Raw genomic sequence first — 57,671 nt, forward strand, 5'->3', positions numbered from 1 at the left:
GTGGTATACCGAGCTCTGATACAAAAAACTTAATTTTGTAAACTGTCTAACTTTTTGGGGTCACACCAATTTTTGATGAGACAGCCTCTTTTTTATATTAAAAACTCATTTATATTAAGCTATTAACAATTGCTGACAAACTGATTATAAGTCAAACCTATCCAGTTCCATCACTTTGCTCCAGGTAGCTACAAAGTCTTTTACAAATTTGCTTTGTGCATCTGAACTTGCATACACTTCGGCAATGGCCCTCAATTCGGAGTTGGAACCAAAAACCAGGTCGGCACGGGTGGCCGTCCATTTTACCTCACCGGTTGCACGGCTGCTGCCTTCGTAAAGTTCTATATCGCCGTTCACTGCTTTCCACGCGGTGCCCATGTCGAGCAGGTTCACAAAGAAATCGTTGGTAAGCTGACCCGTACGCGAGGTGAACACCCCATGTTTTGAACCATCAAAATTAGTATTCAATGCACGCAGCCCACCTATTAATACGGTTAATTCAGGGGCGGTTAGGGTAAGCAGTTGTGCCCTGTCAATTAACATATCTTCGGTAGATACCGGAGGCTGTGATTTACCGTAATTGCGGAAACCATCGGCAGCAGGTTCCAGGTACCCGAATGATTCTACATCGGTTTGCTCCTGCGAAGCATCCATACGGCCTGCCGTAAACGGAACAGCAATGGTATGGCCTGCATCTGCAGCAGCTTTTTCAACACCGGCAGCACCAGCTAAAACAATCAAATCTGCCAGCGATACCTTTTTACCGGCTAACTGTGTACTATTAAACTCGTGCGTAATACTTTCCAATACACCCAATACCTTTTGTAACTGTGCCGGGTTGTTTACTTGCCAGTCTTTTTGCGGAGCCAGGCGAATACGTGCACCATTAGCACCACCGCGTTTATCAGAACCGCGGAAGGTAGATGCCGAAGCCCATGCAGTAGAAACCAGTTCGGATACAGTTAAACCTGACGCTAATACTTTTTCTTTTAGCACTGCAATGTCGGCATCGTCTATTAATTGATGATTTACTGCTGGGATAGGATCTTGCCAAAGCAATTCTTCGGGTGGAACATCCGGGCCAAGGTAACGTGCTACGGGACCCATATCGCGATGAGTTAACTTATACCAGGCGCGGGCGAAGGCATCTGCAAAAGCATCAAAATCTTCTAAAAAGTGTCTCGATACTTTTTCGTAAGCCGGATCCATCCTCAGCGCAATATCGGTGGTGAGCATGGTTGGCAAATGCATTTTCTCATTATCGTAAGCATCAGGAATAATGGCCTCGGCATTTTTAGCAACCCATTGATGTGCACCTGCGGGGCTCTTAGTCAGCTCCCATTCAAAACCAAAGAGGTTTTCAAAATAATTATTGCTCCATTGCGTAGGAGTTTTGGTCCAGGTTACTTCCAAACCGCTGGTTATAGTATCGGCACCTTTACCCGAGCCGTAGCTATTGCTCCAGCCAAATCCCTGCAGTTCAATTTCGGATGCTTCCGGCTCTTTATCTACATGATCGGATGAGGCGGCACCGTGGGTTTTACCAAAGCTGTGGCCACCGGCTATCAAGGCCACTGTTTCTTCATCGTTCATAGCCATTCTACCAAATGTATCACGAATGTCTTTGGCAGACAATAGCGGATCTGGGTTACCGTCCGGTCCTTCTGGGTTTACGTAAATCAATCCCATTTGTACAGCAGCAAGTGGTTTTTCCAAATTGCGAGAATGGATTTCGCCATCGGCATCATCGTCTGATACTAATACCCCGTGGCCTTCCTGTACACCGGGAGAGCCTTTTGCATATCGAGCATCGCCACCCAGCCAGGTAGTTTCAGATCCCCAGTAAACAGATTCATCGGCTTCCCATACATCCGGGCGCCCACCGGCAAAACCAAATGTTTTAAAGCCCATTGATTCGAGCGCTATATTACCGCTAAGGATCATCAGATCGGCCCAGGAAATTTTGTTGCCGTATTTTTGTTTAATAGGCCAAAGCAGCCTGCGGGCCTTATCAAGGCTTACATTATCGGGCCAGCTGTTTAGTGGTGCAAAACGCTGCAACCCGGCACCTGCCCCTCCGCGTCCGTCGCCTACCCGATAAGTTCCTGCACTATGCCAGGCCAAGCGTATAAATAAGCCGCCGTAATGACCAAAATCTGCCGGCCACCAATCTTGCGAATCGGTCATAAGTGCATGGAGGTCCTGCTTTACTGCTTCCAGGTCAAGGCTTTTAAAAGCTTCGGCATAATTAAAATCTTTATCCATTGGGTTTGATAAAGAAGATTGCTGACGAAGGATATTCAATTTTAATTGGTTGGGCCACCAATCGGTATTACGAGTGCCGCCGCCACCAACATTATGTTTCATGCTGCCGTTAAAAAACGGGCATTGGCTAATATCATTTGATCCATTATCCATAATAAAATTTAATTGGTTAAATGATTGAATTATTTCTGATCATTGTTTAATGGCCTAAAATTATGGTATTAAAAACAACATTCCCAATCGATTAATTCTATATACAATAGCCTGAGTTTATATCCGCAAAATTTCATCATTAATATATTGATTATAATTTTTGCCGCACCATCCTTGTATAATGGCAGCAGCTACAATGCATTAGTTATTTATACGCTCCTTTTATATATAGAATTTGAATTTTTTAGGGCTGTAAAAAGCCGCTAAACTTAAAACCCCGATAAATTGTTAGTGTAATTTTTGAGCCGGAAATATATTTTGAACGATTTAAGACCCTATTTATTTATGATACGCACCCTTGGTTTACAACCTGCTTTCTGACATTTGAACAACCAATTTTTACTGATTACCGCTTGTTTGTTTCAATAAATATAATGCATACATAGCCGTGTGATCTGATGTGATCCTGTATCTAATTCAGCTTGTTTTAAGGTGATTTTTGAAAACAAAATCCATAGAGCTTATTTAATTGTTGCCGGGCTGGATGCAGGTTTTAAACAAAACTTGAAAGTTTATAATACCAAAACAGTAACTCAATATTATTAAACCAACTAACTAAAATATAATATGATAATGAAACTTACACCATGCCCGGCAATAATACAAGTGCGCAGGCTTGTAAAAAAGGTGTTAATAAAAGATATGTGGCCGCACCTTATGGCTATAAAATGCAAATTTATAATGGTATTAGTTTTTATGGCTTGCTCGTTGTATGCTAATAAAACCAACGCCAATACGCTTATAACAAATGCGTCGGTTAGGCTTTATTATCAACAAACAGAAACTATAATTAAAGGTAAAGTAACTGATGCAAAAGGTGAAGTATTACCTGGCGTAACTGTTAAGCTTACGGGGCCAACAACACAAACGCAAATAACCGATGTTAATGGTGCTTACACCTTTACCAAGGTACTTGCAGGTAATTATACATTAACATTTAGTTATATTGGTTTTGCTGCGCTTAGCAAATCCATAAGCGTTAGTAACGGTACCGAAAATTTGCAAAATGTAGTATTAACCGAAGAGAGCAACAAGCTAAACGAGGTGTTGGTAATTGGTTACGGTACGGTGCGTAAAAGCGACCTTACCGGTTCGGTAGCACGCGTATCGGCCGATGATGTGAACGCAACCCCCATAGTAGCGTTGGACAGGGCATTGCAGGGAAGGGTAAGCGGAGTTAACGTAACCACTAATTCGGGCAGGCCGGGTGGTGGTACCACCATACGTATAAGGGGTACCGGTTCGGTAACTTCCAGCAATAACCCCTTGTATGTGGTTGATGGTTTTCCGGTTACCGAAATTAACAGTATCAATCCTTCTGATATAGAAAGCATCGACATTTTGAAAGATGCTTCATCTACCGCTATATATGGCTCGCGTGGCAATAACGGCGTGGTAATAGTAACCACCAAACGTGGTAAAACCGGAAAAGTGCAGCTTGCTTACGATGGATATTACGGTACACAGAAAGCGATCCGTAAAATACCTTTACTAAACGGGCAGCAATTTGCCGAAATGGTGAACGAGGCCCGTGTTAACTCAGGAAGCGCCATATACTTCGACGGTTCTGCACCCGACAGGCCAGTACCTGCCAATGCGGGAGTAGGTACCAACTGGCAAAACGAGGTGTTACAAAATGCCCCGATACAAAATCACCAGTTAACTGCCAGCGGTGGTAGTGAAACTATGCATTATGCCATTTCGGGAGGTTACTATAACCAGGAAGGCATCATCAAAAGATCAGGCTTTAAGCGTTATTCGCTCAGGGCTAATGTGGATGGCACTATCAAACCTTGGTTAAAAACTGGTTTAAACCTGGTTACCTCCTATAGCACAGGTAACAACGCACGCACTGAAGTTGATGGAAACGCCGGTGGTGGTGTTATCAGCTCGGCTTTAAGTTATTCACCAACTTTTCCGGTTTACAATCCATCGGGCACTTACTATGTAAACCTGGGTGTGGTAAACGGTTTGCTGGTTGATAACCCTGTGGCGTTGGTGAACGAGTTGACCGACATTAACAAAAACATACGCATACTGGGTAACGCTTTCCTGGAGTTTAAAATAATGGAAGGACTAACGTTTAAAACTACTTTGGGCGGCGACGTGTCTACCTTGAAATCGAATAATTATGCCACACGCCTGTCGCAGCAGGGCTTATCCAGTAACGGGATAGCAGCGGTATCCAATAACGAGGTATTGAGCTGGTTGAACGAGAATACGCTGAGCTACATCAAAACTTTCAACAAAAAACATGCCTTTAACGCGGTTATAGGTTTTACAAGCCAGGCCTGGGAGCGTGAAAACGTAACAGCCAACGCACGTACCTTTAATACCGACTTTCCGCTTTATAACAATTTAGGCGCAGGGTCTGCTTTGGTAGCGCCCTCATCTGGAGCATCTGAAACCTCATTGCTATCGTACCTGGCAAGGGTAAATTACACATTCGATAACAAATATCTGTTCACGTTTTCGGGCCGGGCCGATGGCTCATCGCGTTTTGCGCCCAATAATAAGTATGGCTATTTCCCATCAGGAGCTTTTGCCTGGCGGGTAAGCGAAGAGACTTTTATGAAGAAGCAAAGCATTGTATCGGATGCTAAATTAAGGGCAAGCTACGGGTTAGGCGGTAACCAGGAAATAGGTGAGTATGTATATATTCCCTCATTAACCAATAACACTTATGTGTTAAATAATACCGTTTATACCGGCACTACCAATGGTTCGCTGCAAAACAACAATTTAAGCTGGGAAGAAAGCAAGCAATTTGATTTGGGTGTTGATGTGGGGTTTTTGAATAACAAACTGCGCTTTACGGTTGATTATTATTACAAAAAAACGTCGGACCTGCTATTTTCTGTTGGATTGCCAGCTATATCAGGCTACACATCGTCTACTCAAAATATTGGCAATATAGAAAACAGGGGTTTGGAGATAGAAGTGGTTGCCAATCTGGGTAATAAAACCTTTGGATGGGAATCGCAGCTTACCTATTCGTTAAACAGGAACAAGGTGCTGAAGCTCAATAACAATAATGAAATTTTTACCGGCTCCGATGTGCGTTTATACGGCTCGGCACTAAACCCTATCTTACTTAGGGTGGGCGATCCGTTAGGGCAGTTTTACGGAAGGGTATTTGATGGTATATTTCAAACCGGCGATAACATAACCGCATCGGCACAGCCAACAGCCAAACCCGGTGATGTACGTTATAAAGATATCAATGGCGATAACCAGATCAACGATGTTGACCGCGCGGTGATCGGCAATTCTAATCCGAAGTTCTTTGGAGGCTTTAACAACACCTTTACTTATAAGAATTTCGATTTGAATGTGTTTGTACAGGGATCTTATGGTAATGATATCTTAAACCTGTCGCGTTTCGATCTGTTTAGCTTAAACGGTGGTAACAACAACAGTGCCGAGGTGCTTAACCGCTGGACACCCACTAACCCCAGCAATACCATACCAAGGGCAAATTTACTTTCCGGTTCTCGCGTATTATCTTCCTTTCAAATTGAAGACGGCAGCTATCTGCGTTTCAAAAACGTGGCGTTGGGATACCGTTTTGGCGCGGATTTACTTAAATCGGCAGGCATAGGTTCGGTGCGGGTATATGTATCGGCACAAAACCTGTTCACTATTACCAACTACACCGGGTTCGATCCAGAGGTTAACCGCTTTGGCAACGGCTCTATCAGTCAGGGTGTAGATTATGGTACTTACCCTTCGGCTAAAACGTTTTTAGCCGGATTAAACTTAACTTTTTAAGCATTAAGCACATGAAAAAATTATTCATAATCATTATAGGTGTTATAGCACTGGGCAGCTGTAAAAAACTGGACCTGGCCCCCGAAAGCAACTTAACGGCAGCTACCTATTACAAAACCCCTGCCGACGCACAGGCTGCCATTGGCGCGTGTTACGGACAGATAACCACAATTTACGGCGCGTCAGACGGGTTTATGTTTATTGATCTGGCTACTACCGATGATGGTGTTCCGTTCCTGTCGGGTGTGGGCGATAGGGTACCGCTTTGGCAGTATAAAATAACGCCGTCTAACACTTTCATTAATATGTTCAGTAATTCGTATGCGGCCATTCAAAAATCCAACATCGTAATTGCACGTGTACCATTAATTGAAATGGATGCCAATTTAAAACAACAATATGTGGCTGAGGCTAAATACCTACGTGCGCTTCACTATTTTAACCTGCTAAGGTTATATGGCGGTGTGCCGGTGGTAACCGACGAATCGCTCAGCCTGGAAGGTTTAGACAAACCTAAAAATACCGTTGATGAAGTATATAATCAAATAGAGCAAGACCTGAAAGATGCCGAGGTATTACCGGTTACCTACGCCGCCGCCGATAAGGGCCGTGCCACAAGGGGTGCCGCTAAAGGGCTGCTGGCTAAGGTTTATTTAACCCGTGCGGGCACTACCGTAGGCTCACCTTATTGGGCATTGGCCGCTGCCAAAGCTAAAGAAGTAATAGATATTGGCACGACCGGTGTGTACGATTTATGGGCTAACTATGCCGATGCGTTTTCGCTGGCAAATAAGGGCGGTAAGGAATACGTTTTTGAGATACAATACAAAACCGATATTTTGGGCAACGGCCTGGGCCGTTTATATGGTGTGCGTTCGGCACCAATTTATATTGGTGGCGGTGCGGGTACCGCACGGGTTTCGGCTACGTTATACAATTCGTTTGTAACCGGCGATAGGCGTAGGGATGTCAATTTTTTAAGCTCGTACACTTTTGGGGGAACGGTTTTCCCGCTTTCGGTTACCGATGCCGACCCTACCAAAGCTGTGGCCTTTAATAAACTTTGGGACCAAACCGCTACCCTGGGTACCGGTAACGGCAAGAGCTTTCCATACATGCGTTACTCCGAAATTTTGCTCATTTACGCCGAAGCGTTGAACGAGGCTGGCAACGGCCCTAATGCCGAAGCTTATAATGCCTTTAAAAGGGTGCATGATAGGGCCGGGCTTACCACACCTGCTTTAGGTGTTTATAATTATCTCTCATTTAAACAGGCCGTTTGGCTCGAAAGAAGGCTGGAGTTCCCGTTTGAAATGCAGCGCAGGTTCGACCTGGTGAGAACAGGCCGATTGATAGACGCAGTAAAATCGGAAGTGGCATTTGGGCGTGCCCCCGAGATACAGCCGTACCATTACTTGTTGCCTATTCCGCAAGGTGTGCTTACAGCAAGCCCGGCATTGGTGCAAAATCCGGGTTATTAATTAACGTATAAACCGGGCATAAAATATCATAAAATTTATTGTCCGGTTTATGCATTTTGTTAGTAACCTTTTATTCAGAAACCTTTTTTATTAACCAATAAAACCAATAGTATGATGAGAAAATTAACAGCAACTGTATTAGTGGCGGCTTTTGCCCTGCTGATATCTTCCTGTAAAAAGAACCCTTTGGCCGAGGATATTAGCGCGGCAGAGGTAAACAACCAAAATTATGGCAAAACAACCATCGACAATGGCGTGCCGCAACACACTTTAGCGCTTCAATCTGCAGCCGATGTGTTGCAGGGGGCACTAAACGGCTCCCCTACTTTTTTCGGCACCCAAGCTATAGGCGTATCTTCCGCTATGGCCACATTGGCAGTAGATGTTGCAAATAATCCAAGTTCGCCATATCGTACATTATTATATGACGCTGTTAAGAAAACGATGAATGATCCTGCCAATCAATTTGTTGTAACAGGTAATGACAATCACCGGGAGGGCTACGGTGCTTATTTCGCTGTAGCATTAGCATGGAAATATGCTAATGCTAATGATTTTTCAGCGGCAGAGGAAGAGAAGATTATGCTTACCATGAAAGCTGCATTGGTAGCCGGTGCTTATGTAATGACCGATTATACATTTGATGGTAACCTCCGTCAAAATGAGCGGCTGGATATGCGGGGCAATGTTCTTTACACATCTCCTAATTATGCCGAAGGTTACGCAGGCAGCTTTTTGGCGGCTATGACAGTTATCGGTAAAAATAATGTTTATACATTTTTAAAAAATTATGACCATAGTGATTTTATAAGCAGCCTCAATACTGCCGGCTTAACCCGGATCGCTGATATTTTTTCTGCTACTTTTAATAAAACAGTAACCAGTGGACAAATAACAACAGTTTATGATGCCAGTACAGATGCTAAAAAAGAAACTTTAATAAAAAACTATGTGCGTTATATAGATGATAACGAAACTGATGGATTGCCTTTTTTTAAGACGGTTACCTTAACCAGTATTGTTACTGATCCTATATATCTTACATCAAAACTTAACACGGAATGCTTTAACAAAATTGCCAGAGAAGGCGACTATATTAATTCTCCAGGTATGGCTACAGAGTTTAATACTGTAGATAATGGCGGCAGCGTACGAGATGCGCTGTATTACTCTGCATCAGGAGTAGTTAATGATCTGTACAGCAGGTTTTTAGTAGAAAAATACGGCTATTGGTTAAGTTCAACTCAAACTATAAAAAAGGACTCTATCGACCAAAACTTGAAAGTGGGCTTTAGCGATATCATCTCAAAAGCATGGAACGGTTATATTACTTATAAAATAGGAAGTTATGAGCCCTACAACTCACTTGTACCCTACACAACAGGTTTAAGCTGGTGGCAGCGTGTTCATGACATAGCACATACGATGGGGGTGGCCAAAGAGTATTATTTAAATGACTCTTTTGAGGATTCAAATTATACTGCATATCCGGTATGGACTGCAAGCGGTACCTGGTCTTTTGCCTCGGTAACCTCTTTTACAGGCTATCAACCGCAAAATACAGCTCCCGAACCCGTTATAAAAACTTCGGCTACGGTTGTAAGTTCGAGGCTTATCAGTGCCTATAGCGGAACAAACTATGATGTAACCGTACAATGTAAGATCAATAGCTATGGAACCGGTAATATTCCACTGATTGGGTTAATAGGCCGATATGTAGATGCCAACAATTACTACTTGCTCCGTTATAACCAGGATAATAAAAGATGTGAGGTCACCAGATTTCAGGCAGGCGCAACAACTGTTTTAGCTTATTTAGAAATCCCTGAACTGACCACGAACACGCTTTATATTTTGAGGGCTTCTTTTAATGGCAACCAAATAAAGTTTTATATCAACGGCAGTCTTAAGGTCCAAGCAACCGATAGCCAATTTACAGCAGGTAAAATAGGTTTATTTGCCCGTTATACCGATGTTAGTTATGATGATGTATTTGTAAATAAGCCAACATTAAATTGATTAAGCTTTATATTTAAACAGATACTTTAGGTATAAGAGCATATAGCCGTTAAATATTTAATTAGCGAATTTGATAGGGCTGTTTGTTTAGATTTGGATACTATATTCGTACTTATCAAAAGGAGAGTAATTATTTGCTCTCCTTTTGATATTAATAATAAAAACAAAATATTAGCCACAATTTAAGGCGAAATAAGATTGATGTGCCTTTTATAAAAATGGAATATGTTTTTGACTAAAAATGCTGCACAAGGCGTTGTTAGTATCTGAATTTAAGAAACCAAAACTTATAGTAATATTTACAATACTACACTAAGTGTAAAACATTTTACTAATTTTAATAATTGAATAAAAGCCTTTTTGTTCAGTTATTATAAACCTGTTGTTAATGTTTAATTCGTGCAAAAAAGTTTTTAGCACTTGTGCCTTACTGTTATGTTTGCTTATTGGGCAGCAGTTGGCTTATTGCAGGGATGTGCCTATGCGCTTCATGCATTTTTCATTAAATGAAGGACTTTCACAAAGCCCTATATTTTCTATAAAACAGGATAAACAAGGTTTTATATGGATTGGTAGCCGAGATGGGCTTACCCGTTTCGACGGCTATGAGTTTAAAATTTATAAAAACTACAGCTTCGATAAAAAATCTACAAACCACCGAGACATTAATGCGATACATGAAGATGCTCATGGCAATATTTGGATAGGGGCTTCAAGCGGCTTGTATGTTTTTAATAAAAACAAGGAGCAATACAACCATATACCAGTTAATGGAGTTGGGTTTATTTCATGCTTTATGGCCTTACCCAATAACCGTTTGCTTATAGGTACCAACAGAGGTATCAAATTGTTAAATTGTGCTACAAGGCAAATAAAAAGTTATTCTTCATTTGTTACCGGTAATGTATATTCTTTGTTTCAGGAAAGATCGGGCAAAGTATGGGTAGGGCTTAATACAGGGGTAATTTGCTTAAATTCATCTTTAAAAAATAAAGAGGTGTTGCCTCCACAAATAAAAAACAATATCGAGCTTTTTAATGCTAAAGTAGTGGCCATTAAGCAAGACCTGGATGGCGATTTATGGTTTGGTACCGAAGATGCCGGATTATTCTGGTACAAGTATGCTACTAAAAACATCATCAATTTCACGCATAAATATCACACTTCAGCATCTTTGGCATCGGATTTTATACGCGATGTATATGTACATAATCAAGGGCAGATTTGGATTGCTACTCGAAACGGTTTGAGCATTTTCAATAAGCAAAGCCAAACTTTCACTAACCATCAGCACCATAGCGATGATCAAAAGAGTTTAAGCAATAATACGATCTGGAATATTATGAAGGATGCAGCAGGAAGCATCTGGCTTACTACTTATGCCGGCGGTTTAAATATATACAACCCCGCCAATGCCAATTTTATTAATATAGGTGAGCGGATAGGGGGGAGCATTGGCTTAAACCAGCCTGTTGTAAACGCCATAGTAAAAGATGAAAATGGAGGTTTGTGGGCAGGCACTGATGGTGGAGGGCTTAATTTTATAGATAATGCGCATCAAATGAGCAGTTATTTTTCTGTACAAGATTTGGCCCAGCGTAAAAACAGTAATATTATTAAAGCCTTGGCACCTAACGGCAAAGATAAGTTATGGGTAGGTACTCTTGATGGTTTAGCCAGTATTAATAAAAGTGGTGGAAAAATATCATATTTAAGTTTTGATGGGTTTAATGTTGGCTTAAAAAATACACGCATAAATGCTTTGCTTACTACACCTCAAGGCATTTGGGTTGCTGCCGATGTTGATGGCTTAAAATGGCTCAGTACCACTGGGCAAAAAAAGGAATTTTATGTTCATCAAAATAAAAATAGCATTAGCAGCAACCATACAAATGCTTTAATGCATGATGCCAACACCGGGATATGGATCGGTACAAATAATGGGCTTAACCATTATGATCTGAAAAAACAAAAATTTGATCATTATTTAAATGACCCTGCCCGTTATGGATATAACAGTAATGTAGTACTTTCCTTGTTTACAGATAGGTATAAACGTGTATGGGTAGGTACACGCGCTGGCCTGCAACTTTTTAATCCCCGAAACAAACAGGTTTATTTTATTACAGAACAGCATGGGCTTACTAATAATGTGATACAGGCTATAGCTGAAGATAAACAGGGTAACCTTTGGGTGAGCACTAATAACGGTCTATCCAAGATCAGTTTCCTACGTTACAACCCTGTGCTGAAACAGGTCGACTATAAAATATTCAATTATACTTCAACAGATGGTTTGGCAAGTAACCAATTTATGCCCAATGCCGTTTGCAGCAACAAAGATGGTGAATTGTTATTTGGTGGCGTTAACGGTATTACGGCATTTTATCCTGAGCATATAATTAAAAATACGCACCAGCCAAATGTTATAATTACCGAATTTATGATTCATAACCAGGTGATAAATATAAGTTCGCCTAAATCGCCTCTTAAACAACCTATCGAAAACACCCGTTCAATTACGCTTAAACATCATCAAAACTTTATATCGTTTAAGTTTTCGGCACTAAACTTTGTTAATACAAACAAAAACGTATATGCCTATAAATTACAGGGATTACGTTACAACAATACCTGGCATTACGTAAACCATCAGCGTTTAGCAAGTTATACAGGCCTGGCGCCCGGTACTTATACGTTTAGTGTAAAAGCTGCTAATAATGATGGGGTTTGGAATAACAATGGCGTAAGTGTAGATATTGAAATTTTACCGCCATTTTGGTTAACCTGGTGGGCGTATGTGTTATATACCTTATTATTTGTTGGTGTACTTTTCGCGGTTATACGTTTTTTCAGACGGCAGGCTCAGTTGGAAAGAGACCTTTATTATGAGCATTTGCAGTACGAGCGTCAGCAGGAACTACACCAGATGAAGCTTGATTTTTTTACAAATATATCACATGAGCTGCGAACACCCCTAACCCTACTATCGGGCCCGGTAGAAAAGCTGATTGCCGAAACCCAAAATAATGAATTGATAAATAAGCAATTATATAGCATTCAAAACAATACAAACCGACTTTTAAGGCTCATTAATGAGTTAATGGATTTTAGAAAGGCCGAATCGGGTAAAATTAAGTTACAAGTTAAAGCCTGGAAAGTTGCCGATTTTACCGAAACTGTTTGTCAAACCTTTAATCAGGTTGCCGATGCTAAGCACATCACTTACTCTTTTAATAACTTTGCTGGAGATACTGCTTTGTATTTTGATAGTTTACAAATGGAAAAAGTGTTTTTCAACCTTTTATCTAACGCGTTTAAATTTACGCATGAGGGTGGAGTGATAAATGTTGAAGTAAAGGATGAGGGTAGGGAAGTGGGCATTTACATAACCGATAATGGTCAGGGTATTCCATTCCATCATCAGGAAAAGCTGTTTACCAATTTTTATCAGGCCGGTGAACATCACCAACAAAATTCAGGATCGGGTGTAGGGCTGGCATTCTCAAAAAGCATTGTTGAGTTGCACCATGGTGCCATATCTTTTGAAAGTCTGCCTGAAGAACACGGTCGTAATGGAAGCACATGTTTTAAGGTTTCATTGTTAAAAGGAAGCAGCCATTTTGAACCAGATGAACTCGTGGTTGATGCCAATGAAATATATGAGCCATTTGAAACCGAAACCCGGTATTTACCTGAAACCGCAAGATTCCCCGATTTGGAAATTATTAATAATTCAGAAAGTAAATACACCGTTCTTATTGTAGAAGATAACAACGAGGTGCGCGAGTTTTTAGTAGAATCATTAAAAGAAACTTATACAGTACAGGGTTGTGAAAACGGGTCAACTGGTTTTATTACGGCCATAAATAGCATACCCGACTTGGTGATAAGCGATGTAATGATGCCCGAAATGGACGGCATGGAGTTATGCGGTAAGCTTAAAGCCGATGAGCGCACCAGCCACATACCAGTTATTTTATTAACTGCTCGTGCAACAACCATACACCAGGTAAGTGGGTTAACAACCGGAGCCGATGCTTACATAACCAAGCCCTTTAGTCTTCAGTTACTGAAATTAAACGTGCACAATTTGTTAGCAGCCCGCAAGGTAATGCAAAATAAATTTAGTCAGCAGGTAACACTACAGCCTAAGGATGTTGTAATTAATAACGTAGATGAAGCCTTTTTGTCTAAATTAATGAAGATTGTGGAAGATAAGATGGAGGATTCGGAATTTGATGTTATGGCCCTATCGGTCGAAATAGGTATGAGCCGCCCGGTTTTGTACCGCAAAATCAAAGGCCTTACCGATCTGTCTGTAGCCGATTTTTTAAAGGTTACCCGTCTTAAAAGAGCCGCAACTCTGCTGGTTCAAAATAAAATGGGTATAGCTGATATTGCTTTTTCGGTAGGTTTTAGTAACCGAAAACATTTTAGCAAAGAGTTTCGCAAACAATTTGGATGCGCGCCAACAGCCTACGCAGCCACTTATGAAAATACAGCTACAGCCTCTATGGTAACCCACATATAAATTAAACTCTCATTTAATGATAGTGGTTAATTAATAAAAATATTTTAATTGAACGTTAAGGGACCCCAAACACTGATTTTTAATGCCCCTGTTGCCTTGGTGGTATAGTTACTTTTGTATCGTAGCATCCGGTAATAAACCAAACCGTTCTCAGTACGGTAAACCAGCGGATGCCAATTCTGGCCTATTATCAGTATTAACCTTCAACATATCAATTATAAATTTTTTAACCAATTATGATGATGATGAATTATTTTAAAAAAAACACATTGCTAATATTATGCTGCGGCTTAATTTTAGCGGCAAGCTGTCAAAAAGGACAGGTTAAACCTCAAGAAGTTATTGATGAAGCCATTGGTAATCAAACATCGAAGGAAACATTGGCAAATGTACCTCAATATGGTACAGGTTGGGTACAAAAAACTTATACCTATGTATTACACAAGCCCTATAACTTAGATACCAATGCCCGCCATAGTTATAACGGCACTTTTGAGGAGCATACCTTTTGGATCTATAATACAGATAGTGCATTCCAGGCAGGCAGTAATACATCTCCACGTAGTGAAATGCGTATGAAGCATAATTCAACTAACCCAGGGTACGATTACTACACAGTTGGCAACCATCAGTTCGAAGCTGATATGAAAGTAGATTCGGGTAGTGCCAATCCTATAATTATGCAGGTATTTGGCACAGCTGTAGCAAACGACAAGCCTGCTTTCAACATAAAGGTATATCCGTATAATGGAGGAGAGCTACGGTTTTTTGACGGTAGGGTGCTTGCTACAAACATATATGGTACATGGGTACATATTAACGTTGTTCATGCTACCGCCGAACGTAAATTTCATGTTTTTATAAATGGTACAGAAGTGACTAATGGAAATGGTAAATATTACTTTGAAGATAAAGGTGCCGGTCAGCACTATTTTAAATGTGGTGTATATACCTCCCAATCTGCTATAAGCAAAGTAAAAATCAAACACATTAGGTACTATTACAAACCTTAATTAATTACGTATCGTGTTAATTTGTTGAAGGTTTAACAGGGGTATGTTTTCGTATCCCTGTTTTTTTGTGTTATACAAAGTTTGAATCATTGAAGCACATTTTATAGGTGATTTTGAACTATTACACACCCCATTTCTTTACTTTTCAACCCCTTGGTTTAATCTCTACTTCACATATTTGCAATAACCAATTATTAATGTCTTAACAAATACCGTTTGTTGACGCGTAAAAAAATTAACTCTAATTAATAACTCAAATTACAGATGAAGAAAATTTTACTTGTAGCTATGTACATGTGCATGGTAATGGGTTTGGGGTACGCCCAAAACCGGCAGGTAGCCGGCACTATTATCGATGCAGGTAATAAAGACCCGTTAGTTGGTGCCAACATTACTGTAAAAGGTACCAAACTGGGTACAACAACCGATGTTAGGGGCAACTTTAAGCTAACGTTAGTGCAAACACAAAAAATTGTGTTGGTAGTTACTTATTTAGGTTACACCACGCAAGAAGTAAGCGTTGAAAACAACCAGCCTCTAAACATAAACCTGCAACCCAATGCCACCGCGCTTGATGAGGTAGTGGCTATAGGTTATGCCAATGTTCAACGACGTGACCTAACCGGCTCAGTATCATCAATTAATGCTAAACAACTTAAAGATATTCCAATAAACTCTGCAGAGCAGGCTTTGGCCGGGCGTTTGGCTGGTGTGCAAATAGTAGCCTCTGAGGGATCGCCCAATGCCGAGGTAAAGATACGTGTGCGTGGAGGCGGCTCTATTACACAAGATAATTCACCGCTTTATATTATTGATGGAATACAGGTAGAAGACGGCCTTCTTTCGCTTTCGCCTCAAGACATTGAATCTATTGATGTTTTAAAGGATGCCTCATCTACATCTATTTACGGTTCGCGCGGTGCCAACGGGGTAATTATTGTTACAACCAAAGGAGGTAAAGAGGGTGCTACTACGGTAAATTACAACAATATATTCGGGATCAATAAGCTGTCTAAAAAACTGAAGGTAATGGATCCTTATAATTTTGTAGAGTATCAATATGAGCGCAGCCGTGGTAACGCAACCGATAGTACCACCTTTGCAACCCGCTATGGTAATGATTTTCCTGCGCTATCACGCTTTAAAAACGAAGAGGGTTTAGATTGGCAGGAGCGTATGCTGGGCCGCAATGCATTTATGCAAACACACAATGTAAGTATATCGGGCGGCACAAAAACCATTAAGTTTAACACCAGTTACTCGTTTAATAAACAGCAGGGTATTTTGGTAAATTCCGATTATCAGCGCCATGTGCTCAATTCCAAATTCGATCATAACGTTAGCAGCAAGTTTCGGGTAGCTGTAAATGTACGTTATACCGATATTACCTCAAACGGATCGGGTACGTCTGACCCAGAGGGTGCTTCTTTAAACACTTTGCGTAATATAGTAAAGTATCGTCCTATTGTGCCCGCTGCCTTATCTCCCGATGAAGAAGACGAAGATTATTTTGAAGAAACCAATGTAGGTAACGGCTTGGGTATTATTAACCCGGTAGTATTGCAAAACGCAAGGTACCGCCAGGGCAAAACTACCATTACCAACTACAATGGCTACGCAAATTATAATTTTACACCCGCTCTATCTTTACGCTCTACGATAGGATTCAACTTTAACAGTGCTGAAACCCGGGGTTTTAACGAGCCGGTTACTTTAGGGGCCGTTTCCAGTGCCAGTATCAGTACCCTTAAAACCAATACGCTAAATCAATCAAATGTTTTAACGTATGATAACAGTAAAGTTAAAACGGCTTTCAATAAAAAAAACAGTATTAATGTTCTTTTAGGACAGGAGATTTTTACATCGAGCAGGGAAGGTCTTCAAAATCAGTTTAGGGAGTTCCCGGCAGGTACCACTTCCGAAATCGCTTTTAATCAATTAAACCTGGGTGTATTGGCTGCCACTTTTCCCCGGGTCACTGTGTTAAGAGAAAAGTTGCTGTCTTTTTTTACAAGGGCCAATTATACTTATGATAACCGTTATTTGGCCACCTTTACCATGCGCGCCGATGCCTCTTCCAAATTTGCCGACGGTTATCGCTGGGGTTATTTTCCTTCCGGGTCTTTAGCCTGGCGGGTAACGGAAGAAAAATTTCTCAAAAATAAATTCGATGCCTTATCTAATTTAAAACTTCGCTTGAGCTATGGTACTTCGGGTAATAATCGTATTGCTCCGTATAGCTACCTAACCGTATTTCAGGCAACCGCTTTGTACCCGCTTAACGAAAACCTCACCAGCATAGGCTACGCGCCCGATAGGTTGGCCAATCCTACATTACAATGGGAAACCACGGTGGCCCGTAATATTGGGTTGGATTTAGGTTTGTTTAATGACCGTATCCAGGTTACTATGGATGCCTATCAAAACACCATAAACGATGCTTTAATTGCAGCGCCGGTGTCTGTTGTATCAGGCTATACCTCACAATTTCAAAATATTGGGGCTACAGAAAATAAAGGTTTAGAATTACAGATCAATGCTTCGATCATACAAAAGAAAAATTTTACCTGGAGCACTAATTTCAATATATCTACCAATAGCAATAAAATAAAAAAATTAGCCAGCGGACAAGAGTCTTATCTTCAAAACTCAGGCTGGGCCATTTCGGGTACCCCGGCAGATTTTATAGTGCAGGTAGGTAAGCCGGTAGGAAGTATATACGGCTATGTAAATGAAGGCTATTATACCCTAAACGACTTTGATTATAATGCCACTAATAACCGTTATACTTTAAAGGAGGGCATTCCAAACCCGGTTGGCCTTAGCGGTTTACCACAGCCGGGCAGCATCAGGTTTGCCGATGTGAACGGCGATGGGGTTTTAACTACTAATGATCGCAGTATAATTGGTAATGCCAATCCAGATTTTTACGGCGGCTTAAACCAGATGTTTACCTACAAAAACTTTGATGCCAGTGTTTTTGTGAATTTTCAGCTGGGTAACGATATTTTAAATGCTAACAAAATAGAATTTACCAACGGTTATGCACCTTCAACAAACATGATTGCCATAATGGAAAACAGGTGGCGTACGGTTGATGCCAATGGTGTTGTGCTGCAAAAGGTAGTTACTTCGGGTGGCACCTCCTATGTAGTTGGTGCGCCTCCTGAGCAAATTGCAGCTGCAAACGCAAATGCTAATATATGGATGCCTTTACGTGGTAGCACAAGTTATTATATCAGTTCATGGGCGGTTGAAAACGGTTCATTTTTGCGCATAAACAATATTACTTTGGGATACACATTTAGTAATACTTTAATTAAAAAGGCTAATATAAAGCGGCTGCGTTTATACGCCACTTTAAACAACTTGGCGGTTATTACTAAATACACCGGCTACGACCCCGAAGTAGATACGCGCCGTACGAGCCCGTTAACGCCAGGCGTTGATTATTCGGCGTATCCGCGCAGCCGCAATTACATATTCGGTTTAAATGTTTCTTTTTAATGTTCACTTGTTAATTCTAAAAGTCATGTTTAACATACAAATTTCAAAACATCATATATCCTTAAAAGTAGCTTTAATAATATGTTCAGGAGTTATACTTTTTTCTTCCTGCAAAAAATTTTTAAATGAAGAACCGGTAACCGGGTTTTCTCCAACGGTGGCCTTTAGCAACTCGGTTCAGGCGCGCAACACGGTATTGGGCGTTTATAACCAACTTGCCGGTGATTTTGGCTTTGGTAACCGGTTAAGTACTATGTATCCGTACGATACGGATGAGATGATAAGCGGTGCCAATATAAACACACCCGATAATGCCAGTCGCGATTTGGCCCGTTATGCAATAACTGCAGATAATTCAGTAATCAACACACCTTTTACTCAATTATATCGCGGTATAGACCGGGCAAACGTTTGTATTAAAAGCATACCGCTTATGGCTCAATACAATGGTGGTGGTGAGCAGGCCGAAGTTAGGCGCCTGCATGGCGAAGCATTAACGTTGAGGGCGATTTTTTTTACAGAACTTATTAAGCATTGGGGCGATGTACCAGCCCCGTTTGAACCATCGACCGATCGGGAAGATCAAAACCTGCCGAAAGTAGATCGCGATACCATTTATGATCGTTTATTAAAAGATTTGGAACTGGCTTCAACCCTGGTGCCATGGCGCGGAGATCCTGGAGTTACAGAGGATGAAAGAATAACCAAAGGGGCGGTGAAAGCCTTGCGCGCACGTATAGCTTTGTTTAGAGGTGGTTACTCGCTACGGCGCTCCAAGCAAATGGAGCGGCCGGCCAACTACAAGGATTTTTATGAAATAGCCCGTAAGGAATGTGCCGAAATTATGATGCGGCCAGATAAGCATACGCTAAACCCAAGCTTTCAGGCGGTATTTAAAGATAATATACTTGCCCATAAAATTGAGCCCAATGGCGAAGTGATGATGGAGGTAGCTATGGCCGGTATAAATGCCGCATCAGATAGCCGCCTGGGTGCCTGGAACGGCCCGCGCATTAATGGTAACGGTAACTTGCGCATATTTTTGTTGCCTACCTATTTTTATGCCTTTAACCAGTTAGATACCCGGCGCGATGTAACCGCCGCCCCATATTCAATAAGTGCTACCGGTTTCCGGGTAGGTGCTACCCTGGCTGCCATGCCCGATGGCAAGTTTAGAAGGGATTGGATCACACCGGCCATACCTATAAACGAGGGTGGTTCTTACTTTGGAGTTAACTGGCCTATCATTCGTTTTTCAGATGTATTGCTCATGTTTGCCGAAGCCCAGAACGAAATTGGCGGGCCTACTGCCGAAGCCATAAACGCTGTAAACACGGTTAGGCGCCGAAGTTGGGCACGAGGGGTTAAAACTATTACAATTACCAATGGCGGCGCGGGTTATACATCGGCACCAACCTTAACATTTACCGGTGGCGGCGGCAGCGGTGCCACAGCTGTAGCCACGGTAACAAGCGGCGTGGTAACGGCCATTAACATTATCGAAACCGGGAATAATTATACTGGCAACCCTACGGTTGTGTTTACCGGTGGAGGTGCCACGGCGGCGGCAACAGCCACAACAACCGTTTCTTCAGTTGCCGAAGCTGATTTAACCCCTGCACAAGTAGCTTCACCAGTAGCGTTTTTACAAGCCATACAAAATGAAAGGCTGCTGGAGTTTGGCAGCGAGGGCATACGTAAATACGATCTGATACGCTGGAACTTATTATATACAAAGATATTGGAAGCCCGCCAAAATCTTACCTTATTGGGGGCCAGGCTGGCACCTTACACTTATGTACCTCAATATGTATTTTTCAGAACCAACGCTATCGATCTGGTTGCGGCCAACAGTTATTATGCCCCATCACCGGCGGCTACAACCATAACAGGTTTTACCAGGCTTAATTGGGCGGTATCCATAGGCGCAACTTTAATTAATAAAGTAGCAGGCGATTTTGTACCCAATAAAAGTGAACTGTATCCCATACCGCAAACATCTTTAGAAAGTAACCGCAATTTAAAACAGGATTATGGGTATTAAAAAATCCTCACTAAATACATACAATTTCAGCATAGTTGCTTTTGCACTACTACTGATGTTGGCAATAGGTATGCCGGTGGCTTATGGTCAAACTACTCAGCGTAATGTATTACGATCATTAACCGAGGCTAAAATCCTTGCTACTTTACCGGCACCCGGTAAGTGGCACCCTTTTCCGCAAAAGCCGGAAGAATGGAAGCAGCAATACCCTGCTAATTTATTGCAACGGATGGTAAAAGACGGAGAAGCAGCCCTTAAAGAAGACTACCCGGTAGTTACTGCCACTATGAGCCTTGACTATGTACGTACGGGAGACAGTAAAGCCAGGTACGAAAAATTGTTTTTTAGAAAAAGGGAAATATTATGGACGCTTGCTTTAGCCGAATCCGTTGAAGGCAAGGGCCGTTTTACGGATAAGGTTATGGATGGTATATGGTCGGTTTGTGAGGAAACCTTTTGGGGCAGTACTTCTATTTTGCATATGCAAAAAGCTGGGACCGGTTTGCCCGATGCTGAAGAGCCGGTGGTTGACCTATACGCCGCTGAAACTGCTGCACAATTAGCCTGGATTGACTACTTTAACGGGGATGCCTTGGATAAAAACTCTAAAATGGTACGTAAACGGCTCAGGTACGAGGTAAACCGCAGGGTATTTACCCCCTTGCTTACGGCCCAGTATTTTTACATGACCAGTGCCAAGCCTAACAACTGGGCTCCCTGGATCATGTCTAACTATATAAATGCCCAGCTACTGCTCGAAACCGACGTTACCAAAAGGTCGAAAGCTATTAACTATGGCTTACGCCTAACCGATAAGTACATTAACGGCCTGGGTGCCGATGGTAGTGTGGATGAAGGCCCTGGTTACTGGTCGCAAGCGGTAGGTTGTGTTTATGATGAATTAAATTTGCTGTATGAGGCATCAAACGGAAAGCTGAATGTATTTAATGATCCTTACGTCCAAAAAATGGGTGTTTATATATACCGGATGCATATTGGTGGTCAAAATTATATCAACGTTGGCGATGCCGTACCACACAGCACGCCAAGCGCCCTGTTGCTATTTCGTTACGGCCAGTCTACGGGTGATAAAACTATGATGAATTTTGCAAGCTGGCTATATCATAAATATAATGATGCGCAAAAAGCACCATATATTAACAATTCGCGTAATTCACGTTCACGTAGCCTTTATAATATGGCTGCCATTAAAGCTTGCGAGGCATATCCGTTTAAAGAACCCCATATTGAGGATGCATGGGCATCCGACATTGAGATCATGTCGTCGCGGTCGGCAAATAATATGTTTGTAGCGGCATACGGCGGGCACAATGGCAAGAGCCATAACCACAATGATGTGGGCAATGTACTGGTTTATGCAGATGATGAACCGGTAATAATTGATCTGGGTCCGGGTGCTTATACGTCTAATACGTTTTCCGACAAAAGATATACACTGTGGTTCAATACATCTCCTTACCATAATATTCCTACTGTTAACGGCTTAGGTGAAGCAGCCGGGGCCAATTATGGGGCAACCAATGTAAAGTATGTAAAGGGCGATACCCAAAGTTCCATAACCATGAACCTTGCTAAAGCCTATCCTGTGGAAGCGGGTGTAAAAAGGTGGGACCGCACGGTCAGCATGGATAAAGTAAATGGGATAGCATCTGTAATTGACAATTACGAAGTTACTGCCCCGGTAAAAAGCATTACCCAAACTTTTATGACGGTTTGCACTACCGAAACCGGTACACCCGGCAAGGTTGTATTTAATATGCCGGGTAACAAAAAAGTAGTGATGGATTATGATGCGGCAATAAGTGAAGTTGTAAAAGAAAAAATGAACCTGGAATCCCCCGAAGCCAAAAAATTTAAGGAAACCTGGAAAGGTATGGATATATGGCGCATACTGCTGGTAAACAAAGCTAAGCTCCCCGCAGCCACAGTTGCCTATTCATTTCACAAGTAATATTTAGTTGTAACCAGGATAAAGATGTTTAAAAAGAGTAGCATATTAAGAGTGAAGATAATAGGTATAACGCTGTTTGTAGGGGTACGCATAGCTGCTGCCCAGGGTAATGCCGGTCAAATAGCTGTTAGTTATACTAAAATGCCGGGTGCATTTCCGTTATCATCGCCAGGAATAGGTGTAAAATTAATTACCGATAAGGCAGATGCCGAAGTGTTGCATATAGCTGCCAAATGCTTCAGCGAAGATTTACAACGGGTAACTGGTAAACCTGTTGATGCTTCAGCTGAAACTATAGGTGCAAGCCAATATGTGATTATTGCCGGAACTTTAGGTAAAAGTAAACTGACTGATGAATTGGCTGAAAAAAACCCAACAATAAAGGCGATAAGCGGAAAATGGGAAACCTTTCATATTGCTATCATCAATAATCCTTATAAAGGGGTAAAGCAGGCATTGGTAGTTGCCGGCAGCGACAGGCGCGGAACAGCATTCGGACTTTTTGAATTATCGCGCATGATTGGGGTACAGCCGTTTTATTGGTGGGCCGATATTAAGCCTGCACATCATGGCAGCTTATACCTTACTGCGGGCAAGCCTATACAACAAAGTCCCTCTGTACAATATCGCGGCATATTTTTGAATGATGAAGATTTTGGGCTGCAACCCTGGGCCGCAAATAATATGGATAAAGATGTAAAAGATATAGGGCCTAAAACCTACGCCCGTATTTTTGAACTGCTGCTCCGTTTAAAGGCTAATTATATATGGCCGGCCATGCATTCTTGTACAAAGGCCTTTTGGTATTACAAACAAAACCCCATAGTAGCCGAAAAGTACGCCATTGTTTTAGGTGCCAGCCATTGCGAGCCTATGCTCAGGAACAATGTATTTGAGTGGACCGAAAATTACGAGAACGAATATAAGACCGGGCCCGGGCACTGGCGCTACGACGAAAACAAAAACCAGATATTTACTTATTGGAACGACCGTGTAAAGGAATCAAAGGGCAATGATGCGGTTTACACCGTAGGTATGCGTGGTATTCATGATGGTAGTATGCCGGGGCCTCCCTCTATTGAGGCTAAAACAAAGCTGCTTGAAGAAGTGATCGCCGACCAACGCTCGATGTTAAAAAACGTGTTACCCACCACAGATCATACCGCCCCGCAAATTTTTTGCCCTTATAAAGAAGTGCTTGATATATATCAGGCAGGGTTAAACCTACCCGATGACATTACCATTGCCTGGGCTGATGACAATCATGGCTACATCCGTCAGTTATCCAGCCCCGATGAGCAAAAGCGCAGTGGCAAGAGCGGTATTTATTACCATCTGTCGTACTGGGGCAGTCCTGAAGATTACCTATGGTTATCATCTGTATCACCAGCTTTAATATCCCATGAAATGAGTAAAGCTTACCAATTTGGGGCTAATAAATTATGGGTGTTTAACGTAGGCGATATTAAACCGGCCGAGCTGGAAACACAATTTGCTATGGATTTGGCCTGGAATGTGAACCAATGGCCGCCGCAAAAAGCACAGCAATATTTAAAAAAATGGGCTTCCGAAACTTTCGGTCAGCAATTTGCAGGTGCAATAAGCCGCATCAAAGCAGAATACTACAGGCTGGCCGCATCGGCAAAGCCCGAACATTTGCATAAAATAAAATTTACTACAACAGAGGCTGATCAACGGCTTAAAGATTACGAGGCCATTGCCCTGCAGGCGGCTGCTATAAAAAAACGGATACCTGCAAATCTGCAAAACGCATACTTTGAACTGATCTATTATCCTGTTACAGGTGCTTACCTCATGAACAAAAAGTTTTTGTGCGCACGTAAAAGTATAGCACTGGCCAATACGGGGAATACGCAAGCACTATATTATGGCCAAATTGCAAAAGATGCCTATAAGCAGATACAAAATATTACAGTTACTTATAATAAAATGATTGCCGGCGGCAAGTGGAATGGAATGATGGATTGGCAACCCCGTAAGCAAGACGCGTTTATAATGCCTGAGGTAGCTACTAAGGCTATGTTAAAAACAGCAGTTGCTAAACCTGCCGCCAGCACAATGCCCAAAGCTAATGTACAACTTGATATAACTAAAAGTTATATAATTAAAAATACCGACAGTACAAAAATTACAATTGTACCTGGGTTGGGCATCAATGGAAATGGGTTAACGGTTTTGCCGTATGCCATAAAACAATACGCCGTAAGTGATATACAACAGGCCCCGTATGTAGAATATAAAATAAAGTTAGATGCGGGTAAGCATAATATATGGATAAAATGCCTGCCTACATTTCGTATATACAAAGGCCTAAATCTCCGTTACGCCATCTCGGTAAATAACAGTGATCCGCAAATTATCAATATTGGTACTGATGCAGATACACCTGTTTGGGCCGAAAATGTATTGCGGGGTTATGCTCAGGGCATGTCAACACACCAGATAATTAAAGATACCGAAAGTACTATCCGCATATATATGCCAGATGCAGGCTTGGTCATTAATCAAATCGAAGTTAATTAAAGCAATATCTCATGGCAAAAAATCACCAGCCTGGTAAATATATAAAACATTTAAAGCGGCAACTGATCAATTTCGTAAACCCTAATACTACTTTTATATGCAAATTGTTGTGCCTGTAAACCTATCGTCGGCTTTAAAAGTAACAATTGTGGTATTGCTATTTATGTTATGCGATCCGCTATTGGCTAACGATAATGTTCCTGTTTATTTAAATAAGAATAAGCCTGTAAAAGACCGCGTAACAGACTTGCTTAAACGGATGACATTGGCCGAAAAAGTTGCCCAGATGTGCCAGTATGTAGGCCTGGAGCACATTAAAGCTGCTGAAAAGAACATCAGTTTAAAGCAGCTTAAAAACAATGATGCCGCCTCTTTTTATCCGGGTTTAAAAATTAGTGATGTACAACAGATGGTAAAAACAGGCATGATCGGATCTTTTTTACATGTGGTTACCGCTAAAGAAGCAAATGAATTACAAGCCCTGGCACAGCAAAGCCGGTTAAAAATTCCCTTGCTTATTGGCATAGATGCCATACATGGCAATGGCATGGTGGCCGGCAATACTATTTATCCCTCACCAATCGGTATGTCGAGCACCTGGGATACGGCATTGGTAAAACAGGTATCGCGCTATACGGCTGTTGAAATGCGGGCAACCGGATCGCACTGGGCTTTTTCGCCTAATTTGGATGTTTCCCGCGATGCCCGCTGGGGCCGTGTAGGCGAAACATTTGGCGAAGACCCTTTCCTGGTATCGGCTTTTGGGGTAGCTACAATAAAGGGTTTGCAAGGGAATGATTTTACCGGCAGTGATAAAGTAATAGCCTGCGCCAAACATCTTATTGCGGGCAGCGAACCGATAAATGGACTCAACAAAGCACCTGCCGATTTATCAGAACGTACTTTAAACGAAATTTATCTGCCGCCTTTTAAAGCAGCTACCGATGCCGGCGTATTTAGTATAATGCCCGCCCATAACGAAATAAATGGTATTCCCTGCCATGCTAACGGATATTTGATGGAAAACTTACTGCGTAAGCAATGGGGCTTTAATGGCTTTTATATCAGCGATTTTATGGATATAGAGCGTTTGGCCGAAGTGCACCGTATAGCTCCGAGTCAAAAAGAAGCAGTATATCAAACCGTAATAGCTGGCATGGATATGCACATGCACGGCCCCGATTTTTTAGAACCTTTGCTGCAACTGATCAAAGAAGGACGGATAAACGAACAACGCATAGATTCATCGGTTAGCAGGATACTCGAAGCTAAATTTAAGTTAGGCTTGTTTGAAGATCCGTTTGTTGGAGAATATGAAAGCAAGATTTTTACTAAAAAACATACAGATGCCTCACTTGAAGCAGCGCAAAAATCTATTGTATTGCTGAAAAACAACGGCATATTACCGCTCAATAGAGGTTTATATAAAAAAATACTGGTTACCGGCCCTAACGCAGCAAATCAGGCTATTTTGGGCGATTGGAGTTTAAAGCAACCCGATAATAATATTACTACAGTATTGAGTGGGATTAGGCAGCAAGCCGGCCCTACTTGTGAGGTAAGCTATTTCGATTCTGGAAAATCAATTTTGGAAATGAATATGGCAACGGTGTTGCAGGCTGCACAAAAAGCCAAAGAAGCCGATCTGGTAATTGTTGTAGCCGGAGATAACTCACTCCGTTTTGAAAAGAACCGTACTGCTGGAGAAAATGTAGACCGGGATGATACCGGCTTACCGGGGCTACAGCAACAACTGATCGAGCAACTTCAAAAATCGGGTAAGCCTGTCATTGTGGTACTAGTTAATGGCAGGCCTTTGAGCATACCATGGATCGAAAAAAATATTTCTGCTATAGTGGAAGCCTGGGAACCAGGTTGCTTGGGTGGAAAAGCCATTGCCGATGTATTGTTTGGCAAAGTTAACCCCAGCGGTAAATTAACAGTTAGCGTACCTCGCAATGCCGGGCAGATCCGTAATTTTTATAATCATAAACCTTCACAGTTTATCCGGGAATATATTGATAGCGAAACAGGCCCTTTATACCCTTTTGGATACGGATTAAGCTATACCTCGTTCAGTTACGGGTCGCCGGTTATAAACAGGGCAAGTATTACTGCTGGCGAGTACACAGAAGTATCGTTGGAGATAACCAACACAGGCAAGCAGGCAGGCGAAGAGATTGTACAGCTTTACATCAACGGAACGATCAGTAGTATTACGAAGCCCGTTAAAGAACTAAAAGGGTTCAAAAGGATAAGCCTCAAACCCGGCGAAAAGCAAAAGGTCACCTTTAGTATAAGTCCCGATCTGCTTACCTGTTACAAGGCAGACAATACTTACGGGATAGAGCCCGGTGATTTTAAGATCATGACCGGTGGGTCATCGGCCGATAAAGATTTGAAAGCTGTTAAGCTGAATGTAACAAGCCCTAACAAACAAAGCAAGCTATAAAATACATGAAATACTTTCAGTTCATAATTTTTAGTGCCATCAGCATAATAACTGGTTACGGTCATCATGTAAATGATAATGAATTACCTGCACAACCACACTATACCGCTGAAATTTTACTAGGTAATAAACAGGCATTCGACCCTACCAGCGGGTGGACCGAACAGCAGTACACCTTTACTTTTCACAAACCCTGGAACGTAAACCTGAATGAGCGCCACCGCTTTGATAAAGCAACCAATACGCACACCTTTCTGCTTTTGAAAGGCGATGCGTCTTTTCAGCAAAACAGCACTACTTCACCACGCTGCGAAATGCGTGTACAAAATGATTATACCTCGGGAATGAACCAGTTTGAGGCCGATTATAAAGTTTATAAAGGCAGTCAGCATCCCATTATTATGCAGGTATTTGGCGGCACCACATCGGCAACGGCATTTAATATGAAAGCTTACGATGAAAATGAAGGCTCATTTAAACATTACGACAGCAAAGTATTGCAAACCGGCATTTACGATAAGTGGCAGCATGTTAACGTTATTCATAATGCGGATAGTGGTAAGGTAATGGTATATATCAACAAGGTATTAAAAGGCACGTTTAATGATAAAGGAGATGCTACACACTACTTTAAATGTGGTATTTATACTACCCGAAGCGATACCAGTAAGGTAGAGATCAGAAACATAAGATTTTGGGTAAAAAAGTAACATTTTGAAAGAAATAAAATAACAGAAATGAATATAACTAAGAATTATTTTTTGCAAGGGCTGCTGGTTATTACAGCTTTGTTTGCAGAATCGGGCTGTTATGCTCAAAACAAAAAGGGCGGCAGTTCCAAAAATGATTTAAATGTACTTATTGATCAAAACTTAAAGGAAGCAGCCGAACAATATCAATATTTCAGCACTCAAATTCCGGCTGATAAACTGCCCAAAACACTGGATGATAAAGGGGGGCTGGTAACCAGCGGATCAGATTGGTGGTGTAGCGGGTTTTACCCCGGAACATTGCTTTACCTGCACGAAGCGAAAAATAATGAGGCACTATACAGCGAGGCTTTAAAAAAGCTGACCTTGCTTGAAAAAGAACAATACAATAAAGGTACCCATGATTTAGGTTTTATGATGTATTGCAGCTTCGGCAATGCCAACCGTTTGCAAGCCAAGCCTGCTTATAAAGATATTTTAGTCAACAGCGCGCGCTCTTTATCAACGAGGTTTAGCCCCGTAGTAGGTTGCATCCGATCATGGGATAAAGGCCCGAACCAGTATATTGTAATTATTGATAACATGATGAACCTGGAACTGCTTTTTTATGCTACCCGTGTTACCGGCGATTCTTCTTACTATAAAATAGCGGTATCGCATGCCAACACAACCATGAAAAATCATTTCAGGCCCGATTATAGCTCCTACCATGTTGTTGATTATAATCCGCAAACCGGAGGCGTAACCCTCAAGAGAACTCATCAGGGCGCCGCTGATAGCTCTGCTTGGGCACGTGGGCAAGGTTGGGGATTATATGGATATACTTTAATGTACCGCGAAACCAAAGACAGAAAATATTTAAACCAGGCTAATCACATCGCGCAATTTATTTTGAATCATCCTAATTTACCAGCCGATAAGGTGCCTTACTGGGATTTTAATGCCCCGGGTATCCCCAATGCTTCCCGGGATGTATCGGCAGCAGCTTTAATTGCTTCCGCATTAATTGAACTTTCTACCTACACCAGTGGTAAAACCTCCCAAAATTACCTTTCAATTGCCCAAACCATTATACGTTCCTTATCAACACCCGAATATAGGGCAGCAAAAGGAGAGAATGGTGGGTTTCTATTAAAAAAAAGTGTAGGTAGCTTACCACACAAATCTGAAGTTGATAAGCCGCTAACTTATGCCGATTACTATTTTGTTGAAGCTATGGTGAGATATAAGGACCTGAGCAAAAATAATTTCAAATCCTTAAACATCACTACATATTAGTAAGGCTATTATTACACAGTTATTTAATTTACAATTTGATATGAATAACCACAGACGCGAGTTTATAAAAAAAGCATCCATACTATCGGCTATACCTCTTATAACACCCATTACGGATGCATTGGCTGCAGAAGGAGCTAAAACCAAGCATAAGGTTTTGATCCGCTCCGCCTGGCAAACCGTTAATATAGGCGATATAGGACATACCTTCGGGATACTGGCATTGTTTAAACAATACTTGCCGGAAGTTGAAGTAGTGCTTTGGCCAAAGTTAATAGACAGGGGGGTTGATGCGCTTTTAGCCAAAACCTTTCCTAAAGTAAAAATATTACCCAGCAGTACAGGCTTTGGGCCTAATTCGCCCGAATTGCGAAAGGCTTTTAATGAATGTTCATTTATGGTTCATGGCTCGGGGCCCTATGTAACCGCTTACAAAGACCTGCAAAGTTGGTGGAATGAAACCAAAAAGCCCTATGGTATTTACGGAGTATCGTTGGATGAAGTAAGCCCAGAAGTAAGCGAGCTTATTGATAAAGCATCTTTTATCCACTGCAGAGATACAGAATCATTAAAATATTTAAAAACGCTCAATCTGAAATGTCCGGTGCAGGAGTTCGGGCCCGATGCTACTTTTGCCATAGATGTACTTAATGAACCTAAGGCCGAAGCTTACCTGCAAAGCGTTGGGCTAAAACAAGGTGAATTTATTTGTGTAATACCACGCTTGCGTTACACACCTTACTGGCAAATGAAGGGTATTGAACCTAATGAAGAAGATAAAAGAAGATATGCCATATCCCTTCAACATAAACAAATTGATGCGGAGAAGCTACGTCAGGTGGTAACAGATTGGGTTCAAAAAACGGGCTTGAAAGTACTGATTTGTGCGGAGGTTACCTACCAGGTTGATTTGGGCAAAGAGGTAATTTATGATCCGCTGCCCGATGATATTAAAAAAAATGTAGTTTGGCGCGATAGCTTTTGGCTGCCCGATGAAGCTACTTCGGTTTACAAGCGCTCAAAAGCTTTGGTTGCCTTTGAGCCACATTCGCCAATTATGGCTTTTCATCAGGGTATTCCCAGCATACACTTAAAGCAACCTACCGATACCCGTAAAGGGCAAATGTGGCGCGATGTGGGTTTGGGCGATTGGTATTTTTTAATTGATGAAACACCGGCATCACAAATATCAACCGCATTACTGAAGCTGCATAACAATTATGCCGAATCTTTAAAAACCATGGAAAAGGCAAAAGCCTATGTAATTAAGGTTCAAAAAGATAATATGAGCGTAATTAAACGATCGCTCCCTACAATTTAAATTGTTAAATATGCATAGCCTAAAATATCTGTTATTAATGATTGCTTGCAGTTTAACGGCGCATGCCAGTAAGGGGTACAAACCTATAGTTAAACACACGTGCGCCATATATAGCAAAGATTCAAACATGGTTAATTTTGATGCTTTGCGTAACCGCTGGTACAATTTTTTAACCGGGGATGGCTTGCCTGGCAAGGTTGATGCGCGTACGCAGGTAACAGATATAAATACAACTGCAAATACAAACTGGGAGTCCATGATTAAGGCCGATACCCGAACTACCCACCTGTGGCCCGATCTGCGCTTTACATCATCGGCCGATATTACAAGTAGTTATAAGCGTTTACAGGAAATGGCACTGGCTTACTGCACAAGTCCTTCGTCTTTGTATCATAATGCCAATTTAAAAGCAGATATTATTGCAGCGCTTGACTGGCTGTACCAAAACCAGTACAACGAACAAATAAACGTACCTTCAACGGGTGGCATCAATAATTGGTGGGACTACCGCATAGGTGTTCCTAACAGACTAAATAACATCCTGATCCTTTTTTATAATGAACTAACCCCTGCACAGCGCCAAAACTACATCAAAGTTATAGATCACTGTACACCCGAGCTCAAAAGATATACAGGAGCCAACCTCGTATGGGTTTGCCGGGTAAGTATCTTGAGCGGTATAATATCAAAAAGCGAGAGCAAGATTACCCGGGCTGTAGAAGCACTGCCTTTAGTGTTTGATTATGTAACCGTAGGTGATGGTTTTTATACCGATGGTTCCTTTATCCAACATAGTAAACATCCATACACAGGTGCTTATGGTGCATCGTTATTAATCTCTTTGTCCGAATTGCTTTACTTGTTTTCGGCACAGCATGAAATACAGATACCTTTAAGTAACAACCTTTTTGAGTGGATAGATATTGCTTTCAAACCTATTATTTATAGGGGAGGGTTCATGAGTATGACGATGGGGCGTGAGATAGCCAGGCCCGTTGCCACAGAACATTTTAAAGGCAAAGCCATGTTAGAAGCTATGCTCTTGTTGGCACAGGTTGCACCGGCTAACCAGGCAGGCAAGCTTAAATCCTTGATCAAGTATTACGTTCAGAGCGACAATACCTACCCTGATTATAAGACAGCATTATCGGGTATTGTTCAGTTAAAGCTTCTCAGTGCCATTATGGATGATAAACGCGTTCGTCCATCCGGCAGTTACCAGATCTACCGGCAATTTGCTAATATGGATAGGGTAGTACAGCATACGGCAAAATATGCTTTTGGCGTTAGTATGCATTCCAGCCGTATCCTTAATTATGAATCTATAAACCAGGAAAATTTAAAAGCTTGGAACACCAGTAGCGGGATGACTTATTTGTACAACGCCGACCAGCAGCAGTATAATGATAATTTTTGGCCGACTGTCAATTTTCATCATTTACCGGGTACAACAGTAGTGGAAGGAGCAACTGCAAGTCCTGGCAAAACCAGTACGCAAAGTTGGGTTGGTGGAGCCGGCATATATGGCAAATACGGTGTTACAGGTATGCATCTGGCACCATTTGGTACGGTATTATCTGCAAAAAAATCGTGGTTTATGTTCGATAATGAGGTAGTTGCCCTTGGTGCCTCCATTACTAATGGCAACACTAAGCCGGTTTACACTTACATAGAGCAACGAAAACTACTACCTGATAATAGTAATACAGTTACGGTTAATGGCAAACCTATAACACAGCTAACCGATACAACCGCAAAAGAAGTTAATGTGAACTGGGCCCATATAACCGGAAACGTAAAGGGGGCCGATGTTGGTTATTATTTTCCGGGAAGCACAGCTATCAAGGTTACACGTCAGCTGCAAACCGGGAGATGGAGCGATATTAATAAGATCGAAGGATCGGACAGTGTTCTAAGATCAGCATACTATTTAACAATTTCAAAAAGCCATAATCAAGCTAATACACTTACTAAAGATGCACAATATGCGTATGTGATTTTACCTGGTTTTTTACCCGAGCAGGTAAAAGCGTATTCGGTAAAGCCCGATATTACGATTTTAAGCAATACCGCTAACCTGCAGGCTGTAAAAGAAAATAAACTTAATATAATAGCTGCTAACTTTTGGACAGACAGTTTAACAACACTTGCTATTTCCAACAACAAAGCCTACATCACCTGTAATAAAAAAGCAGCGGTATTGGTGGGCGAAACCGAAGAGGTCATCACTATTTCACTGGCCGACCCAACAATGGAAAACAACGGTACTGTTGAGGTTTATATACACAACAATAAAGCTGTAAAAGTTATACTGGCAAATAAACAAATTAAGGTAAAACAAATAAAACCAGTTATACAATTAGTTTTTGATGTAAATGGTGCTAAAGGCAAAACCAATAGCATAACACTGTCCAAAAAATAATAGCCGCACCTTACATGCGGCGTTATAATTATGAAATACACATGAGTAACTCAATAAAACCTGTCATCGGTTCTGAACATGCTAACATTACATTTCCGGTTGCCGCCATTATCGTGGCGTCGCTTGGTTACTTTGTAGATATTTATGATCTGCTTTTATTTAGCATAGTTCGTTTGCCAAGCTTGCTATCCATAGGCTTAAAAGGCGATGAATTGACCAATAGCGGAATTTTGCTGCTGAATGTACAAATGATAGGCTTATTGGTAGGCGGAATATTTTGGGGTGTACTGGGCGATAAAAAAGGGCGGCTTTCTGTACTGTTCGGCTCTATTTTTATTTATTCGATAGCTAATTTGGCCAATGGTTTTGTCTCAACTGTACATTGGTACGCTATATGGCGCTTTGTAGCAGGTTTTGGCTTGGCGGGTGAATTAGGTGCCGGCATTACCCTCGTAGCCGAATTAATGCCTAAAGAAAAGCGTGGTCAGGCCACAACAATTGTAGCATCCATAGGTGTTAGCGGTGCGGTGGCGGCGTATTTTATAGCTCAATATTTCAGCTGGCGTATATCATTTTTTATAGGCGGTGGTTTAGGACTTTGCCTGTTGCTGCTTCGCGTAGGTGTAGCTGAGTCGGGCATTTTTGGAAAGGCAAAAGAAGAAAATGTAAAACGGGGTAACTTTTTTGCACTATTTACCAATTGGGACAGGTTTATAAAATACCTACGGTGTATATTAATTGGTGTACCCTTATGGTTTGTTGTAGGTATCCTCATTACCTTCTCGCCCGAGTTTGGTAAAGTGCTTCACATCAAAGGCGAGGTAAGTGCCGGGGCGGCGGTAGCCTGTTGTTATGGCGGCTTAGTACTGGGCGATATTGCAAGTGGAATTTTAAGCCAGTATTTAAAAAGCAGGCTCAAGGTGGTTTATACTTATTTGTTTTTATCGCTTATATCTATTTCTTGCTACTTTTTATTTAAAGATATAAGCTTGACGGCCTTTTATATCATTTGCTTGTTTATGGGTTTTTCGGTTGGTTACTGGGTTATTTTTATGACTATTGCCACCGAGCAGTTTGGTACCAATATAAGGGCAACGGTAACCACCACTGTACCCAACTTTGTTCGAGGTGCTGTGGTGCCACTTACTATATTGTTTCAATACCTGCGTACGCAGTTCGGCGGCTCCCTGGTTTACGCTGGTATTGTGGTAGGTATATTATGCCTGACACTTGCTTTTTGGTCGCTTAGTAAAATGCAGGATACTTTTTCTAAAAATCTCGATTATAATGAAGAAATATGACTTGTTGGTTTTAAAGTGATATCTATATTTGTCCGCTTATCGGATGACAGATACATTTCACAGAAACTATTACCGGGTGCCTCAAACGCAAGGGTAAAAATTATAAACCATGTCTTTTTTACTAAAAATCATTCTTAATTGTACTATACTATTAAGTATAGGGTTTATAGCAACAGCTCAAATCAAAACACCACCAACATACGTAGATGCCAAAGGGGTGTTTAGGTGGAGCAAGGATAAGTCGCCCATTTATCTGTTCGGGGTCAATTACACAATTCCGTTCGCCTATGGTTACCGCTCGGTAAAATCATTAAATTTAAACATTGAAAAAGAAATAGATAAAGATGTTTATCATCTGGCCCGTATGGGCGTGGATGCCTTCAGGGTGCATGTTTGGGATACGGAAATCAGCGATTCGTTAGGTAATCTTAAAGAGAATGAACATTTACGTTTGTTCGATTATCTGGTTTCTAAGTTGGAAGAGCGTAATATGAGGATTATAATTACGCCCATTGCATTTTGGGGAAATGGTTATCCAGAAAAAGATGAACATACCGGCAGCTTTAGCGATAAATATGGTAAAAACGGGGCATTGGTAAACGAAAAGGCTTTTAAAGCACAGGAACGGTACTTACAGCAATTTTTTAAGCATGTTAATTGTTACACAAAAAAGACGTACACCGCCGATGACTTTGTGATAGCGACCGAAATAAATAATGAGCCACATCACAGCGGACCCAAACTACGTGCGACAGAATATATTAACCGGATGAAAGCTGCCATCAATAGTACAGGCTGGAACAAACCTGTATTTTATAACATCAGCGAATCGCCCTGGTATGCCGATGCGGTTGCTAAATCAAAAGCCGATGGCTTTAGCTTTCAATGGTATCCCATTGGCTTGGTAGCCGGTCACGAACAAAAAGGAAATTTTTTACCTAATATAGATAAATACACTTTCCCCTTTGATACCATACCTGAGTTTAAGAACAAAGCCCGGATCATCTATGAGTTCGATGCTGCCGATCTGCTTCAATCATATTTATACCCCGCTGTAGCACGCAGTTTCAAGCAAGCAGGTTTTCAATGGGTTACCCAGTTTGCTTACGATCCTTTGGCCACGGCTTACGGTAATACCGAATATCAAACCCATTATTTAAACTTAGCATATACACCGGCAAAGGCTATCAGTTTTCTGATAGCTAACCGCGCTTTTCATATGCTACCAGCCGGTAAATCTTATGGTGGCTATCCGGCTGATAGTGTTTTTGAGGCCTACCAGGTAAGCTACAAACAAGGCATGAGTCAAATGAACACGGCCAAAGAATTCTATTATTCGGGTACAACCGCTACCGGCCCTGTTTACGGTAAAAAGTTAGCACATATTGCAGGCGTAGGCAGTTCGGGCATAATTAAATACGATGGTTACGGCGCATACTTTTTAGATAAACTGGAAAGCGGCATTTGGCGGTTGGAGGTTATGCCGGATGCTATTGTAATGCGCGACCCGTTTGAGCGGCCATCGCCATTGCGTGAAGCTGTGCATATAGAATGGCATACACAATTTATGCAAATTAAGCTGGAAGATATAGGGGACACATTTCAAATTAAGGGCATCAATACCGGCAATACGAATTTGACCACTGCCAATGGCGGACGATTTTTGGTAAGCCCCGGTACTTATATCATCACTAAAAAAGGCATAAGCCTTGGCAAACAGTTTAACACCGCTAAAATTAATAACACCATAGGACTGTATGAATTTGTAGCTCCTCAACCATTAAGCCACGAAACTAATTTAACGCATACACCGCCGGCAGAAATAACTGCGGGCAAGCCATACACGGTTAACGTAAAGGTCATCAATCTCGATTCTACAGCTAAAGTATCTTTGCATGTTAACCAGTATATAGGTAGGCCATTAAGTATTGAAATGAAGAAAGTTACACCTTATGATTATACAGCTATTATACCAGCCACAGCAGTAGTAACGGGCCATTTGCAATACCACATTATTGTGGATAAAGGGAGCGGAAATTATATCGTTTACCCGGGTGCACATCAGGGTGATCCACAAAAGTGGGATTACTTAAATAATGATTACTGGAAAACTTACATAGCAGCAGCTAAAGGATACATTACCTTATTCAATCCTTTAACCGATCAAGCGGCAGTAAATCCATACTTTCCAAATTATAACCGCAATGCTGGCTTACGGTGGGTAAGCGGATATGGTACGGGAAATATAATTTCCCGTATGGTTGCCCCTGCTTTAGGTAACGATGAAGTAATGGGCTTGCAACTTTACATAGGAGATAAATTAAAAAGCCGTTTAACAGAAATTAGCGGGTTTACTAAATTAGTAATCAGAGCAAGGGTTACAAACGGAGATTCGGCTAAAATACGTTTGGCTTTAACGCAAACAGATGCCTCCTGCTATGCTGCATACACTCATTTAAACGCCGAATGTAAAACCATTGAAATACCGTTGTCTCAACTTAAACCCGATTCAAGTTTAATACTGCCACGTCCATATCCCGGTTTTTTACCGCTATGGTTTAAGGTAAGTAGCTTTATGGGTTTTAAAATTGCCGATGCCGATAAATTAGAGATTACTGCAAGTCATTTAGCTATGGGCACTGATAAGAAGCCGTTAACGGTAGATATTGAATCGGTTTCTCTACAGTATTAATTTAGGTATGAGCGAGAATTAATGTAATTTATTTAAAAGCCGTCTTCTTTAATTTGCTTCTCGGTTACCTTGCCATATTTTTCGGCAATAGGTTTAACTTCGGCAGCTTTTCCTATCATTACAAACTGCAATTTATCTTTTGGATAGTACTTTGCAATAATGGCTTTAGCACCGGCCAGGTCTAATTTATCTACATTTGCCTGAAAATTGTTAATGAACGACTCGTTAAAGCCATACCAAAACATTTGGGTAAGCAAACCGGCTAATTGGCCGGATGTTTCGTAACCCGGAGGGAACTGGCCCTTTACATAGTTTTTAGCTGATGCCAGGCTTTGCTCATCAATGCCATCTTTATGAAGCTTATTCAATACTTCAATGGCTTTCTCTAATGTAGGAGCAGTTGTTTTGTTAGCGGTAAAGGTGGTAATGTAGAAGGTTCCCGAATTTTTAAGCGGTGCGAACCTGCTGCTGGCACCATAAGTTAAACCCGAATTTACCCGAAGTTCATCATTCAACATCGAAGTAAATCGGCCGCCAAATAAAGTGTTTACTACATCAATTGCTACAAAATCGGGGTTGTTGCGTTGAATGCCTAAACCGCCAATGTAAAACGTGGTTTCGCGGGCATCTTCTTTATTAACTAATAACACACGCGCTTCTGTTGGCGCTGCTACAGTAACAGCAGCAGATGCTTTTTGAGCAATACCGCTTTTTTTCCAGGTGCTGAACATGCGGCCCAGTTTTAGCTTCATTAGCTTAGGATCAAAATCACCAGCTATAGCAATGGCCGAACCTTCGGGTGCGTAATTAGCTTGATAAAAAGCTTTCAAATCGGCAGCGGTTAGTTTACCAACCGTAGCCGGACTACCGCTTATGCTGTTACCATAAGCCTGATCGCCGTAAATGAAATGATCCCAGTACGAGCCAATAACCCTGCGCGGACTTTGCTTGTCCTGCTCTAATAAGGCCAGAGTACGAGTTTTTTCCTTTTCAAATTCCGTAGCCGGAAAGGTAGGGGCCGACATTACTTCGCCTATAATAGGTAAGGCTTTGTCAATATCCTTAGTAGCAAACTTGGCCGATATAGCTGTAAATTCTTTGGTCGCACGGGTGCTCAAATCGGCACCTATGTAATCCAACTGCTCTTCGATTTGCGCTTTGGTATAGCTGCGCGTTCCGTACTGTAACCCGGACGCGGTTAGTGAGGCCAGGCCATGTTTGCTGCCATCGTTAATAGCACCTGCCGGTAATATGGCCGAAAAGCTGATCAACGGAACCTCATGCTGTTCCATCAGGTAAACGGTTAGTCCATTGGGTAGTTGGTATTTTTCGTAAGCGGGGAGTTTAAATGCTGTTTGTGCAACAGCAGCCACAGTAAGGGTTAAACCCGAAACCAGCAAGCCTATGTTTTTTATAGAGAAAATTTTCATTAGTCTAATTCGGTTTTAGCTACACCAATGGTGCGGTTGTTTTTGGTAAAGTACTTGTTGGCTACGCGTTGTATATCGGCTACGGTAACTTTATTAAAAGCGGCCGGGGCGTCGAACATTTTTTTGTAATCGCCAAAATATACCTCGTAAGTACCCAGTGAGTTGGCTTTGCCGTTAATGGTTTCTAACTGTTTGTAAAGCTGTACCAATTTCTGGTTCTTTATTTTTTGCAGTTCGCGCAGGGTAACGCCATCTTTCTTAATTTTTTCTATCTCGGTATCAATAGCCTTTTCCACATCGGCTTCCTTAGCAGTTTTAGCTACCGAGCCATAGATCATGAACAGGGTAGGGTCGAAGCTTTCACTGTAGTCGGAAGAAACCATGGTGGCTATCTGTTTCTGATCTACCAGTGAGGTGTACAGGCGCGAAGAATTTCCGCTCGATAATACATCACTTAAAATGCTCAGCGCATAGTAATCGTCGCTTTTAGCTTCGGGTACATGGTAGCCCATTAGCAGGTTAGGGGCAGGGAGTTGTTTCTTCAACATTACCCGGCGCTCGCCAACTTGCTCGGGTTCTTTGAGGTGAACAGGTGGGGGTGGGGTTTGAGCCGGAATGGGTGCCATGTATTTATCGGCCAAGCGTTTAACATCGGCCAGCTTTACATTGCCGCTTACCACCACTACGCAATTGTTGGGTGCATAATAAGTTTTAAAATAACGTTCCAGGTCTTCTTTGGTCCAGTTGTCAATATCGGTTTGATAACCTACTACCGGCCAGTGGTACGAGTGTTCGGTAAACGCGGTTGCTGATATTAATTCGCTCAGCTGTTCCCAGGGGCTGTTCTCCAGGCCGGTGCTTTTTTCGGACGATACCACGCCGCGCTCGCTTTGCACCATTTTAGGATCGATGCTCAGGCTGGCTATCCGGTCGGCCTCCAGATCGAAAATAGTTTCCATAGCGCTGGCAGGAAACCAGTCGGTGTACACGGTTACATTTTGGGTAGTGTAAGCGTTATTTGATCCACCGTTAAACTCCATTGTACGGTCGAACAGTTTAGGACCAAACTTTTTAGCGCCGTTGAACATCATGTGCTCAAAAAAGTGCGAAAGACCGGTAATGCCGGGATATTCATTACGCGATCCTACCTTATAAAAAAGGTACATGTTGGCGTTTGGTATTGAGCCGTCTTCCAGCACCAGGAATTTCATCCCATTGGCCAGAGTGAAAGTTTTAACGTCTTCAGGCTTGGTTTGTGCCCCAACAGAGGTACTAATAGCCAGTAAACCTACAAGTAATAGTTTTCTCATGTATATCACTGAATTGTATGGCAATATAATTAATTTAGGGCAGGTAAAAACAAACTCTTTTATCATACTTTCAAACAAAATATAATGAACCGATTAAAAATATTAGCTGTTTTATTGTTAGCCACATTAACAGTTAATGCCCAGCAAAAAAAATATGTAATGGTAATACACGGTGGTGCTGGCACTATCCTTAAAAAGAATATGACCGCCGAAAAGGAAGCCGCCTACATAGCTGCATTAACCAAAGCTTTGCAAGAGGGGTACAAACAAATACAAGCTGGTAAAAGCAGTTTGGACGCGGTTGAGGCAACCATTCATGTAATGGAAGATTCACCGCTGTTTAACGCGGGTAAGGGTGCGGTATTTACACATGATGGTCGCAACGAACTGGATGCCGCCATTATGAACGGTAAAACGCTGCAAGCCGGTGCAATTGCTGGGGTTACTACCATTAAAAATCCAATTAGTGCCGCAAGGGCGGTTATGGAAAAATCGGAACATGTGATGATGGTGGGTGACGGGGCCGACAAATTTGCTAAAGAAGTAGGTTTGGAAATTGTGGATCCTAAATACTTTTGGACGCCCGAGCGCTGGAACGGTTTGCAAAAGGCATTGAAAGAAGATTCGGCCAAAGCAGTGCTGGATCATGGTAATAAAAAATCGATGCTGTTGGGTACAAAAAACCACGATTATAAGTTTGGTACCGTAGGTTGTGTAGCTTTAGATAAGGCAGGTAACCTGTCCGCCGGTACCTCCACCGGCGGCATGACCAACAAAAAATACGGTCGCGTTGGCGATGCGCCCATTATTGGTGCCGGAACCTATTGCAATAACGAAACCGCAGGCATTTCTTGCACCGGTTGGGGCGAGTATTACATTCGTAATGTTGTAGCCAAAACCATATCAGACCTGATGGAATATAAAGGTTTAAGCGTTGCCGAAGCTGCCAAAATAGTGCAGGACAAAGTAGCTAAAATGGGCGGCGACGGCGGCCTGATAGCTTTAGACCGCAAAGGAAACGTAACCATGCCCTTTAATACCGAAGGCATGTACCGTGGTTGTATTACTGCTGATGGTAAGGTGGAGGTGTATATTTATAAGTAATAGTACTACTAAAAAACTTATGTCATTGCGAGGAGCGATAGCGACGTGGCAACCGCACGCACGCTTGTATATCTAAACGCGTGCGATTGCCACGCTACGCTCGCAATGATATGGTTTTTTAAATATCTTTAACCCGGCTCAATTGCTTGTTAAGCTCTACAGCCGCGCTAATTAATGCCAGATGCGTAAACGCCTGCGGAAAGTTTCCCAGGTGCTCACCTTTGTTTCCTAATTCTTCGCTGAACAGGTTGAGGTGGTTGGCGTAGCCTATCATTTTCTCGAAGTTTTCTACCGCCCGGTCTAATTCACCGCTTTTAGCAAGAGCTTCGATATACCAAAACGAGCACATATTAAAGGTGCCTTCCTCACCATCTAAGCCATCAATATTTTCCAGGTGATTTTGGTAACGATAAATCAGTACGTCGAGGCTTAGCTCCTGGTCAATTGCTTTCATAGTGGAAAGCCATCTTGGCTCTAATGGCGATATATAATGCGTTAAGGGCATCAGCAATACACTTGCATCTACATTTTTAGCGCCTTTATATTGCACCCACGCTTGCAGATCTTCGTTCCAAAAGTTGTGATATATATCGGTGTAGATTGCGTCTCTCACTTCATACCAATGGGCTTTAGGATAGGGGAAAGAACGGTCTTCGGCAATCTTAATAGCACGGTCCATAGCTACCCAGCACATCAGCCGGGAGTGCAGAAATTCTTTCTTCATGTTCCTGATCTCCCAAATTCCATGATCTGGATTTTTCCACTCACTCACCACGCACTCTACCTGTTTTTCTATCAGCGTCCAAAATTGATAAGTGATAGGTTTGTGGTTTTTATTGTAAATGTATATCGTATCAATCAGTTCGCCGTAAATATCTATTTGTAACTGGCTGGCTGCGCCGTTGCCCACTCGTACCGGCTTTGATCCTTTGTAGCCATCTAAATGCCCTAACTCGGTTTCTTTCTTACATTTAGTTCCATCAACGCAATACAATAACTGCAACTTGTTATCGGTACATAAACCCGAAATCCAGTTCATAAAGGCAGTAGCCTCATCATAAAAACCCAGCGTAATAAAGGCATACATGGTAAAAGCTGCATCGCGGATCCAGGTGAAACGGTAGTCCCAGTTACGGTCGCCGCCCAAAGTTTCGGGGATGCCAAACGTAGGCGCCGCCACAACCGAACCATGTTCAATGGAAGTAAGCAATTTAAGTGTAATGGCCGAGCGGTGTATCAACTCACTGTAATGACCTTTGTAAGTAGATTTACTCAACCATTTACGCCAGGAGCTAATAGTTTCCTGGTAGGTATTATGAATGTAATGCTCAATATTGGTAGTGGGTTTATCGTCTTCCTGTTCAACAGCTTCCAGTACAATGTGCGCCGTTTCGGATTCCTTTAGGGTGAATTCGGCGTAACCATCTTTTCGCCTGATCTGCAACGGAACATCGGCAATTAACCTTAATTGCGCGTTACCATCGTTAATGGAAGTAAAGGTGATCTCATTATTATTAAGCACGGCTTTATGGTCTGCCGCAGCGTAATCAAAACGCGGTACACAATTAACCCGGAAAGCAATATCGCCCCTGATGGGTTTGATTTTGCGTACAATGGCGCAAACCGATTTGCCATCTTCGTTTGGATAAGGCATGTAATCTGTTAACTCGGCAATACCATCATCCGAAAAAAAGCGTGTTAGCAGCACCGCGGTGCCTGGTATATATAATTGCTTGGAAGTGTAATCTTTAAGTTGAGGTTCAACTGAAAAGTAGCCCCCTTTTTTAGAGTCGAGCATGGACAGGAATATGGTAGGCGAATCGAACCGGGGAAAGGACATAAAATCTATCGATCCGGTTAACGATACCAAAGCCGTAGTGCGCAGGTTACCTATTATGCCATAGTTTTCAATAGGCTGGTAAGGCCTTTCTTCGTGTTCCATGCCGGGTATAACATTATTTTTAGCATGTTGTTCATTCAACACTATCTACGTAATAACCTTCAGCAATATCATGACGGTATTAGTTCGGTCACCTGCCTGCCATATATAAATAACAGACAGCCGGAAATTGTTAAAATGAATAGTTTTGCGCTTATTAAGCACTATAACTATTCTGCAACATGTGTTATGATGATGTAGAGAGTACTTTGAATCAACCTGTATGTTATTGAATATAACTTCGCCTAAGCCCATTAAAGAGGAGCACAAAGGTATTGCAACATTGCTGGCATTTGCCCTCATACCCTTATCTGGTTTTGCTACCGATATTTATATTCCGTCGTTACCTTCTATGGCCCGTACGCTTCACGTAAGCGATATCCAGGTACAATTTACGCTGACATTATTCCTGATCAGCTATGGGGTATCGCAATTGTTTATTGGTAGTGTGCTGGATAGTTTTGGCCGTTATAAGCTAAGCCTGGTTTGTTTAGTGCTGTTTGCCATAGCCAGCGTTATTATTGCCAACACGCAGAATATCTACCTCATTTATATTATGCGAATTTTGCATGGTTTTACGGTAGGTGCAATTGTAGTAGCCAAGAGGGCTTATTTCATCGATCTGTTTTCGGGCGAAAAGTTAAAGCATTATCTCAGTCTATTCTCTATCATCTGGTCAACCGGGCCTATCATAGCCCCGTTTATTGGTGGTTACCTGCAAATTGCTTTCGGCTGGAAATCCAACTTTTATTTTCTGGCCGGGTTTGCCGTGGTACTGGCCGTTTTGGAGCTTATATATAGTGGCGAATCTATCAAGCATTATTCTGAATTCACGCTCAAAAAAATTATAGAAGTGTATGTAAGCATGATTAAAACGGTAAGCTTTACCCTGGGCATTGTAATGCTGGGTTTGGCGTACAGCATGGTAATGATCTACAACATGACCGGCCCTTTCATAATTGAACATAACCTGCACCTATCTCCCGTTATAGCGGGCTATAGCTCGCTGGTGTTGGGTTTGGCCTGGATGACGGGCGGCTTTATCGGTAAAGCCACTATTAACAAGCCATTTTTCAGTCGCACGGCGGCCAATATAGGTTTGCAGGTGCTATTTGCCATTGCCATGCTGGTGAGTGTGAAGTATGTGAGTAACTTGTATTCGCTCATCTTTTTTGCCTTTATTATACACGCGGCGGCGGGGTTTACTTTCAATAATTTCTTTACTTACTGTTTGAGTCGTTTCCCCAAAAACGCGGGGATTGCCAGCGGTTTAACGGGCGGTATCAACTATGTGATCGTCTCGTTTTTAAGCTATGGCATCATTAATGTTTTCCCGGCTAAGGATGAATATAACCTCTGTTTTAGTTACTTTGTATTAATTGCGCTTTCAGTTTTAGTAATGTGGATACTGAAGTTAAAAAAGGATAGGATAAGCGCATCTGCCTGATGATTATTGTATTTACAATACAACCCATAATTGAAATTTGTACACTGCAACTGCAAAACAACGCCCATATTAACTTCCGCTATGTCTGAAACCACACTTAAACGCCGGCTTACCCTGTTGCAAGCAACCGCCATTAACATGACCGATATGGTGGGTATCGGGCCTTTTATAACCCTGCCTATGGTCATTAGTATGATGAACGGTCCGTACTTTTTGTATGCCTGGCTGGCTGGTGCGGTGTTATCTATAGTTGATGCCATGGTATGGAGCGAATTGGGCGCAGCTTTTCCTAAGGCCGGTGGCTCATATAATTTTTTGAAAGAAACTTACGGTAAAGAAGGCTTGGGTAAAATGATGAGCTTTCTATTCGTATGGCAAACCATGATACAGGCACCGCTGGTTATTGCCTCGGCTGCTATTGGCTTCGCGGCTTATTTTTCGTATCTCATACCGGTAAGCCCCGTAATGGCTAAGGCTATTAGTGGAGGAGTGGTGATTGCTATTGTGCTGTTGCTTTATCGTAAAATAGAAGATATAGGCAAAATAAGCGTGTTGCTGTGGGGAGCAGTATTGCTTACACTGTTCTTTATCATTAGCGGAGGGATTTCGCATGGTAACTTTTTAGCACCCATTAAACATATTAACGACGGGCTAACGATGAACTACACCTTTATTGCGGCTATAGGTTTTGCCAGCGTTAAAAGCGTGTACAGTTATTTGGGTTATTATAACGTTTGCCATTTAGGTGGCGAAATTATAAACCCATCCAAAAATATTCCGCGCAGCATGTTCTTGTCTATTGCCGGTATTGCGGTTCTGTATTTGATGATGAACATCAGCGTGGTAAGCGTGGTGCCCTGGCAAGTGGCTAAAGACAGTCAGTTTGTGATCAGCGTATTTATGCAGCAACTGGCCGGACCTATGGCCGCAAAAATTATAACCTGCCTCATTTTGCTGGTCGCTTTTGCATCAGTGTTTTCGGCTACGTTGGGTTACAGCCGTATTCCGTATGCAGCAGCAGCAGATGGTGCCTTTTTCAAAGTGTTTGCCAAACTGCATCCTACCGGCAACTTTCCTTACGTTTCTTTATTGGTTTTAGGCGGAATAGCCTTTGTGTTTAGCCTTCTGTTTAAGTTAAGCGACGTTATCAGTGCTATACTAGCCATGCGGATACTCATCCAGTTTATATCGCAAGCCATTGGGTTGCTGATTTTGCGAAAGGCCCGCAGCGAACAAGACTTCCCCTATAAAATGCCATTGTTCCCTTTACCGGTTTACCTGGCGATAATCATGTGGGCCGGAATTTTAATTTCTACCGGATTAACTATGGTACTTGGCGGATTAATTGCCATAGCTACAGGTACCGTAGTCTATTTCATTAAAGCTAAAGTGAATACCGAGTGGCCGTTTAAAGGTAAGGCAACCAATATATTATCCTGATCGTTTATGTTACGCTAAATTAATTAACTGAATAAAAGGAACAGCTTACTGCATCACGGCATCAGCTCCTTCAGTTTTTTATCCAGTGCAGCGTCGCGCAGGTTGCGGGCAATTATTTTTCCGCTTTCATCAATCAGGAAATTGTTGGGAATAGCGTTAATGCCATAAATTAAGCCGGCCTTATTTTTATCACCGTTCAATTCGCTTACGTTTGCCCAGGGTAAACCGTCGTCTTTAATGGCTTTTAGCCAACTGACTTTGTTATCATCTAACGATACGCCTAAAATGGCGAAGCCTTTATCTTTATATTGGTTATAGGTTTTTACCAATGCGGGGTTGCTTTCGCGGCAGGGCCCGCACCATGATGCCCAAAACTCCAGCAATACATACTTCCCTTTAATGTCCGACAGCTTTATTTTTTTGCCCCCAGCTGTAGCCTGTTCAAAGTCGGCATATTGATCACCCAATTTAAGATTTTTATTTAATGTCAAAAATTCGTTAACGCTTATACCAAACTCCGATTTTTTAAGAGCAGGATTGAGGTTGGCATACAAAGCCTTGACCGTTTCCTTATCCCAGGTAGAGCAATACACGGATAAAATATAGGCTGATATGATTGAGTTAGGATGGGCCTTTACATAATTAATATCAAATTTTCTATCTTGTAACTGCACGGTAAGCAACTGGCTCCGCAAAAGTTTTTTAGCTTCAGCATTGGTCTCTTTGTCCAATAGTTTCGAGAGGCTGTCGTTTTTAACCGTGATGGGACTCTTGGCTTTTTCAAATGAGTGATCTTCATCCTCCGTAACCGATCCTTTGATCACCCCCTTTTTAAAAGCGCCGTTTTCTAAAATGATCTCCATCGGTTTACTTTCGGCCCAAAAAAATACATAATTGGTGTACCTGGCGGTATGGATCACAGCCTGTTCAACAGGGCCATTCAGTTTACCAGCCAGTTTAAATTTACCACCCATAACCATACACGAATCCAGCATACGCTTGGGCGATTGGGCCTGCAAGTAGATCCATGTACTGTCTTTAAGACCAATGGCTGTACCTTTGATCTGCAAGCCCGGCGCTGTAGCTATAAATGTTAGCAGGTAAGCCGTTAAGGTGGCTAAAATGGTCTTTAATATGGTCATTACTGGTTTTTTTAATGCCTTGCTACCCTGCGTTTGAGTACACCACCGGTTGCTTCTTTAATAGTACTGGTAAATACAAAGGCTTTAGGGTCAATATCGTGGATGAGGTTACGCATGCGCCTGATCTCTAACCGGGTAACTACGGTAAAAACAATATCAACCGGTTGGCTTATATCAAAGCTTTGTTTTAAAAAGCCACGTTCGCCTTTATAAATAGTAATACCACGGCCCAATTGCATAACCAGGCGCTCTTTAATGGTTTCGCTTTCCCCCGATATAATAGTAACACCGGTGTATTCTTCCAAACCTTCAATAACAAAACTAATGGTGCGCGATGCCGTGTAATAAGTCAGTATAGAATATAATGCCGTAGGCAAACCCAGCTCAATACCGGCAATTAAAAATATTACAATGTTAATGCCTAAAATAATCTCGCTTATGGTAAAGCTGATGCGTTTACCCGTGTAAAGGGCTAATACCTCAATACCATCAAGCGCACAGCCGCCGCGCATGGCCATACCAACACCAATACCCATAAATACACCGCCAAATATCGATACCAGCAGCTTATCTGAGGTAATTAATGGATAAGGTACGTATGATATACAAAGCCCTAAGCCTATAACTGCAACCAGAGTTTTAATGGCAAATGTGCGGTTAACCTGGAACATACCCATTATTATGAAAGGCAGGTTAACTAAAACTATCACATAGGCAATATCAAAATGATAAAGTTCGTGCAGTAGCAAGGAGATACCGGTAACGCCACCATCAAAAAATTGGTTAGGTATTAAAAATCCTTTTAGCGCAAACCCGCAAAAAAGGATGCCGATAACGGTATAGCAAATGTCTTTTATCCAATGGGGTATCAGTAGGTAATTCATCCAGTTTATTAAGGTAATATAGTATTTGCTTTAATCTGTTTTAAGTTTTCTTCTTTTTTTTGTCGTCGCAAATTTATAGCTGTCGGTGTAAAATAGTGATGCTTTTCCATAAAATCTATTTGCACTTGCTGCCAGTCTTGCTCACTGCAAATAACGCCGGTGTTTGTTAACTCCTGGTAAAGTTTATAACTTGTTGTAAAATAATCGTCGCGGCCTAAATAATCCAGGTCGGCATCGGCCATAATTTGTTCCAGGTGGTTTTGGGGCGACTGGGGTATGCGTGTAGCCATAATCAGTCCGCAAATTTGTTCAATTTCATACGCCGTATAATTGTAACGGGGCAAAACTTCCGCTGCAATCCTGCACGATTCTTCTTCGTGCCCGTTTGCCTGTAGTATAAATCCGGCATCATGGTACCAGGCCGCCGTAAGTAGCAAGTTCATTTCATGAGCGGTTATATTTTCCAGTTTGCCAATGTTGCGGGCGGCGTCAAATACATCTTCTACATGCTCAATGCAGTGATAAACAAGATGTTGCGGTAATTCTTTACGCATCTTATTAGTTATATAATCCCCGGCTTGTTTAAATTGCATGCAGCATTACATTTTGCCGCCTAATATATCAAATGTTTCCCGCTCATAAGTGGTACAAATAGGTTTTTAGTAGGTAAATGGTATTTGTTACCGATTAAAAATAGTGCAATTTTAAAATTTGCTTCTTATTAAAATTTATAGTTACTTAACATGCGGTTTTACAGCACGCTATCCTGCATATAGGTTAATAGTTTACAGTTGTTGGTATATGCTCCGTAAAAAGAAGTAACGCCCTATTTCACAATTTAAAACAATCAAAAAAACATGCATGTTTTTCCCCTTATTGCGGCCTTTATATTAATAAGACGTGTACAAAAAGCAGTTAAGTTTACTAATATTGGTTTAAAGTGGAACACTATGTTCACTGTTGCAAGCATATCTGTAGGGTTGTTGTTTTTTTCATTAATGGCAATTAAGGATACATCAATAGCCGGGTTTTTAGGGGCGGGTGCGTTGAGTTATGTGTTATATGTAATTAGTAAAGAAGAAGATTTTAAATCGTTTAGAGGGGCTATCAATAATCATATTCCTCTAATTATTGCTACTGTTATAAATGCGTTAGTTAATTTGATAGCCAACAATTTTTATGATGACTATCATACGTACTTTGGTTTCTCTATACTTGCTGGTTTTATATGGGCACTATCCCGGCAGGCCACTTCCAAGAAACAGGATGAAGCTCTGCGCATTGCTGCTGAGCGTAAAGCCGAACTGGAGGCAGTGGTTGCCCAGCGTACCTTAGAATTAACTAGGCAAAAGAACGAACTGGAAGAAATTGTTGAAGAATTGAAGACCACCCAGGCGCAACTGATCCAGTCGGAGAAAATGGCCTCATTGGGCGAGCTTACCGCCGGTATTGCGCATGAAATACAAAACCCGTTAAACTTTGTAAATAATTTTTCGGAAGTGAGCATGGAACTGTTGGATGAAATGGCCGAAGAGATGGCCCGCGGCGACCAGGAAGAAGCATTAGCTATAGCCAACGATATAAAACAGAACCTGGAAAAAATAGGCTACCATGGCAAACGAGCCGATAGTATTGTGAAAGGCATGCTTCAACATAGCCGCGTGAGTAACGGGCAAAAGGAGCTAACCGATATTAATGCACTGGCCGATGAGTATTTAAGGCTATCGTATCATGGACTTCGGGCTAAGGATAAATCGTTCAACGCCGAACTGGGTACCAATCTCGATCCTAACATTCCGCAAGTTGAGGTATTGCCGCAGGATTTGGGCAGGGTAGTGCTCAACCTATTTAATAACGCATTTTATGCCGTGCAGCAAAAGCAAAAAAACAGCGGCCCCGATTTTAAACCCAGGGTAGAGATCAGTACCTCGTTAATAAATAGCTGGATTCAGATCAAGATTAAAGACAACGGCACTGGGATACCCGAGGCTATTAAGGAGAAAATTATGCAGCCCTTTTTTACCACTAAGCCAACAGGTGAGGGCACAGGGCTGGGTTTATCTTTAAGTTATGACATTATTGTAAAGGGGCATGGCGGAAAAATTGATATAAATACACAGGAAGGTGAATTTACAGAGTTTGTAATTTCGATACCGGCTTAACTTTTAATTATATTTGAAGCGTACTTATGAAAATATTAGTAGTTGATGATGAGGCGGACGTTCAGCCGCTTTTTTTACAGCGTTTTCGCAAAGAGATCCGTAATCACGAGCTGGAATTTGACTTTGCTTTGTCGGGTGAAGATGCATTAGCCTATTTAAAGAAAAAACATTCTGAGGTGGTATTGATCCTGTCGGACATTAATATGCCCGGCATGAGCGGTATTGATCTGTTATCGAGAATAAGGCACGATTACGACGGGCCTCCTCCGCCAGTGGTGATGATGATAACGGCTTACGGCGATGAAGAAAATCACCGCCAGGCTATGGAGAACGGCGCTAACGACTTTTTGACCAAGCCGTTAGATTTTAATTTACTCAAAGAAAAACTTAAACCCTTAATTGCATAATGGCTAAAATACTGGTAGTGGATGATGAAGCCGACCTGGAACTGCTGGTAAAACAAAAGTTTCGCCGCAAGATCAGGGAAAATGTATATGAATTTGTTTTCGCGCAAAACGGTGAAGAAGCACTTCAACGGGTTAGAGAACATCCCGATATTGATATTGTATTAAGTGATATAAACATGCCTGTAATGGATGGCTTAACCCTGTTAAGCCATTTGCCCGAAGCTAACCCTATGTTAAAAGCGGTGGTAGTTTCGGCCTACGGAGATATGCAAAACATCCGTATGGCCATGAACCGCGGCGCATTCGATTTTGTGTTTAAACCTGTGGATTTTGCCGACCTGGACCTTACTATGGAAAAAACCATTTTGCATGTTAAGCAGTTACAGGAAACCATTAAAGCTATTAAAGAGAACAACATCCTGAAGATGTATGTAGACGAAAATGTGCTGAATTTTATGACGCACAAGGAGTTTGAAAATAGTTTATTAAAGAATGAGATACTCAACGGAACCGTAGTGTTCTTTGATGTTTGCGGCTTTACCGCTATTACCGAGCAGGTATCGGCCAATACGGTGGTAACTTTGCTTAACGGCTTGTTTGATAAAATTGTAAAAGAAATTATTGCACAAGGCGGCCATGTAGATAAGTTTATGGGCGATGCCGTAATGGCTGTTTTTAAAGGTGATTTTCACCTGGACCGTGCTATTGACGCTGCCTTGGCCATTAAAGAACAGATAAGCCATGAACCCGAAATTGCGGCTGGCGATAAAATGTATAAGCCCGAAATGTCGATAGGTATAAACTCGGGCGAAATGGTGACGGGTAACATTGGTTCGGCATCCTTAAAACGTTTGGACTATACTGTGATCGGCGATGTGGTTAACGTATCACAACGGTTGCAATCAGCCGCTAAGCCTGGTCAAATTGTGATTAGTGAAGAAATTTACGAAAAAGCTAAAGAATCTTTTAGTTGCGAAAGAATTGGCGAAGTTGTATTAAAGAACAAATCGAAGCCTGTTACCATATATCAAGTGCTGGCTTAGTCAGCACTTATCACCACAAGGCATCCTGATTTGCTTTATTATTAAAGTCCGAAATTGTAAAGGGTATGTTTTTGAATGGTCACAACTATTTGAACATACTCGAATAAATGAGGCCCATGTTATAAATACCTGCGAATCTATGCAGCAGGGCGACTTGCAAAAGGTTGCTAATACGGTGGCTTGAGCTGGCAAATCAACCAACGTTTAGATGCCGGTTTTAATACAACTGAAAATTACAGGCCAGTTAAGCAATTAACCCTGATCGGTTATAAATTGCTGATACGGGTGGCAGTGGTTACGTGCTCATGTTTGCAAAAGATGTCATAGCTGCAATATGCATTAGAAAAATATTAATTTAAAATTCCTTCAATAACCCTACAAGGTTTATAGAGTAGGAATATCAACGCATGGCTTTAAAGTTACCCGTAGTTAGGCTGTTTTATTGTTTTTCCACTTTTCACCTAAATTCATAATATATAAGGTTAATTCTTTAGTAAAAGTATCCAAGTTTTCGGCCGATTCTTTTATATATCCTATAGAGGTCAGTAATTCGGCTTTGGAATTGATAAGATGTTGTAAAACGTTAGCTATGCCTAATATATTGGCAACCGGTTGTCTAACCTTATGCGAGGTCATAAACATCATTTCTTCTAATCCTGCTATATATTCTTTCAGATAGGCCTCTGCGTCTTCCAACTCTTTATTAGTCACAATTAGCTCGGCTGCGCGGTTCTCTTTTTCCTGATTTTGATAAGTAAGTTCTGCATTAGCTATAATTAATTCGGCAGCACGCTTCTCCCTTTCTCGGTTTTGGTAAATTAACTCTTCGTTAGCTATATATAATTCGGCAGCACGATTGGCTTTTTCAGTATTTTGATACGCTAATTCTAAATTAGCTATCACTAATTCAGCTGCTCTTTTCTCCTTCTCTAAATTTTGATAGGCCAACTCAATGTTAGCAATGACTAACTCGGCTGCCCTTTTCTCTTTCTCATTGTTTTGAAAAGTAAGTTCTTCGTTGGCGATAATTAGCTCGGCAGCCCTGTTCTCTTTCTCAATATTCTGATAGATCAGTTCCTGATTGGCTGTGTATAACTCGGCCGCTCTTTTTTCTTTCTCTTGGTTTTGAAATGCTAACTCCTCATTGGCAATTACTAATTCCGCTGCGCGTAATTCCTTTTCATTTTTTTGAATAGCTAACTGATTAAGTGCTGAAAGCAATTCAGCCTCCCGGTTTTCTTTTTCCTGGTTTTGATATAACAGTTGTTTATTAGATATAAGTAGTTCGTACGATCTTTTTCTGTAGTCCATTACAATGCATTATTATTTGAAAAAGAATTTATAATATAATACCATATATGGTTTTTATAAAGTTATAATATGCTTTTAATATAGTTTAAAAGTTTAACTATTTAAAGCAGGCAGGCAATAGCAAAATAGCTATTAGTACAATATTTTACAGCAAGATGTATATTTTTGCCATAATGACTAAATTAAGTATTTATTGAAACATTGAAAATTTGCATATACCAATATACGTTGCTTAGGCGCAAAAAGTTATAATTGTTAACTACAGCATATTATTTAAAGCTGTTTAAATAATAACTAAAAAATAAACAGATATAGCTATATAAGCATACAAGGTAATTCCTTAATCTCAGGCATTTCTTTAGATCTTCAAAAAGTAACACCTTTATTTGTGTGCTTAAAAGCTACTGATTCCTGCTTCATTCTCTTCAGTTTCATTATCCTGTAGCATCAGAGCATGATGCTACAGGATAGTGATTGCATAAATAATTTCTACGTTCGCATTACCAATTATTTAAACTGTTTTTGCATTTAAATCAAAATCTTTACTTATTAAACCTTTGCCTTATTACTGTTTTGTCCGCTCAAAGCATTGGTATAGCGTTTATGTAATGGTTATGGTAAATGCTCAGTATTATAAACCTCGTAAGTTAACACATGCCTGATTTAAAAGAACTGACCGATATACAGTTGCTTGACTTAATAAAAACAAACCAGGAACCAGCCTTTAAAGAGGTGTATAACCGTTACTGGAAACATTTGTACGCTTTTGCGTATAAGCGTGTAAAAAGCCGCGAAGTGGCCGAAGAAATTGTTCAGGATTTTTTAACTAATTTTTGGGCCAACCGCGCCAAACTTCATATTCAAACTTCATTTGAGGGTTATATATATACTTCGGTAAAACACTTGGTGTTAAATCATTTTGCAAAAGAGGCCCGTAAATTAGTATTGTTTGAAAACTTGAGTATGGTAGGAAATGCTCAGGATAATTCTACCGAAGAGGTGATACAATTGCGCGAATTGCGTACCGTTATTGCCCGGGAGGTTAGTTACTTGCCTGTAAAGTGCCGCTCTGTTTTTGAATTGAGCCGCATGCAATACAAAACCAACAAAGAAATTGCAAATGTGCTGGGCATTTCCGAAAAAACTGTGGAAGGTCATTTAAGCAAAGCCATTAAACGCCTAAAAGTTAGTATTAGCCTCTTGGTAATAGCTATTGTAGCTTTTTGTATCTAAAAAATATCCCTCAGCAAAATCTATCATATTTTAAATCGAATACCATCCGTTTGGAAAAATATTTTTTCCAAAGCAAGGGTTGTGTCTTTTTCGGGTGTCATGTTTTATACCAATTCATAAAAACCAACATTCCTAAAGCTAAATTATGGTATGAAAATTACTCCTGAAATTATTGAAAAGTACTTAAATAATACCTGCTCGTGGGAAGAGAAAAGGGAGGTTGATGATTGGTATAGAAGTTTTGATGATAACCCCGACTCTTTAAGATTAATGAACGAAGTAGAACAGGATAGCTTAAAAAGGTCAATGTATAACCGTTTTAAAAATGGTATTGCAGGTAAATTAAATTCTGGTACGCAAAATGGTACCAACAATAAGATATATACATTGGTTTGCGTAGTAAGTGGTATAGCCGCATTGCTGCTTTTAATATTTAAAACCGGCGTTACCGATCAGCCATCGGTTTATAGTAAAGAACATAACCAAAGCCAGAAAGTAGCTTTTAGCAATTCGGGTTTTGGCATTTACAAAAAAATGCTGCCCGACGGCAGTTTGGTTTGGCTGAGCCCTAATAGCACAATAACATATCCTCAAAAATTTACAGGCAATTATCGTGAAGTAACATTAGCAGGAGAGGCTTTTTTTGAAGTTAGCAAAGATATAAAGCACCCCTTTATTATAAGCAGTAATGAATTAACCACCAAAGTTTGGGGTACCAGTTTCAGGGTAAAGGCCTATAATAATTTACCAGCCGAAGTATCGGTACTTACGGGTAAGGTTTCGGTTAATAAAAACAGCTCAAACGCACAGGTCATGCTATCCCCGGGTGAAAAAGCTACGTTGGTAAATCATCAGCAATTAGTGAAAAATAGTAATGCAAGGGTTAAAGCTGAGATGCGGATCTGGAAAAAAGTATCACTTTCTTTCGATAACGTGAAGATCAAACAAATTTTCCCTGAGCTCAATAAAAATTTTGGGATCAATATTTACAGTGCCGATCCTAAGCTGAACGACTTGGTTTTCACAGGCGATTTTACCGACCAAAGCCTACCTGCCATATTAGATATGATCAAAGAATCCATCAATGCCAATTATAGCATGGAAGATGAGAGAACGTTTTTATTTAAAACAAATAATTGAATTACATAGAAGCTCAATTAATTACAAACCACATGAGACAAATATTGAAGCAAACAAGTGAAGCACCGTAAGTAGCAGCCTTTAAACGCATCCTTACAGCCGATTCATAAAATGTGTGCTATTTAAAATAATTAAAAACCAATTAATGTATGCAATATTATCTACTCAATCCTGGTAACTGCCTCAAGATCATGAAAATCACATTCAGCCAGTTACTCATTGCATTAATACTTTCCAGTGTATCCTACTCCAAAAGTACTAATGCCCAAATTCTCGATAAAATAGTAAGTGTTACTATAAAGCAACCTAATTTAGAAGGTGCGCTTAAAGTAATTGAAAAAACCGCCGGTGTAAAATTTGTTTACAGCAAAAGCATCATTAAAACCGATAAGCAGGTTAGTTATACCGGTACCGCGCAAAGGCTTGATGTGGTGCTGAACAGTATTTTGCCAAGCGAAATATCTTACCAGCTTATTAATGACCGCATTGTGTTGAGCAACAAAAAAACAGTAGCAGCCGATATACAACCGGTAACCCCAACCGCAGCACAACAAGCACCCATAAAAGGCAAAGTAGTGAGCGATAAAGGCGAAGAACTGATTGGCGTAAGTATTACCGTTAAAGGCACAACCACCGGTACCGTTACCGATGTGAACGGAAATTTTACTCTGCCTAATGTTGAACCTACCACCGTACTGGTATTTAAATATGTAGGTTTTGCAACTCAGGAAGTTACGGTAGGTGCGCAAACCGAGTTGAAAATTACGTTGGTTACTCAGTCAAGCAGCCTTAACGAGGTGGTTGTTGTAGGTTACAACGTGGTAAGAAAAAGCGATGTTACTGGTTCGGTGGTTAGTGTAAATGCCGAAGAGATACGCTCCAGACCTGTTCAAAATGCCATACAAGCACTACAGGGTAAAGCTGCCGGTGTGGATGTTACCTCAAACGAGCGCCCGGGCGAAGTTGGCCGTGTACTTATTAGGGGTGTACGTTCACTTAGTGCAACAAGTAATCCTTTGTACGTGGTTGATAATATTCCATTATCTGCTGGTGGTATCGAATCATTAAACCCGAACGACATTGAGACAATGGACGTGCTGAAAGATGCGTCGGCTACGGCAATTTACGGATCTCGTGGTGCAAATGGTGTAATTATAATTACCACTAAAAAAGGTAAGGCAGGTCGTTTAGCACTCGATTATGTGGGTACTACCACTGTTGAGAATATTGTAGACCGTACAGATATGATGAACTCGGCCGAGTATATAGAGTTTCGTCGCAATGCTTACCGCAGGGTTGGTTATTTAAACCCAGCTGCAACACCTGCTACCACTTACCCCGCAGTGCCAACCCTGGCCGATGATCTTCGTATTTTTGGTAATGATACTTATGCGCGTGCCAACATTACACAAGGATGGCAAAATGGCGTATTTGATGGTAACCTGGTGCCAACCACCAATTGGACGGATTTGGTAAAAAAGACAGGTGTAACAAGTGATCATATTTTAAGTGTGAGCGGCGGTACCGATAAAGTGACCGGTTATGGCTCATTTGGATACCTGCAACAACAAGGTACACAGTTAGGTCAGGATTATAAGCGATATACCGGAAAGGCAAATGTAAATATCACGCCTACCAAATGGTTATCCATGGGTGTTAACCTTAACGCAACCTATAGTTTTCAAAACTATGGTTTTGCAACAAGTAATGCTACCGGCCCGGGTACATTGTATTTTGCAGCACAAGGCATGTTGCCTTATGCTGTTCCTTTTGATAATAATGGCAACCGAATTAATTTGCCTGGAGGAGACATCACTATTTTAAACCCGATAGGAGAAGATCAGTATAATATTAACCTGCGAAAAGTAATGCGTGTATTAGGTTCATTTTATACAGAGGTTACTTTAATGAAAGGATTAAAATACCGTTTGAACTTCGGCCCCGATTTTAACAATAACTATAACGGCCGCTGGCAAGATCAAAACTCTATAAACCGTGGTGGTGGCGAGCCGGGCTCAACTAATTATGCCCAATTAAATCAAAGCAACAGGTTTTCATACACGTTAGATCATTTACTGTATTATAATAAGAGTATTGGAAAGCATGATTTTGGTGCCACATTGCTATACAGCAGTTTATA

33 protein-coding genes (1 of these 33 running past the window's edge) are annotated in these 57,671 nt (G+C 41.4%); 25 read left to right on the top strand and 8 right to left on the bottom strand.

The annotated features are described in order from the left end of the window. Positions 1-144 precede the first annotated feature (144 nt). Positions 145-2,418, bottom strand: a complete 2,274-nt coding sequence (gene katG / locus ACFQ3S_RS11950; protein ID WP_377164659.1) for a catalase/peroxidase HPI — start codon at positions 2,416-2,418, stop codon at positions 145-147. A gap of 741 nt (positions 2,419-3,159) precedes the next feature. On the opposite strand from katG, the gene ACFQ3S_RS11955 reads away from it, so the two are divergent. The 16 genes from ACFQ3S_RS11955 to ACFQ3S_RS12030 all read left to right on the top strand — a co-directional run bounded on the left by ACFQ3S_RS11955 (position 3,160) and on the right by ACFQ3S_RS12030 (position 37,539). Beyond that, positions 3,160-6,249 carry a SusC/RagA family TonB-linked outer membrane protein gene (locus tag ACFQ3S_RS11955; protein WP_377164661.1) on the top strand — a complete coding sequence of 1,030 codons (3,090 nt, stop codon included), beginning with the start codon at positions 3,160-3,162 and terminating at the stop codon, positions 6,247-6,249. An 11-nt stretch (positions 6,250-6,260) separates the two neighbouring features. Beyond that, entirely contained in the window at positions 6,261-7,730 is a 1,470-nt protein-coding gene (locus ACFQ3S_RS11960; protein WP_377164663.1) for a RagB/SusD family nutrient uptake outer membrane protein, read from the top strand. A 111-nt stretch (positions 7,731-7,841) separates the two neighbouring features. After that, a complete protein-coding gene (locus ACFQ3S_RS11965; protein ID WP_377164665.1) occupies positions 7,842-9,749 on the top strand; it encodes a hypothetical protein in 1,908 nt (635 codons plus the stop codon). Positions 9,750-10,239: 490 nt separating this feature from the next. Beyond that, the gene (locus ACFQ3S_RS11970; protein WP_377164667.1) at positions 10,240-14,283 is read left to right on the top strand and encodes a hybrid sensor histidine kinase/response regulator transcription factor; all 4,044 of its coding nucleotides are present in this window, start codon (positions 10,240-10,242) and stop codon (positions 14,281-14,283) included. 236 nt (positions 14,284-14,519) lie between these two features. Continuing rightward, on the top strand, positions 14,520-15,296 hold the full coding sequence (locus tag ACFQ3S_RS11975; RefSeq protein WP_377164669.1) for a polysaccharide lyase family 7 protein: 777 nt from the start codon (positions 14,520-14,522) through the stop codon (positions 15,294-15,296). A 264-nt stretch (positions 15,297-15,560) separates the two neighbouring features. Continuing rightward, the gene (locus ACFQ3S_RS11980) at positions 15,561-18,803 is read left to right on the top strand and encodes a SusC/RagA family TonB-linked outer membrane protein (protein ID WP_377164671.1); all 3,243 of its coding nucleotides are present in this window, start codon (positions 15,561-15,563) and stop codon (positions 18,801-18,803) included. A 25-nt stretch (positions 18,804-18,828) separates the two neighbouring features. Next, on the top strand, positions 18,829-20,847 hold the full coding sequence (locus ACFQ3S_RS11985; RefSeq protein WP_377164673.1) for a RagB/SusD family nutrient uptake outer membrane protein: 2,019 nt from the start codon (positions 18,829-18,831) through the stop codon (positions 20,845-20,847). Continuing rightward, positions 20,837-22,819 (top strand): heparinase II/III domain-containing protein, encoded by a 1,983-nt coding sequence (locus ACFQ3S_RS11990; protein WP_377164675.1) that lies wholly within the window; start codon positions 20,837-20,839, stop codon positions 22,817-22,819. Before ACFQ3S_RS11985 ends, ACFQ3S_RS11990 begins: the two co-directional genes overlap by 11 nt. Positions 22,820-22,843: 24 nt before the next feature. Continuing rightward, the gene (locus ACFQ3S_RS11995; RefSeq protein WP_377164677.1) at positions 22,844-25,363 is read left to right on the top strand and encodes a glycosyl hydrolase 115 family protein; all 2,520 of its coding nucleotides are present in this window, start codon (positions 22,844-22,846) and stop codon (positions 25,361-25,363) included. Between the two features lie 97 nt (positions 25,364-25,460). Beyond that, the gene (locus ACFQ3S_RS12000; protein ID WP_377164679.1) at positions 25,461-27,815 is read left to right on the top strand and encodes a glycoside hydrolase family 3 N-terminal domain-containing protein; all 2,355 of its coding nucleotides are present in this window, start codon (positions 25,461-25,463) and stop codon (positions 27,813-27,815) included. Positions 27,816-27,820: 5 nt separating this feature from the next. Further along, entirely contained in the window at positions 27,821-28,525 is a 705-nt protein-coding gene (locus ACFQ3S_RS12005; RefSeq protein WP_377164681.1) for a polysaccharide lyase family 7 protein, read from the top strand. A gap of 27 nt (positions 28,526-28,552) precedes the next feature. Beyond that, positions 28,553-29,803: a glucuronyl hydrolase gene (locus ACFQ3S_RS12010; RefSeq protein ID WP_377164683.1), complete on the top strand. Its 1,251-nt coding sequence runs from the start codon at positions 28,553-28,555 to the stop codon at positions 29,801-29,803. A gap of 40 nt (positions 29,804-29,843) precedes the next feature. Then, positions 29,844-31,124 (top strand): polysaccharide pyruvyl transferase family protein, encoded by a 1,281-nt coding sequence (locus tag ACFQ3S_RS12015; RefSeq protein WP_377164685.1) that lies wholly within the window; start codon positions 29,844-29,846, stop codon positions 31,122-31,124. 127 nt (positions 31,125-31,251) lie between these two features. Beyond that, positions 31,252-33,546: a polysaccharide lyase 8 family protein gene (locus ACFQ3S_RS12020; protein ID WP_377164687.1), complete on the top strand. Its 2,295-nt coding sequence runs from the start codon at positions 31,252-31,254 to the stop codon at positions 33,544-33,546. Between the two features lie 41 nt (positions 33,547-33,587). After that, complete coding sequence (locus tag ACFQ3S_RS12025) at positions 33,588-34,847, top strand: MFS transporter (protein ID WP_377164689.1); 1,260 nt, start codon at positions 33,588-33,590, stop codon at positions 34,845-34,847. 109 nt (positions 34,848-34,956) lie between these two features. Then, complete coding sequence (locus ACFQ3S_RS12030) at positions 34,957-37,539, top strand: cellulase family glycosylhydrolase (protein ID WP_377164691.1); 2,583 nt, start codon at positions 34,957-34,959, stop codon at positions 37,537-37,539. Between the two features lie 32 nt (positions 37,540-37,571). Here ACFQ3S_RS12030 and ACFQ3S_RS12035 read toward each other — a convergent pair whose 3' ends face one another. After that, positions 37,572-38,969 carry a M16 family metallopeptidase gene (locus ACFQ3S_RS12035; RefSeq protein WP_377164693.1) on the bottom strand — a complete coding sequence of 466 codons (1,398 nt, stop codon included), beginning with the start codon at positions 38,967-38,969 and terminating at the stop codon, positions 37,572-37,574. Next, positions 38,969-40,279 (bottom strand): M16 family metallopeptidase, encoded by a 1,311-nt coding sequence (locus tag ACFQ3S_RS12040; protein WP_377164695.1) that lies wholly within the window; start codon positions 40,277-40,279, stop codon positions 38,969-38,971. Before ACFQ3S_RS12040 ends, ACFQ3S_RS12035 begins: the two co-directional genes overlap by 1 nt. 84 nt (positions 40,280-40,363) lie before the next feature. Here ACFQ3S_RS12040 and ACFQ3S_RS12045 point away from each other — a divergent pair, with 84 nt between their 5' ends. After that, on the top strand, positions 40,364-41,383 hold the full coding sequence (locus tag ACFQ3S_RS12045) for an isoaspartyl peptidase/L-asparaginase family protein (protein WP_377164697.1): 1,020 nt from the start codon (positions 40,364-40,366) through the stop codon (positions 41,381-41,383). A gap of 118 nt (positions 41,384-41,501) precedes the next feature. On the opposite strand, the gene ACFQ3S_RS12050 is transcribed toward ACFQ3S_RS12045, so the two are convergent. Then, complete coding sequence (locus tag ACFQ3S_RS12050; protein ID WP_377164699.1) at positions 41,502-43,325, bottom strand: glycoside hydrolase family 15 protein; 1,824 nt, start codon at positions 43,323-43,325, stop codon at positions 41,502-41,504. Between the two features lie 220 nt (positions 43,326-43,545). Between ACFQ3S_RS12050 and ACFQ3S_RS12055 the strand changes: the two genes are divergently transcribed. After that, entirely contained in the window at positions 43,546-44,769 is a 1,224-nt protein-coding gene (locus tag ACFQ3S_RS12055; RefSeq protein ID WP_377164701.1) for an MFS transporter, read from the top strand. An 81-nt stretch (positions 44,770-44,850) separates the two neighbouring features. Continuing rightward, on the top strand, positions 44,851-46,209 hold the full coding sequence (locus tag ACFQ3S_RS12060) for an APC family permease (RefSeq protein WP_377164703.1): 1,359 nt from the start codon (positions 44,851-44,853) through the stop codon (positions 46,207-46,209). Positions 46,210-46,262: 53 nt separating this feature from the next. On the opposite strand, the gene ACFQ3S_RS12065 is transcribed toward ACFQ3S_RS12060, so the two are convergent. Genes ACFQ3S_RS12065 through ACFQ3S_RS12075 form a run of 3 tightly spaced genes read right to left on the bottom strand, consistent with a single transcriptional unit; the run spans position 46,263 to position 48,789 of the window. Continuing rightward, on the bottom strand, positions 46,263-47,351 hold the full coding sequence (locus tag ACFQ3S_RS12065) for a redoxin domain-containing protein (protein ID WP_377164705.1): 1,089 nt from the start codon (positions 47,349-47,351) through the stop codon (positions 46,263-46,265). A gap of 11 nt (positions 47,352-47,362) precedes the next feature. After that, a complete protein-coding gene (locus ACFQ3S_RS12070; RefSeq protein WP_377164707.1) occupies positions 47,363-48,235 on the bottom strand; it encodes a YitT family protein in 873 nt (290 codons plus the stop codon). Between the two features lie 8 nt (positions 48,236-48,243). Continuing rightward, the gene (locus tag ACFQ3S_RS12075; protein ID WP_377164709.1) at positions 48,244-48,789 is read right to left on the bottom strand and encodes an HD domain-containing protein; all 546 of its coding nucleotides are present in this window, start codon (positions 48,787-48,789) and stop codon (positions 48,244-48,246) included. A 396-nt stretch (positions 48,790-49,185) separates the two neighbouring features. On the opposite strand from ACFQ3S_RS12075, the gene ACFQ3S_RS12080 reads away from it, so the two are divergent. The 3 genes from ACFQ3S_RS12080 to ACFQ3S_RS12090 are packed head-to-tail and all read left to right on the top strand — an operon-like array spanning position 49,186 to position 51,847. Further along, positions 49,186-50,397, top strand: coding sequence for a sensor histidine kinase (locus tag ACFQ3S_RS12080; RefSeq protein ID WP_377164711.1), 1,212 nt, complete (start codon positions 49,186-49,188; stop codon positions 50,395-50,397). A 26-nt stretch (positions 50,398-50,423) separates the two neighbouring features. Next, complete coding sequence (locus ACFQ3S_RS12085; protein ID WP_377164713.1) at positions 50,424-50,804, top strand: response regulator; 381 nt, start codon at positions 50,424-50,426, stop codon at positions 50,802-50,804. Beyond that, positions 50,804-51,847, top strand: a complete 1,044-nt coding sequence (locus tag ACFQ3S_RS12090; RefSeq protein ID WP_377164715.1) for an adenylate/guanylate cyclase domain-containing protein — start codon at positions 50,804-50,806, stop codon at positions 51,845-51,847. Before ACFQ3S_RS12085 ends, ACFQ3S_RS12090 begins: the two co-directional genes overlap by 1 nt. Before the next feature lie 429 nt (positions 51,848-52,276). Here the strand turns inward: ACFQ3S_RS12090 and ACFQ3S_RS12095 are convergent, their stop codons facing one another. After that, complete coding sequence (locus ACFQ3S_RS12095) at positions 52,277-53,158, bottom strand: diguanylate cyclase (RefSeq protein WP_377164719.1); 882 nt, start codon at positions 53,156-53,158, stop codon at positions 52,277-52,279. Between the two features lie 654 nt (positions 53,159-53,812). On the opposite strand from ACFQ3S_RS12095, the gene ACFQ3S_RS12100 reads away from it, so the two are divergent. From ACFQ3S_RS12100 to ACFQ3S_RS12110, 3 genes are all read left to right on the top strand, one after another. Beyond that, the gene (locus ACFQ3S_RS12100; protein WP_377164721.1) at positions 53,813-54,391 is read left to right on the top strand and encodes an RNA polymerase sigma-70 factor; all 579 of its coding nucleotides are present in this window, start codon (positions 53,813-53,815) and stop codon (positions 54,389-54,391) included. A 150-nt stretch (positions 54,392-54,541) separates the two neighbouring features. Then, positions 54,542-55,531: a FecR family protein gene (locus tag ACFQ3S_RS12105; protein ID WP_377164723.1), complete on the top strand. Its 990-nt coding sequence runs from the start codon at positions 54,542-54,544 to the stop codon at positions 55,529-55,531. Positions 55,532-55,722: 191 nt separating this feature from the next. Continuing rightward, positions 55,723-57,671: the 5' portion of a SusC/RagA family TonB-linked outer membrane protein gene (locus ACFQ3S_RS12110; protein ID WP_377164725.1), read on the top strand. 1,453 nt of this gene lie beyond the right edge of the window; only the first 1,949 of its 3,402 coding nucleotides appear in the window; the start codon lies at positions 55,723-55,725; its stop codon lies beyond the right edge, outside the window.

Source organism: Mucilaginibacter terrae (genome assembly GCF_042679325.1).
Taxonomy (GTDB): Bacteria; Bacteroidota; Bacteroidia; order Sphingobacteriales; family Sphingobacteriaceae; genus Mucilaginibacter; species Mucilaginibacter terrae.

Coding starts and splice junctions, on each gene's coding strand:
- ACFQ3S_RS12065 (WP_377164705.1), bottom strand. CDS start 47,351: ATGACCATATTAAAGACCATTTTAGCCACCTTAACGGCTTACCTGCTA.
- ACFQ3S_RS12100 (WP_377164721.1), top strand. CDS start 53,813: ATGCCTGATTTAAAAGAACTGACCGATATACAGTTGCTTGACTTAATA.
- ACFQ3S_RS12005 (WP_377164681.1), top strand. CDS start 27,821: ATGAAATACTTTCAGTTCATAATTTTTAGTGCCATCAGCATAATAACT.
- ACFQ3S_RS12000 (WP_377164679.1), top strand. CDS start 25,461: ATGCAAATTGTTGTGCCTGTAAACCTATCGTCGGCTTTAAAAGTAACA.
- ACFQ3S_RS12030 (WP_377164691.1), top strand. CDS start 34,957: ATGTCTTTTTTACTAAAAATCATTCTTAATTGTACTATACTATTAAGT.
- ACFQ3S_RS12070 (WP_377164707.1), bottom strand. CDS start 48,235: ATGAATTACCTACTGATACCCCATTGGATAAAAGACATTTGCTATACC.
- ACFQ3S_RS11990 (WP_377164675.1), top strand. CDS start 20,837: ATGGGTATTAAAAAATCCTCACTAAATACATACAATTTCAGCATAGTT.
- ACFQ3S_RS12080 (WP_377164711.1), top strand. CDS start 49,186: ATGTTCACTGTTGCAAGCATATCTGTAGGGTTGTTGTTTTTTTCATTA.
- ACFQ3S_RS12035 (WP_377164693.1), bottom strand. CDS start 38,969: ATGAAAATTTTCTCTATAAAAAACATAGGCTTGCTGGTTTCGGGTTTA.
- ACFQ3S_RS12025 (WP_377164689.1), top strand. CDS start 33,588: ATGAGTAACTCAATAAAACCTGTCATCGGTTCTGAACATGCTAACATT.
- ACFQ3S_RS11980 (WP_377164671.1), top strand. CDS start 15,561: ATGAAGAAAATTTTACTTGTAGCTATGTACATGTGCATGGTAATGGGT.
- ACFQ3S_RS12040 (WP_377164695.1), bottom strand. CDS start 40,279: ATGAGAAAACTATTACTTGTAGGTTTACTGGCTATTAGTACCTCTGTT.
- ACFQ3S_RS11995 (WP_377164677.1), top strand. CDS start 22,844: ATGTTTAAAAAGAGTAGCATATTAAGAGTGAAGATAATAGGTATAACG.
- ACFQ3S_RS12015 (WP_377164685.1), top strand. CDS start 29,844: ATGAATAACCACAGACGCGAGTTTATAAAAAAAGCATCCATACTATCG.
- ACFQ3S_RS12085 (WP_377164713.1), top strand. CDS start 50,424: ATGAAAATATTAGTAGTTGATGATGAGGCGGACGTTCAGCCGCTTTTT.
- ACFQ3S_RS12050 (WP_377164699.1), bottom strand. CDS start 43,325: ATGGAACACGAAGAAAGGCCTTACCAGCCTATTGAAAACTATGGCATA.
- ACFQ3S_RS11985 (WP_377164673.1), top strand. CDS start 18,829: ATGTTTAACATACAAATTTCAAAACATCATATATCCTTAAAAGTAGCT.
- ACFQ3S_RS11970 (WP_377164667.1), top strand. CDS start 10,240: ATGCATTTTTCATTAAATGAAGGACTTTCACAAAGCCCTATATTTTCT.
- ACFQ3S_RS12060 (WP_377164703.1), top strand. CDS start 44,851: ATGTCTGAAACCACACTTAAACGCCGGCTTACCCTGTTGCAAGCAACC.
- ACFQ3S_RS11955 (WP_377164661.1), top strand. CDS start 3,160: ATGGTATTAGTTTTTATGGCTTGCTCGTTGTATGCTAATAAAACCAAC.
- ACFQ3S_RS12045 (WP_377164697.1), top strand. CDS start 40,364: ATGAACCGATTAAAAATATTAGCTGTTTTATTGTTAGCCACATTAACA.
- ACFQ3S_RS12010 (WP_377164683.1), top strand. CDS start 28,553: ATGAATATAACTAAGAATTATTTTTTGCAAGGGCTGCTGGTTATTACA.
- ACFQ3S_RS12105 (WP_377164723.1), top strand. CDS start 54,542: ATGAAAATTACTCCTGAAATTATTGAAAAGTACTTAAATAATACCTGC.
- ACFQ3S_RS11975 (WP_377164669.1), top strand. CDS start 14,520: ATGATGATGATGAATTATTTTAAAAAAAACACATTGCTAATATTATGC.
- ACFQ3S_RS12020 (WP_377164687.1), top strand. CDS start 31,252: ATGGTTAATTTTGATGCTTTGCGTAACCGCTGGTACAATTTTTTAACC.
- ACFQ3S_RS12075 (WP_377164709.1), bottom strand. CDS start 48,789: ATGCGTAAAGAATTACCGCAACATCTTGTTTATCACTGCATTGAGCAT.
- katG (WP_377164659.1), bottom strand. CDS start 2,418: ATGGATAATGGATCAAATGATATTAGCCAATGCCCGTTTTTTAACGGC.
- ACFQ3S_RS12095 (WP_377164719.1), bottom strand. CDS start 53,158: ATGGACTACAGAAAAAGATCGTACGAACTACTTATATCTAATAAACAA.
- ACFQ3S_RS11960 (WP_377164663.1), top strand. CDS start 6,261: ATGAAAAAATTATTCATAATCATTATAGGTGTTATAGCACTGGGCAGC.
- ACFQ3S_RS12055 (WP_377164701.1), top strand. CDS start 43,546: ATGTTATTGAATATAACTTCGCCTAAGCCCATTAAAGAGGAGCACAAA.
- ACFQ3S_RS12090 (WP_377164715.1), top strand. CDS start 50,804: ATGGCTAAAATACTGGTAGTGGATGATGAAGCCGACCTGGAACTGCTG.
- ACFQ3S_RS11965 (WP_377164665.1), top strand. CDS start 7,842: ATGATGAGAAAATTAACAGCAACTGTATTAGTGGCGGCTTTTGCCCTG.